The 42,545-nt window shown below is 66.1% G+C and carries 36 protein-coding genes and 7 tRNA genes (1 of these 43 running past the window's edge); 20 read left to right on the top strand and 23 right to left on the bottom strand.

Going from position 1 to position 42,545, the window contains the following annotated elements; genetic code table 11:
* Nucleotides 1-110: 110 nt before the first annotated feature.
* The 6 genes from KIH78_RS04635 to KIH78_RS04610 form a co-directional block, all read right to left on the bottom strand.
* Complete coding sequence (locus tag KIH78_RS04635; protein ID WP_219131454.1) at nucleotides 111-557, bottom strand: hypothetical protein; 447 nt, start codon at nucleotides 555-557, stop codon at nucleotides 111-113.
* Nucleotides 558-652: 95 nt separating this feature from the next.
* The gene (locus KIH78_RS04630) at nucleotides 653-901 is read right to left on the bottom strand and encodes a hypothetical protein (protein WP_219131453.1); all 249 of its coding nucleotides are present in this window, start codon (nucleotides 899-901) and stop codon (nucleotides 653-655) included.
* 66 nt (nucleotides 902-967) lie between these two features.
* Nucleotides 968-1,246, bottom strand: coding sequence for a hypothetical protein (locus tag KIH78_RS04625; protein ID WP_219131452.1), 279 nt, complete (start codon nucleotides 1,244-1,246; stop codon nucleotides 968-970).
* Nucleotides 1,243-2,433 carry an AAA family ATPase gene (locus KIH78_RS04620; RefSeq protein ID WP_219131451.1) on the bottom strand — a complete coding sequence of 397 codons (1,191 nt, stop codon included), beginning with the start codon at nucleotides 2,431-2,433 and terminating at the stop codon, nucleotides 1,243-1,245. Before KIH78_RS04620 ends, KIH78_RS04625 begins: the two co-directional genes overlap by 4 nt.
* Nucleotides 2,434-2,439: 6 nt before the next feature.
* On the bottom strand, nucleotides 2,440-2,676 hold the full coding sequence (locus tag KIH78_RS04615) for a hypothetical protein (RefSeq protein ID WP_219131450.1): 237 nt from the start codon (nucleotides 2,674-2,676) through the stop codon (nucleotides 2,440-2,442).
* A 141-nt stretch (nucleotides 2,677-2,817) separates the two neighbouring features.
* Entirely contained in the window at nucleotides 2,818-3,081 is a 264-nt protein-coding gene (locus KIH78_RS04610) for a helix-turn-helix domain-containing protein (protein ID WP_219131449.1), read from the bottom strand.
* Nucleotides 3,082-3,214: 133 nt separating this feature from the next.
* Here KIH78_RS04610 and KIH78_RS04605 point away from each other — a divergent pair, with 133 nt between their 5' ends.
* Complete coding sequence (locus tag KIH78_RS04605) at nucleotides 3,215-3,913, top strand: helix-turn-helix domain-containing protein (protein ID WP_219131448.1); 699 nt, start codon at nucleotides 3,215-3,217, stop codon at nucleotides 3,911-3,913.
* Between the two features lie 374 nt (nucleotides 3,914-4,287).
* Nucleotides 4,288-5,361 carry a tyrosine-type recombinase/integrase gene (locus KIH78_RS04600; RefSeq protein WP_236034409.1) on the top strand — a complete coding sequence of 358 codons (1,074 nt, stop codon included), beginning with the start codon at nucleotides 4,288-4,290 and terminating at the stop codon, nucleotides 5,359-5,361.
* Nucleotides 5,362-5,404: 43 nt separating this feature from the next.
* Here KIH78_RS04600 and KIH78_RS04595 read toward each other — a convergent pair.
* A tRNA-Leu gene (locus KIH78_RS04595) sits at nucleotides 5,405-5,478 on the bottom strand.
* 157 nt (nucleotides 5,479-5,635) lie between these two features.
* Here KIH78_RS04595 and KIH78_RS04590 point away from each other — a divergent pair.
* The 7 genes from KIH78_RS04590 (at nucleotide 5,636) to KIH78_RS04560 (ending at nucleotide 14,047) form a co-directional block, all read left to right on the top strand.
* Nucleotides 5,636-6,241 (top strand): NUDIX domain-containing protein, encoded by a 606-nt coding sequence (locus tag KIH78_RS04590; protein WP_214311166.1) that lies wholly within the window; start codon nucleotides 5,636-5,638, stop codon nucleotides 6,239-6,241.
* Nucleotides 6,242-6,376: 135 nt separating this feature from the next.
* Entirely contained in the window at nucleotides 6,377-7,162 is a 786-nt protein-coding gene (locus tag KIH78_RS04585; protein ID WP_214311164.1) for an ANTAR domain-containing response regulator, read from the top strand.
* Nucleotides 7,163-7,171: 9 nt separating this feature from the next.
* Nucleotides 7,172-10,018, top strand: a complete 2,847-nt coding sequence (polA, locus tag KIH78_RS04580; protein ID WP_219131446.1) for a DNA polymerase I — start codon at nucleotides 7,172-7,174, stop codon at nucleotides 10,016-10,018.
* Between the two features lie 52 nt (nucleotides 10,019-10,070).
* On the top strand, nucleotides 10,071-10,988 hold the full coding sequence (locus KIH78_RS04575; RefSeq protein WP_219131445.1) for a Nif3-like dinuclear metal center hexameric protein: 918 nt from the start codon (nucleotides 10,071-10,073) through the stop codon (nucleotides 10,986-10,988).
* The gene (locus KIH78_RS04570; RefSeq protein ID WP_219131444.1) at nucleotides 10,985-11,638 is read left to right on the top strand and encodes an NUDIX hydrolase; all 654 of its coding nucleotides are present in this window, start codon (nucleotides 10,985-10,987) and stop codon (nucleotides 11,636-11,638) included. Before KIH78_RS04575 ends, KIH78_RS04570 begins: the two co-directional genes overlap by 4 nt.
* A 70-nt stretch (nucleotides 11,639-11,708) precedes the next feature.
* Nucleotides 11,709-13,850 carry a glycogen debranching protein GlgX gene (gene glgX, locus KIH78_RS04565; protein ID WP_214311627.1) on the top strand — a complete coding sequence of 714 codons (2,142 nt, stop codon included), beginning with the start codon at nucleotides 11,709-11,711 and terminating at the stop codon, nucleotides 13,848-13,850.
* 109 nt (nucleotides 13,851-13,959) lie between these two features.
* Nucleotides 13,960-14,047 (top strand) — tRNA-Leu (locus KIH78_RS04560).
* 127 nt (nucleotides 14,048-14,174) lie between these two features.
* On the opposite strand, the gene KIH78_RS04555 is transcribed toward KIH78_RS04560, so the two are convergent.
* A complete protein-coding gene (locus tag KIH78_RS04555; RefSeq protein WP_219131443.1) occupies nucleotides 14,175-14,723 on the bottom strand; it encodes a type 1 glutamine amidotransferase domain-containing protein in 549 nt (182 codons plus the stop codon).
* A 132-nt stretch (nucleotides 14,724-14,855) separates the two neighbouring features.
* A tRNA-Pro gene (locus tag KIH78_RS04550) sits at nucleotides 14,856-14,929 on the bottom strand.
* 164 nt (nucleotides 14,930-15,093) lie between these two features.
* Here KIH78_RS04550 and KIH78_RS04545 point away from each other — a divergent pair.
* The 3 genes from KIH78_RS04545 to aroA all read left to right on the top strand — a co-directional run bounded on the left by KIH78_RS04545 (nucleotide 15,094) and on the right by aroA (nucleotide 18,971).
* Nucleotides 15,094-16,341: an ABC transporter permease gene (locus KIH78_RS04545; RefSeq protein WP_219131470.1), complete on the top strand. Its 1,248-nt coding sequence runs from the start codon at nucleotides 15,094-15,096 to the stop codon at nucleotides 16,339-16,341.
* A 187-nt stretch (nucleotides 16,342-16,528) separates the two neighbouring features.
* The gene (locus KIH78_RS04540; RefSeq protein WP_219131442.1) at nucleotides 16,529-17,524 is read left to right on the top strand and encodes a hypothetical protein; all 996 of its coding nucleotides are present in this window, start codon (nucleotides 16,529-16,531) and stop codon (nucleotides 17,522-17,524) included.
* 79 nt (nucleotides 17,525-17,603) lie between these two features.
* Complete coding sequence (gene aroA / locus KIH78_RS04535) at nucleotides 17,604-18,971, top strand: 3-phosphoshikimate 1-carboxyvinyltransferase (protein WP_219131441.1); 1,368 nt, start codon at nucleotides 17,604-17,606, stop codon at nucleotides 18,969-18,971.
* 155 nt (nucleotides 18,972-19,126) lie between these two features.
* On the opposite strand, the gene KIH78_RS04530 is transcribed toward aroA, so the two are convergent.
* The 9 genes from KIH78_RS04530 to guaA form a co-directional block, all read right to left on the bottom strand.
* A complete protein-coding gene (locus tag KIH78_RS04530) occupies nucleotides 19,127-20,356 on the bottom strand; it encodes an acetate/propionate family kinase (RefSeq protein WP_214311148.1) in 1,230 nt (409 codons plus the stop codon).
* 149 nt (nucleotides 20,357-20,505) lie between these two features.
* Nucleotides 20,506-22,176, bottom strand: a complete 1,671-nt coding sequence (pta, locus tag KIH78_RS04525; protein ID WP_219131440.1) for a phosphate acetyltransferase — start codon at nucleotides 22,174-22,176, stop codon at nucleotides 20,506-20,508.
* Nucleotides 22,177-22,381: 205 nt separating this feature from the next.
* Nucleotides 22,382-23,092, bottom strand: a complete 711-nt coding sequence (locus KIH78_RS04520; protein WP_219131439.1) for a histidine phosphatase family protein — start codon at nucleotides 23,090-23,092, stop codon at nucleotides 22,382-22,384.
* A complete protein-coding gene (gene rsfS / locus KIH78_RS04515; protein WP_219131438.1) occupies nucleotides 23,089-23,472 on the bottom strand; it encodes a ribosome silencing factor in 384 nt (127 codons plus the stop codon). Before rsfS ends, KIH78_RS04520 begins: the two co-directional genes overlap by 4 nt.
* 137 nt (nucleotides 23,473-23,609) lie before the next feature.
* On the bottom strand, nucleotides 23,610-25,001 hold the full coding sequence (gene glmU / locus KIH78_RS04510) for a bifunctional UDP-N-acetylglucosamine diphosphorylase/glucosamine-1-phosphate N-acetyltransferase GlmU (RefSeq protein ID WP_219131437.1): 1,392 nt from the start codon (nucleotides 24,999-25,001) through the stop codon (nucleotides 23,610-23,612).
* Nucleotides 25,002-25,141: 140 nt separating this feature from the next.
* Nucleotides 25,142-25,212, bottom strand: a tRNA-Gln gene (locus KIH78_RS04505).
* 41 nt (nucleotides 25,213-25,253) lie between these two features.
* The gene (locus KIH78_RS04500; RefSeq protein ID WP_214311138.1) at nucleotides 25,254-26,285 is read right to left on the bottom strand and encodes a ribose-phosphate diphosphokinase; all 1,032 of its coding nucleotides are present in this window, start codon (nucleotides 26,283-26,285) and stop codon (nucleotides 25,254-25,256) included.
* A 107-nt stretch (nucleotides 26,286-26,392) separates the two neighbouring features.
* The gene (locus tag KIH78_RS04495) at nucleotides 26,393-28,432 is read right to left on the bottom strand and encodes an acyltransferase family protein (protein WP_219131436.1); all 2,040 of its coding nucleotides are present in this window, start codon (nucleotides 28,430-28,432) and stop codon (nucleotides 26,393-26,395) included.
* 295 nt (nucleotides 28,433-28,727) lie between these two features.
* Nucleotides 28,728-30,290: a glutamine-hydrolyzing GMP synthase gene (guaA, locus tag KIH78_RS04490; protein ID WP_214311129.1), complete on the bottom strand. Its 1,563-nt coding sequence runs from the start codon at nucleotides 30,288-30,290 to the stop codon at nucleotides 28,728-28,730.
* A 458-nt stretch (nucleotides 30,291-30,748) separates the two neighbouring features.
* Here guaA and KIH78_RS04485 point away from each other — a divergent pair, with 458 nt between their 5' ends.
* Nucleotides 30,749-33,226: a phosphoketolase gene (locus tag KIH78_RS04485; protein ID WP_214311127.1), complete on the top strand. Its 2,478-nt coding sequence runs from the start codon at nucleotides 30,749-30,751 to the stop codon at nucleotides 33,224-33,226.
* Nucleotides 33,227-33,748: 522 nt separating this feature from the next.
* Here the strand turns inward: KIH78_RS04485 and KIH78_RS04480 are convergent.
* The 4 genes from KIH78_RS04480 to KIH78_RS04465 form a co-directional block, all read right to left on the bottom strand.
* A tRNA-Ala gene (locus KIH78_RS04480) sits at nucleotides 33,749-33,821 on the bottom strand.
* Nucleotides 33,822-33,853: 32 nt separating this feature from the next.
* A tRNA-Ala gene (locus KIH78_RS04475) sits at nucleotides 33,854-33,929 on the bottom strand.
* A 32-nt stretch (nucleotides 33,930-33,961) separates the two neighbouring features.
* Nucleotides 33,962-34,037, bottom strand: a tRNA-Ala gene (locus KIH78_RS04470).
* Nucleotides 34,038-34,283: 246 nt separating this feature from the next.
* The gene (locus KIH78_RS04465) at nucleotides 34,284-34,688 is read right to left on the bottom strand and encodes a pyridoxamine 5'-phosphate oxidase family protein (protein ID WP_219131435.1); all 405 of its coding nucleotides are present in this window, start codon (nucleotides 34,686-34,688) and stop codon (nucleotides 34,284-34,286) included.
* A 257-nt stretch (nucleotides 34,689-34,945) separates the two neighbouring features.
* Between KIH78_RS04465 and KIH78_RS04460 the strand changes: the two genes are divergently transcribed.
* Both KIH78_RS04460 and KIH78_RS10580 read left to right on the top strand, forming a co-directional pair.
* A complete protein-coding gene (locus KIH78_RS04460; protein ID WP_214311118.1) occupies nucleotides 34,946-35,881 on the top strand; it encodes a DMT family transporter in 936 nt (311 codons plus the stop codon).
* Nucleotides 35,882-36,010: 129 nt separating this feature from the next.
* Nucleotides 36,011-37,123 carry a hypothetical protein gene (locus tag KIH78_RS10580; RefSeq protein WP_236034408.1) on the top strand — a complete coding sequence of 371 codons (1,113 nt, stop codon included), beginning with the start codon at nucleotides 36,011-36,013 and terminating at the stop codon, nucleotides 37,121-37,123.
* A gap of 19 nt (nucleotides 37,124-37,142) precedes the next feature.
* Here KIH78_RS10580 and KIH78_RS04450 read toward each other — a convergent pair whose 3' ends face one another.
* Nucleotides 37,143-38,375, bottom strand: coding sequence for a THUMP-like domain-containing protein (locus KIH78_RS04450; protein WP_219131434.1), 1,233 nt, complete (start codon nucleotides 38,373-38,375; stop codon nucleotides 37,143-37,145).
* A gap of 225 nt (nucleotides 38,376-38,600) precedes the next feature.
* On the opposite strand from KIH78_RS04450, the gene KIH78_RS04445 reads away from it, so the two are divergent.
* From KIH78_RS04445 to metE, 5 genes are all read left to right on the top strand, one after another.
* Entirely contained in the window at nucleotides 38,601-39,551 is a 951-nt protein-coding gene (locus KIH78_RS04445; protein WP_214311103.1) for a magnesium transporter CorA family protein, read from the top strand.
* A 14-nt stretch (nucleotides 39,552-39,565) separates the two neighbouring features.
* Nucleotides 39,566-40,456, top strand: coding sequence for a transporter substrate-binding domain-containing protein (locus KIH78_RS04440; protein WP_219131433.1), 891 nt, complete (start codon nucleotides 39,566-39,568; stop codon nucleotides 40,454-40,456).
* Between the two features lie 54 nt (nucleotides 40,457-40,510).
* The gene (locus tag KIH78_RS04435; protein ID WP_219131432.1) at nucleotides 40,511-41,569 is read left to right on the top strand and encodes a tRNA (adenine-N1)-methyltransferase; all 1,059 of its coding nucleotides are present in this window, start codon (nucleotides 40,511-40,513) and stop codon (nucleotides 41,567-41,569) included.
* 118 nt (nucleotides 41,570-41,687) lie between these two features.
* Nucleotides 41,688-42,245 (top strand): SixA phosphatase family protein, encoded by a 558-nt coding sequence (locus KIH78_RS04430; RefSeq protein ID WP_219131431.1) that lies wholly within the window; start codon nucleotides 41,688-41,690, stop codon nucleotides 42,243-42,245.
* Nucleotides 42,246-42,482: 237 nt separating this feature from the next.
* Nucleotides 42,483-42,545, top strand: the start of a protein-coding gene (gene metE / locus KIH78_RS04425) for a 5-methyltetrahydropteroyltriglutamate--homocysteine S-methyltransferase (RefSeq protein WP_219131430.1). It continues 2,244 nt past the right edge of the window; the window shows 63 of its 2,307 coding nt (coding positions 1-63); the start codon lies at nucleotides 42,483-42,485; the stop codon falls past the right edge of the window.

Raw genomic sequence — 42,545 nt, 5'->3', positions numbered from 1 at the left:
GCTTGCGGCGTGTCTTGTCGAGTTGGGCGGTCAGTTCCCGGATCTGGTTGCGCAGGTCGTCGGCTTCGGCGGTGGCCTTCGCCTGTGTGAGCCGCATGGCGATGTCGGGGTCAGCGGCGAGCAGCATGTGCGTCTCCCTCCAGAAGACCGGTGATGGTGTTCTCCAGTTCGTCCACCTGTTCGCGTGTGGGTTCCGGCGTGTCGTGCTCGTACGCGTGGGTGAGCAGGGCGAGGCATGCGGCGGCGCGGTATCCGAGGCGCACGGGGATGTCGCGGCCCTCGTCGCTGGGGATGGACAGTTCCGCGTAAGTCTCGTTGGTGCCGTCCTCGTACCGGTAGGCGATGACGTTGAGCAGCGCCGTGAGGTTGAAGCCGGGTTCGTCGATGATGGTCGCGCCGCCGGTCATGCTCACGGCCCGCGTCCAGTCGTCGGCGGGGTTGGGCGTGTGTACATCGAGGCTTCCCGCCCATCTCGGCGGCAGGGCGACGTGTCCGCCGTCGATTGCGGTGGGGTCGCTGTCCGGCGTGTCCTGTGTTTTCATGGTGGTGTCGGCCATTGGGTCGGCTCCCTTCTGGGATTGCTCCCGGTTGGTGGGCGGTGCCGTGGCGTGGTGGATTGCAGCGCCGCCGCCCGGTTAACTTGGTTGGTGGGTCAGTCGTTGGCCTCGTGCCATTCGCGTTCCGCGTCGCGGGCGGCTTCCATCGCCGCGAACTTCGCCGTGGCGATCTTGTCCGCGTAGGCGCTGGCCGCGGACTGGCGGGCAAGCGGTTCGTCGGTCTGGCGGAACACGGCGTAGACCTCCCTGCGCTGCCTGTCCGCTTCCTCCTCCCACTGGGCGAAGGCGTCGTTCCACGCGGCGATAGCGGCGGCGCTAGCGCTCGGCATATTCATGTACTGCATATGATGCTCCTTACCTATTTGTGCTTGTTTGATTGAGGCGGTTTACGGTCATGCCCGGGACACGCTTCATTTCCAGTTCCTCGACTTCGGGAAACCGGGCTGCGTCCACTTGCGGCGGGCGCGATGTTTGGGTGGTTCCGGGTCGTGCGGATCCAGGTCGTCGGGCGTGATGGTGGAGAGCAGTTGGGCGGCTTCGCACACAGGGCATGTAACCCATGGGCCACGCATGCCGGCCTCTACCTCGGTGGTGACCGCCCGGTTGGTGACGATGCGCCTACCACACAAGGTCATGCCCGCGCTATGGTCCGCAAGCTGGTGCGTGAGATGCAGGACTATGGGGTTCATTGGGTGTCCTCCGGGGGAAGCTGCCAGTATGTAGCGCCTTGGAACTTGCCCTTGGTACTGGTGATATGAAGGCGTCGTTTGGCACGCTTGAGCTGGTCCCGGCTGTAACCGGACTTACGGCCCGCGTTGATGATGTCGCCATACACGGCCCTGTTCTCGTTGGTCTTCAGGTAGCGGACTAGCCACCTGTCGATATCGTTCATGTCGTCCGCGTCCTCGCCGTTCACGCGGGACTGGCGAAGGTCTTCCACGCTGAGCTTCGACGGTGCGGTGGCGCGGATGATCTGGACAGTGGTAGTGGTGCCGTCTGAACACTCATAGGGAACAAGGTCGGCCGTAATGCGCAGTGAGGACTTGGGGGCGTTGTTCGCTTTGGTCAGGCTGACTATCGACGTGGTTCTATAGTCCGGGTCTACGGCGATTTCCATGAACGAACGGGAAGTGTCCTGAAACTTCTGCGAGCCGGTGAAGCTGCCGTTCCTGTTCCAGTGGTGGATACCGAGCACGGAGCCTCCGCCTGCGATTTCCGCCAACTCGTTGCATGCGACTAGAGCGGGTTGAACGTCCTGATATGAATTGATGTCACCGGGCACGAGCAGCGCCAACGGGTCGAACACTATGAGTACGGGCCTGAGTTCCGCACATATGGTCTTGATGGCGTCCAAGTCTTCGCGCCCGACTGTGGCGGTGGTCTCGGTGCCGAACGTGCCCAGAACGCTCACTTGAAGGATGTGCGTATATTGGGGGTCGCAACCTTGGGCCAACAGGCGCGGCGCGAGAACAGAGGCCGTGTCGTCCTCGCCTTGGGCGATGTAGAGCACGTGGCCGGGCTTGTTCCTATTGCCGTCCTGATCCGCGAGCAGTCCGCGCGTGGCCTGTGCGCACACGTATGCGGAGAACGTGGACTTGCGGCTACCGCCTTCGCCCGCGATGACGTTCAGACCGGGGCGCAACCACGGATACCAAAGGAACCTCAGACGTGTGGTCTTGATGTCGGCCGGGCTGACCAGCCGGAATGTGCGCTGGCCACTGGTCAGTGTGATAGACCCCTTGCCGACGTTGCCGGTCTCCGGGTCATAGGGGGTGCCGTTCGCGGTGCGGGCGATGCCGTCGCCCATGTACTCGCCTCTATGCGTGTCGATGTCGGTGCAAACGGTGGTGGGTTCGATTGCGACGTTCGCAGGCATATCCGTTTACCTCCGGTTCCGGTCCATGTGCTGCATGATGAAGGCGAGCAGCACGTCACGCCTGTACACGGTCTGGCCGCTTACCGTGGTCTGGTAGTCGGGGCCGGTGCCGTCCTTGCGCCATTGCCGCCATTGGCTTACGGGCGTGTCGGTCGCCGCCGCTACCACCGATTCCGCCGCCGTCGGCGTCAGGCCGCGCGCTTGGGCCAGTTGGGAGCGTGAGAACAAAGGAATCGATTGCATCTTGAAACCTTCCGTTGATGGCGAGCAGGACGAACGATGTGAGCAGCAGCACCAGCCCAATGAGGAACAGTCGGCCGGGGATGAGTACGGAGGCGGTGAACGCGAGCAGCAGGGCGGCCAGATCTCTGATATCGGCGCGGGTCATCGGTTCGCCTTCCTCGCTTCGGCCGTGCTGGAGAACACGTGTGATTCCAGATAGGACATGATGTCGTCGCGCGTGTAGAACACGGAGCGTCCGATCTTGACGAACCGCAGGTGCTTGCCCTTCGACCTCCAGTCGTTCAACGTGTTCACGGGGATACCGGTGATGGCGCTGGTTTCCTTCAACCCGTTCAACGGGGCGAGCTTCGCCGCAATCTCGGCAAACGCCGGAACCACCGTCACCGGCTTCATATCAACAGCCATGATTACCTCCAATCTAACAGAGTGGGAAATTCCCAACCTGTGTAAAGACGATATCACAGTGTTGGTAATTCCGAACCTGTTGACTGTGGGGCGTGTCGCACTCGATAAGTGTTTGTCGCTAGGATTCCTCTCTATGAGAATCAATGAAGCGGTGGGCGAGTTTCTAAGGCGATACCGCGCCGCGCATGGGTTGACGCTGGATGACATCGCCACGGCGTCACGCCGATACGGCAGCGGCTGGAGTGCGGCGACGGTGCGGGACATTGAACGCGGAGGGGGCAAGGCTGATTCACTGCCGGTGATTCTTGTCCTTGTGCAAGTGCTGAACTCTTTGACCGGCGAACACATGGCAGTGGCCGATATATTCGAACTCTTGCGCACGCACCTTGATGTCGAGTCAGTTGACGTCATGAACGGCTCGGCGCTCGATACGTTGACGCTGAGCAAGATTTTTCGGGGTGAACGCTACTCGCTGAAGACAGTGGGCGGTGGCTACATTCAAGATTTCCTAGGGCCGCTGGCGGGGCCAACGAAGCAATTGTCAGAGGGGCGGGCAAGAGTGGCGCTGCGTCATACGCCTACGGGGGCGGAACGGCGCGCGGCTGCGAAGCTGGGCGTGAAACCGGTCGCCGTGGGCTTCGCGTGCATGATGCTGTACGGCCGTTCGCTGGATGAGGAAGCAGCGGCACGGGCGGGCGATGGTGCTTCGCCTCAGAAGCGAGGGCGCGTCACGCGTGTGATCGTGGGTGAGGTCGCGGCGAAGCTGTCCGAATGGGAGCAGCGGCGCGACGCCGATATGCACGTCGCCTATGGTTCCGACGACGAAGAATAGCGCCCATATCGCGGAACATGCTTCGCATGCCGAGAAAAAGCATCATCTGTGATACATGCTGTAATTAGACAGATTGCCATAAACCCTCTAATAAAATCCGGCTGCGCTCTTAGGGAACGTGCTCCCTTAGCTCCCTTTGCTCCCTTTGTGAAATTCCGCCGTTCTTGGCTGCACGCTTTGTGCTCCCTTTGTGCTCCCTTTGGAGAGTGTTCTGTGATAGAAATGTGAACACCTAAGCTCACAGCGAAATTGAAACGGAGGGTGAAATGGTCAAGCCGGTGCCTTACTACAACGCGGCGGGAAAGCGCCTGTGGATGGTGCGCTACCGGAAACCGGATGGACACCAGACGAAGAAACGCGGGTTCGCCCGCAAGATGGACGCCGAACAGTGGGCTGCGGAACACGTCACCATCGCGAAGGCCACGGGAAGGTACATCGAGCCGAGCGCCGGAGCCGTCAAGCTGGACGATCTCATAGAGGCGTGGATGGACAAGAAGCGCGTCGCCGTGAAGCCCTCATATATGAGGACGCTCGAAATAACATGGCGCGTGCATGTACAGCCGCGATGGGGGAACGTCCGTGTCGGTTCCGTCACGCGCGAGGAAGTGCAGCAATGGGTGAGTGATCTCACCAATGGCGTCAAGGACAAGAAGAACAGCACGGCCGAAGAGACGGCATGGCTGCATAAGCCGAAGAGCGCAAGCGTCGTATTGCGCGCCCACGGAATCCTTGCCGGAATCCTCGATGACGCCGTGGCCGATAGGCGGCTGCCGGACAATCCGGCGCGGCGCGTGGAGCTGCCGCGCAAGCCGAAGCGCAAAGAGGAACGGAACTATCTGACGGTGGAACAGCTCTACCGTTTGGCGGACGGTGCGAAGTGGCGGCATGACATCATCCTCACACTGGGATTGTGCGGGATGCGCTGGGGTGAGCTTGTGCCGCTCAGGGTGAGGGATGTGGATCTAGGCAGACGGAGAATCGCCATATCGACCTCAGCGCCGGTGGTGGACGGTCGCCCCCTGCCGGGAGATACCAAGACGCATGAGAACCGCATCATCATGTTCCCCAAGATGCTAGACGACATCATGCGCGCCCACTGCGAAGGCCGGGAGGACGACGCCCTTCTGTTCGAGGCTCCCGGCAAACCGGGGAGGATGATTCTTGAGAACGGATGGGCGTCGAGCAGGAATGACGGTTGGCTGAACGTCGCCTTGCGCCGTGCGAGCATACCCGGACGTCTGACGATTCATGATCTGCGGCACACGGCCGCATCGCTGATGGTCAAGAGCGGCGCGAACGTCAAGGCGGTGCAAAGGCAGCTCGGCCACGCGTCGGCCGCCATGACGCTGGACGTGTACGCCGACCTGTTCGACGATGACCTTGAGGAATTGTCGGAACGTATGGGCGAGCTGTTGAAGACCGTGCCCAAAATGTGCCCAAACGAGTAAAAGGAATCCCCGCAATCGTTGGAATTGCGGGGATTGTCAGTCGTGCCCTCGGTGGGACTCGAACCCACACTGCGCAGATTTTGAGGCTGCTTCCTCTACCAATTGGGATACGAGGGCATCCGTGCCTTCCAAGGAACGCACCCGACATACATTAGCACATGATCCGCGGCCGTCGACGTCGGCATGCCATCAGCGTGGCACCGACGCGGAAAGACATCGCGACCTACAATGAGAAAGGGGTTTCCGACAACAGGAACGACCGTCAGGAGGGACCATGACCGACAAGACCCATCGCCCGTTCGACCCGTGGCGTCCGGCTCCGCTCAAGGAGGAGTCGCGTACGCAGGTGCTGACGAGCCACTACTTCAACGTCGACCGCGTCAATTTCGAATCGCCGCAGGCCGGCAATATCCAACGCACCGTCGTCCACGTGAACAACGGCGACGCCGTCGCCGTCGCCGCCCTCACCGACGACGGACGCATTCCGCTGGTCGAACAGTACCGCATCCCCATCCACCGCTGGACGCTGGAGATCCCCGGCGGACACGCGAACACCCCGGACGAACGGCCCCTCGACATCGCCAAGCGCAAACTCCGCGAGGAGGTCGGCTACGAGGCCGCCGACATCCGCCAGGTGGCCCGGTACGTGAACACCCCTGGATTCTCCACGCAGTACACGTCGCTGTACTATGCCACCGGACTGACCGCGGTCCCGGACGACCTGACGCAGATCGGACCGGAGACGCCGCGCTCCGAGGTGCGGCTGTACACGATCGATGAGGCGTACCGGATGGTCGTCAACGGCACCATCGTGGACGCGAACTCCACCATCGCCATCCTGCGGCTGCGCTGCGGGTTGCCCGACGTGGAAGGACGCTGAACATACACGGACCCGCGTCGCGGGTCCCGGACGGCGATGGACGCACCGCATCCCGTGTCGAAGGGCGATGCGGCCATCGCCGGTATGCGTTAAAATCGCCAAAGGACAATCGAACGACAAGCGAAAGGGACTGGCATGGCCGCTAGGAAGACCGACGATACCGAGCACATGGAGCCCGTGCTCACCGCAGAGGAGCTGGAAGCCGTGGCGCAGGGTGACATCGAACCCAAGACCGAGACCGAGGAGGCCCCCGCCGAGGACCGCAAGCGCAGGGTCGTCGTCGCCGAGGACGAATCGGTGAACCGCATGGACCTGGTCGGCATGCTCGAGGACAACGGCTACGAGGTCGTCGGCGAGGCCGCCAACGGCGAGGAGGCCGTCGAACTCACCCGCGCCAAGCGCCCCGACGTGGTGTGCATGGACGTCAAGATGCCGCGCATGGACGGCATCACCGCCGCCGGCATCATCTGCGACGAGAACATCGCCCCCGTGGTGATGCTCACCGCGTTCTCCCAGCCCGACCTGGTGAAGAAGTCCACCGGCGCCGGCGCCATGGCCTACGTCACCAAGCCGTACGAAGAGTCCAAGCTCATCCCGGCGCTCGAGGTGGCCATGGGCCGCTTCGCCGAGATCAACGATCTGCTCGACAACGTCGAACGCAGCGAGAGCAAGCTCAAGGAGACCAAGGAGGAGCTCGCCAAGGCCCAGGCCGACCTGCAGAAGGCCCAGGACACCCTCGAGGAGCGCAAGCTCGTCGACCGCGCCAAGGGACTGCTCATGGACAAGGCCGACTTCTCCGAGCAGGGCGCCTTCCGCTGGATTCAGAAGACCTCCATGGACCAGCGCATCCCCAAGAAGCGCCTCGCCATGGCCATCATCGCGAAGTACGGCGATCCGAAGCCGGCTCGGGACGAACACTGATTGGGCTCCATGGCGGATACCGAATCCAATAACTCCAAGAAGACGCGCGGAACGCTGCTGGTCGTCGACGGCCACTCGCTGGCGTTCCGCGCGTTCTTCGCTCTGCCCGTCGAGAACTTCTCCACGGCCTCCGGACAGGCCACCAACGCCGTCTGGGGATTCGCCACGATGCTCTCCCAGGTCATCGACGCGGAGAAGCCGGACCACCTCGCCGTCGCCTTCGATGTGAAGGGCGGCACCTTCCGCAACACGCTGCTGCCGCAATACAAGGGCACGCGCGACGCCGCACCCGAGGAGCTGCTCACCCAGCTGCCCCTCATCCAGCGGATGCTCGCCGCGCTCGGCGTCACGTACATCGAGAAGCCCGGCTATGAGGGCGACGACGTCATTGGCACGCTCGCCACGATGGGCGAGCATGCCGGCTACCACACGCTCGTACTGTCCGGCGACCGCGACGCGTTCCAGCTCATCGACGACGACGTCACCGTGCTCTACCCGGGGCACCATTTCAAGGACCTCAAGCACATGACGCCGGAGGCGGTGGTGGCCAAATACAAGGTGACCCCGCAGCAGTACCCGGACTTGGCCGCGCTGCGCGGCGAGACCGCCGACAACATCCCCGGCGTGCCCGGCGTGGGCGACGGGTTCGCCGCCAAATGGATCAACCTGTACGGGTCGCTCGATGGCATCGTGGAGCACGCCGACGAGATCGGCGGCAAGAAGGGCGAGGCCCTGCGTGCCAACATCGACCAGGTGCTGCTCAACCGCAAGGTCAACGCGCTCGTGCGCGACGTCGACCTCGGTGTCGACATCGACGACCTCACCTTCGGCACGCCCGACGCCGGCAAAGTCGACGAGCTGTTCCGCGAACTCGAATTCGGTTCGCGCACGAAGAGCCGCATCCTCAAGACGTTCAACGGCGGACGCCCCGCATCCGCGAAGGCGTCCGGAGTCCCGGGCACCGCTGCGGCGCCGGCAGCACCCACGGAATCCGCGCTCGACGTCCCCGAAGCGGAGCATGCCGCGGACCCGGCGGCCATCGAGGCGTGGGAACACACGATTCCGCCGTCCGCGCGCGTGACGCTGCAAGCGGAGGGCGACGCCCGTCCGGGCCGCGCCTCGCTCAAGGCGATCGCCCTGCTCGCCGACGCGGCCGGGGACGATGCGCCGGCGTCCGCGCTGGTCGTCGAGGCACCCTTCGGCGAGGACGTCGCCGACGCGCTGTCGCAACTGCTGAAACGCCATGCCGGCACCCTCGCCGTGCACGGCTACAAGGAGCACCTGCACCTGCTCGCCGCAGGCGGGGTGGACCTGCCCCGACCCGCGTTCGACACCAAGCTCGCCGGATACCTGATCCGGCCCGACTTCCACGCCGATACGCTCGAACAGGCCGCGGCCCAGTTCCTCGACCTGCACGTGGAGGACGAGGAGAAGCCCAAGGCCACGCAGGGACTGCTCGACTTCGACGCCGAACCCGACGGCGGGGACGCCGAGGCCGGCGACGGGAACGACGACGGCCGCGCGGCCGCCGACCGCATCCTGCTGCGCCACGCCGCCATTGTCAGAGCGCTGGCACGCGACCTCGCGCCCAAGCTCGCGGAACGCGAGCAGACCACGCTCCTCGCCGACATCGAACTGCCCGTCTCCGAGGTGCTGTACGGCATGGAGAACGAGGGCGCGAGCGTCGACATGCGCCGCCTCGACGGCATGCGCGACGCGTTCGCGGCCGACGCCGAGCAGGCGCAGCGCATCGCATGGGACAACGCCGGCTCGCGCGTCAACCTGCAGAGCCCCAAACAGCTCGCCAAGGTGCTGTTCGAAGACATGGGCCTCAAACCCACCAAACGCACCAAGTCCGGCTCGTACACCACCAACGCGGACGCCCTGCAGACGCTCTACGTGCGCAACGCGGACGACGAGCGCGCCAGCGGGTTCCTCGGCGCCCTGCTGCGCCATCGTGAGACCAACAAGCTCAGGCAGATCGTCGCCACCCTCATCGACACCGTCAACCCCACGGACGGGCGCATCCACACCACGTTCGAACAGACCGTGGCCGCCACCGGACGTCTGAGCTCCGTGGACCCGAACCTGCAGAACATCCCCAACCGCAACGCGGCCGGTCGTGAGATCCGCTCCGCGTTCGTGCCGGGGGAGGGCTTCGTCTCGCTCATGAGCTGCGACTACTCGCAGGTCGAGCTGCGCATCATGGCGCACCTGTCCGGCGACGAGGCGCTCATCGAGGCGTTCAGAAGCGGCGCCGACTTCCACCGGTACGTGGCCAGCCTCGTCTACCAGCTGCCCGTCGACGAGATCAGCGCCGACCAGCGCAGCCACGTGAAGGCCATGAGCTACGGGCTCGCCTACGGATTGAGCACCTACGGCCTGTCCCAGCAGCTCAAGATCAGCCCCGGCGAGGCGGAGGCCCTCAAGGCCAAGTACTTCGCCACGTTCGGCAAGGTCCATGACTTCCTCGAATCCTGCGTGGCCCGGGCGCGCGAGCGCGGCTACACCGAGACGATGTTCGGCCGCCGCCGATACTTCCCGGCGCTGAGGTCCACGAACCGCGTGGCCAGGGACGCCGCCGAGCGCGCCGCCCTCAACGCGCCCATCCAGGGCACGGCCGCGGACATCATGAAGATCGCGATGGTCAGGGCCGACGGCGCGCTGCGCGGGGCCGGACTGGCCAGCCGCATCATCCTGCAGATCCACGACGAACTCGTCGTGGAGATCGCGCCGGGCGAGGAGGAACAGGTCACCAGGCTCGTACGCGACGCCATGGAGGGCGCGGTCCGGCTCGACGTGCCGCTGGACGTGTCCACCGGCATCGGCCCCGACTGGCAGCTCGCCGCCCACTGACCGCGCCGCCGCGTCCAGACACGTCCCGGCGCATGAAAGGAGCATGACACCCATGCCGAACCTCAACCAGGTCGTCGACGTCCTCCAGACCCTGTACCCGCTGCGGTACGCCGAGGAATGGGACGAACCCGGACTCATCGTGGGCGACCTCACGCGGCCCGTCACGCGGATCGCGTTCGCCGCCGACCCCACCATGGACGTCGTCGACGAGGCGATCCGATGGGGCGCCGAGCTGCTCGTCACCCACCATCCGCTGTTCTTCCGGTCCGTGCACCAGGTGTCCGGTCTGGGGCCGCGCGGCGACATCGTGAACCGGCTCAACCGCGCCGGATGCGCCCTGTGGGTGGGACACACCAACGCCGACGCCGCGGTGCGCGGCGTCGCCGAGGCGGCCGCCGACGGCTTCGGCCTGACCGACACGCGCCCCCTCGTGCCCATCGCCGACGACACGGCGCCGCACGCCGTGGGATTGGGCCGCGTGGGCCGGCTTGCGGAACCGGTCACGTTCGCCGCGTTCGTGCGGCGCGTGTACGACGCGCTGCCCATCGCCACCGCGCTCGGCGTGCAGGCGTGCGGCGACCCCGACGCGCAGGTCCGCACCGTGGCCGTGCTGCCCGGATCCGGCGACTCCATGTTCGACGACGTACGCGCCAGCGGCGCCGACGTGTACGTGACCAGCGACCTGAGGCACCATCCCGTCACCGACGCCATCGAACAGGCGCGGTACGAGGCGCGGATGCGGGGCGAGGGCGTCGCGCTCGGACACGGCGACGCCGCCGTCCGGCCGATGTTCGTCAACACGCCCCACTCGGCCATCGAATCGATGTGGTTCCGGTACGCCGTCGACGACGTCGCCGACGCCGTCGAACAGGCGACCGGCGTACGTCCGGACGTCAACTGGATACGCCGCAACACCGATCCGTGGACGTTCGCCATCCACGACGACGCGACGGGGGAGGGGCACGCATGAGCGGGCGCGGACCGGCGCGACACGACGGGACGGACGCGGTCCCTCGCACCCTCGACGCCAGCTCCGACGGCATCGACATGGACGTGCCCGCCATCGTGCTCGACAGTCGCGAGGTGTACCGTGGCGCCATCTTCCACGTCGACGACATGACCATCGGTCTGACACGCAACGACGGCGGACTGACGCGCATCAGACGCCAGGTGCTCCGCCACGCGCCCTGCGTCGTCATGCTCGTGCACGACGTCGCCACGGACCGGTACCTCATCGAACGCGAATACCGGGCCGGCAGTGACATCTACGCCTACGGCCTTCCCGCGGGGCTCATGGACGACGGCGAGACCGTCCGGCAGGCGGCCCTGCGCGAACTCGCCGAGGAGACCGGCGTGACGCCCGCGGACCCGCAGGCCATGCGCATCGACCACGTCGGCGACTACTACTCGTCCGAGGGCATGACCGACGAACTCGCGCACATCATGGTCATCCACCTCGACGCGTGGACGAGCGTGCCGCGACGGTTCGACCCCGACGAGCACGTCGAATCCGCATGGGTGGACTGGGACACGCTCATGGCGACGCGCGTCACCGCATCCAACTCGATCATCGCCATCCAGCACGAGACCATCAGACGGCTCGCCCGTAACGCCGCATGACGGCGAACCGATACCCAAAATTCATGCAACAATACGAATCCGCACATATGGAGGTGCGATACTGGTGAACATGCAGATACGACCAGGTCTAACCTATCCGTTCGGCGCCAGCTACGACGGCGCCGGCGTGAACTTCGCCCTGTTCTCCCAAGTGGCCGACAGCGTGGAATTGTGCCTGTTCGACGAGGACGACAACGAGACGCGCATCCGGATGACCGAGCAGAACTCCTACATCTGGCACAACTACATCCCGGGCATCCAGCCCGGACAGCGCTACGGCTACCGCGTGCACGGCCCCTACGACCCCGACCAGGGTCTGCGCTGCAACCCTGCCAAGCTCCTGCTCGACCCCTACGCCAAGGCCATCGAAGGCAACATCGACGGCGACGAGAGCCTGTTCTCCTACCGGTTCTCCTCCCCGGACGACACCGGCATCATCAACGACCTCGACTCCGCCCCCCACACTATGAAGTCCGTGGTGGTCAACCCCTACTTCGACTGGGGCAACGACCAGCATCCGCGCATCCCCTACCACGATTCCGTGATCTACGAGGCGCACGTGCGCGGCATGACCAACCTCAACAAGGACGTGCCGCCGGACATCCGCGGCACCTACGCGGGCCTCGCCTACCCGACGGTCATCGAATACCTCAAGAAGCTCGGCGTGACCGCCATCGAGCTCATGCCGATCCACCAGTTCGTCAACGACTCGTTCCTCCAAGAGAAGGGACTGTCGAACTACTGGGGCTACAACACCATCGGGTTCTTCGCGCCGCACAACGCGTACTCGTCGGCGGGGGAGCAGGGACAGCAGGTCAACGAGTTCAAGTCGATGGTCAAGGCCTATCACCAGGCCGGCATGGAGGTCATCCTCGACGTGGTGTACAACCACACCGCCGAAGGCAACCACATGGGCCCCACGCTGAGCTTCAAGGGCATCGACAACCGCGCCTACTACCGTCTCGTCGACAACGACCAGCGGCACTACTTCGACACCACCGGCACCGGCAACTCCCTGCTCATGCGCTCGCCGCACGCGCTGCAGCTCATCACCGACTCGCTGCGCTACTGGGTGTCCGAGATGCACGTCGACGGGTTCCGCTTCGATCTGGCCGCCACCCTGGCCCGCCAGTTCCAGGAGGTCGACAAGCTCTCCGCGTTCTTCGACATCGTCGAACAGGACCCGATTATCAGCCGCGTCAAGCTCATCGCCGAGCCCTGGGACCTCGGCTCCGGCGGCTACCAGGTGGGCGGCTTCCCCTCCAGCTGGTCCGAATGGAACGGACGCTACCGCGACACCGTGCGTGATTTCTGGCGCTCGCAGCCGTCCACGCTGCCTGAATTCGCCTCGCGCCTCATGGGCTCGTCCGACCTGTACCAGATGAACGGACGCCGACCGGTGGCCTCGGTCAACTTCATCACCGCGCACGACGGTTTCACGATGAACGACCTCGTCTCCTACAACGGCAAGCACAACGACGCCAACGGCGAAGGCAACCGCGACGGCGAAAGCAACAACCGTTCGTGGAACTGCGGCGTGGAGGGCCCCACCAGGATTCCCGACGTCAACGACCTGCGCCAGCGCCAGATGCGCAACATGTTCTCCACGCTGCTGGTCAGCCAGGGCATCCCCATGATCTGCGGCGGCGACGAGGTGGAGCGCACGCAGCAGGGCAACAACAACGCCTACTGCCAGGACAACGAGATCTCCTGGACCGACTGGGACCTCGACGGCGACCGCAAGGACATGCTCGAGTTCGTCTCCAAGCTCATCCACCTGCGTCTCGAGCATCCGGTGCTCCACCGGCGTCGCTTCTTCTCCGGACGCGAGCAGGGCGACGGCCCCGAGAAGATCCCGCAGGTCGAATGGTTCGACCACACCGGCTCCATCATGGACATGGCCGACTGGCAGAACACGCACGCGTTCTCGATGATGGTGTACCTCAACGGCTCCGACATCCCCGAGCTCGACTACTACGGCAACCCGATGGTCGACAACGACTTCATCCTCATCTTCAACGCGCACTACGAGCCCATCCAGTTCACGCTGCCCGACGAGCACTACGGGCACAAGTGGAAGCTCATCGTGGATACGCACAACCCCAAGGGCCCCGTGCTCAACTATGAGGCGGGCTTCTCCATCACCGCGCAGTCGCGCAGCTTCATGCTGCTCATGAGTGCACAGAAGCCGGAGCAGCCTCGCAACTTCTGACGGCTGGATGGCGTCGGCGGCGCGTCCGCGCCGACGCCATCGGCGTGTCACCGGTTTGACGTCGGCCGAAGCTGTGGTAATGTACTCACTCGTTGCCTCAGCGACACCTGCCCGGGTGGCGGAATGGTAGACGCGCTAGCTTGAGGTGCTAGTGCCTATTTTTAACAGGCGTACGGGTTCAAGTCCCGTCTCGGGCACAATCAAGACCCCGTGGTTCCGAAGGGAGCCACGGGGTCTTTCGTCATATCCTCGTCATATCCGTGCGTGGAATTGCTGCCGGCTGGTGGCGACACCCATTCACGCCGGCGGCCGGCATACGGCCCGTCAGGCGAGCGCGTCCTTGATGCCGCCGACGAAGTCGTCGAGGTCGTCGGGCTTACGCGAGGTGATGAGACGCCAGCCGTTCGCGTCGTCGACGGTCAGCGGCCTGTCGACGTACCTGCCGCCCGCGTTCTCGATGTCCGCGGCGATGTAGCGGCACGGCGACGCGGTCTTGCCGGCGATGAGCCCCGCGTTGACGAGCAGCCATGCGCCGTGGCAGATCGCGGCGATCGGCTTGCCTTCGTGCGCGAACTCCTGGGCGAGCGCGATCGCGTCCTCGTTCACGCGGATGCGGTCGACGTTGCAGGTGCCGCCGGGCACGACAAGCAGGTCATAGTCGACGGCCTGCACGTCGGACAGGCGCGTGTCCGGCGTGAGCGTCTCGCCCTCGTAGCGGTCGTGCTCCACGGTCTCGCACGGGTCGAGCGTGGTGGCGGCGAGCGTGACCTCGGCGCCCGCGGCCTTCAGGTCGCGCAGCGGGCGGGTCAGCTCCGTCTCCTCGATGCCCCAGTTGTTCACGATGATCAGCACCTTGGCATTCTCCACTGCCATGGGTTCCTCCTTGACGACGATGTTCGCTGATGCGTCTCCATTATGCCGCGTCCGAACGGGCCCGGGCGGAATCGGCGTCACATACGGCAGAGGTCCCGCATCCGTTCGGATGCGGGACCTCTGCAATACAGGTCGGGCCAGCGGGATTTGAACCCGCGACATCCTGCTCCCAAAGCAGGCGCGCTACCAAGCTGCGCTATGGCCCGTCGTGCCGGCATCGCGCAGGCACAATCAGCCATTGTACAATACAGGTGGCCGCGACGCCACGGAACGGCGCCACGGAACGATGGCACGGCACGTCGGCGCGGCACGACGACGGAACGACGGAAGAGGCGGACAACCGATGGAACGCATGGCGGAACGCATGGTCATGGGACGCCACCAGCGCGCCGAAACCGGCGGCCTCATCGCGTTCATCCTCTGCGCGTTCGCCGGCGCGACCGGCATGAACCTCTATCTGGAATACGCGTCCGCCATCTGGCAGGTCTCCCAGCGGCGCTTCACCGTCTGCGCCGGCATCGTGGCCGGATGCGCCGTCCTGTCATTCTGCATCGGTTACATCAGCAACTCCCGGTCCATGACCCTGAGGAACGGGTGGCTCGCCCCCATCCGCCGCATCATCGAGACGCTCGCGTTGTCCACCGTGTACGCGGCCACCACGTTCCTTTCCACGTTCGCGCTGCTCGCCGCCATCAACGCGGTGATGGGCACCCTGTTCGCCGGCTACATGTCGTCCGTGTGCGCCGCGTTCGCCGGCATGGTGGGATACATGACGTTCGTGCAGGCGCAGATGATGAGCGCCAAGACGCTCGCTTCCCTGCTGCCGTTCTTCGTGGTGTCCGGCGTGAGCGTGGCGGGCCTGACCACCGACGACCCGTACTGGTACCACAACAACTTCTCCCAGTTGGGCGACCGCACCACGTTCGCCGCGACCATGTTCAACTCCACGCTCATGCTCGCCGGCGTGTGCGTCATCATCGTCAGCTACTTCGCCGTCTCCGAACTGCTCACCATCGAACGGCTCATGCGCCTGTGGCATGACCGCACGCGTGACGATCCGAACCGCGGCTACGACATCCCGCACTTCACCGCGCGCATCGTCATCCTCAGCGTGCTGCTCACGCTTTCCGGCATCTGCTTCATCGGCATCGGCGCGTTCCGCTACACGCCCCACAACCTGCTGCACAACGTGTTCGCCAAGGGACTGCCGTTCGTCATGCTCGCCCTGTTCCTGCTGCTGCCGTGGCTTGCGCCGCGCATCAGCAAGGTCGTCATGGTCGGCTCGGATCTGGCGGCCCTGCTGTGCGCCGTGTTCTGGGGGAACATGATGCTCGGCCGCAACACGCTCACCAACGTGGAGGCGCTCGCCGGCATGCTGTTCCTGGGCTGGTTCATCGTGTTCTCCCGGCAGATCGCCGCCATCGAGGCGGATCGTGTGGCCATGGAGCTCGCGCACGCGCAGGTCGGGGGAGGCCCCGCGCCCGCCGGCGTCGGGGGTCCGTCCGCCATGGATGTCCGGGACGTGGCGGACGCGGCGTCGGACGTCCGTGAAACGGTCCGGGCCGCGGGCCGTACGACGGAGCCGCTGCCGGAATCGCGCATCGCCTCCGATCGGTGACGGCGAACGGGACGGCCGCCGTCGGCGCCGTCCACCCATGACATCCGCCGGTCATTCCCGTCGCCTATCCTTGACGGTGGTTTTGTTTCGTTGACGACGGACGGGAGACCGCGGGCGCACGTCGGTGCCCTCCGCGCGGGTGGTCCGTCGGTTCCGCACACGTACGATGAGGCAGTAGGGAGATCGTATGACCGACGTGAAGTCGCCGTCCGCCTTCGAATCCGACGAGTGGCGTTCCGGCATGCCCGATGGGGAGACGCCGTCCGTGGGGGAGCGGACCCCCGATGCGGGTCCGGGCTCCCGTCTGTACGTCCCCGATTTCGACGAGCTCGTCGCCCCGGTCGACCTGCCGCGCAGGCGTCCGCCGCTGCCGTGGGTGGTGGGGGCCGTCATCGCCGTCATCGTCGTGGTGGCCGTGGTCGCCGGCGTCATCGTGGTCCGTCCGTTCTCCGCCGTCCGCGCCGCCGACTATTCGGCAGGCACCAGCCAGACCTCCGCCCTGCAGAAGAAGTACGTCGCCGCCTCCACGGCGGTGGATGACGCGTTGTCGTTCCTGTACGCGCAGGACGGCTCGTATGACGCCGACAAGGCCGTCGCGCTCAAGCAGAAGGCCGTGGCCCTGCGCAAGGCGGTGAAGGCGTTCGGGAGCGAACGCGCCATGCGGGACCAGAACGTCGCGGACGCGTACGACGCGTACTCCCGTCAGGCGTTGCATTTCGTGGACCTCGCCACGAATCTCGCCGACTCCGCCAAGCCGCTCTCCGATGCGCTGTCCGTCTGCAACGCCACGCCCAGCGCCACCATCTACGACGACGACTTCACCTCCCAGTACGAGCAGTACATCAGCGCCTGCGGGGAGTCCGTGAAGACCCTCAACAAGGCGCCCGCCAAGGTGGTCACCGACCTGGCCGACACCATGGCCTCCAACCTGAGCTCCATGACCGACATCATCAACCAGATGAAGGGCATCGGCAACGCGTCCTCCCTGTCCTCCGGCTCCTCGCAGCTCCAGCAGCTCCAGGACCTCTCCTCCCAGCTCGTCGACCTCGACCTGTCGAGCGGCGCGCTGACCGACTTCAGCGACAAGCTCCGGCAGGCGCGCGACAACGCCGACCCCACGGCGCTGCTCAAGAAGCTCAACACCGTGCTCAAGCAGGGGTACGAGGAGAAGTCCAAGCACTGATTCCCACGACCGGCACCTTGCCGGACGGTTCTGGACGTCATGGCGCCCTCCGCACGCCCGTCCCGATACGATGGGTGGCATGAGCGATACCATGAACTCCCTATGGGCCGCGCCGAAGGCGGACGGCCCCCTTGACTCCACCGTGACCATCCCGGGCAGCAAATCGCTGTCGAACCGGTATCTCATGCTGGCGGCGTTGGGCACGAAGCCCGTCACCCTCGTCGGCCTGCTGCGGTCGCGCGACACCGAACTGATGATGGGGGCGCTCGAAGCGCTCGGCGTCACCTGCACGCCCGATCCCGACGACGACACCACGGTCACCGTCACACCGCCCGCGGACGGCCGCTTCCACGGCAACGTTGACGTCTACTGCGGTCTCGCCGGAACGGTGATGCGGTTCGTGCCCGGACTCGCCCTCCTCGCCGACGACGTCGTCCGCTTCGACGGCGACGAGCAGGCGTACGCGCGTCCGATGAAGCCGGTACTGGACGGACTCGAACAGCTGGGCGCCACCATCACGTACCACGGCGAGGAGGGATTCCTGCCGTTCAGCGTCACGCCGCCGCGGCACGACCGTGGGGACGCCTCGACGGACGGTGAGGGAGCGCCGCGACGGGCGCACGTCGCCATCGACTCGTCGCAGTCGTCGCAGTTCATCTCCGGACTGCTGCTCATCGCCTCGAGACTGCCCGGCGGCCTTACCCTCACGCACACGGGGGAGAAGACGCCGAGCCTGCCGCACATCCGCATGACCGTCGCCGACGTCGCCGCCGCCGGCGGACACGTCGACGCCGACGAGGACGCGCGCACATGGACGGCGGCGCACGCCGACCTCCAGCTGCCCGGACGGGTCGTCGTCGAACCGGACCTGTCGAACGCGGCGCCGTTCCTCGGCGCGGCGCTCATCGCCGGCGGCACCGTGCGCGTGCCCCACTGGCCCGCCTCCACCACACAGCCGGGCGGCCTTCTGCCCGGATATCTCGAACGGATGGGCGCGACCGTCACCTTCCCCGAGGAGGATGGCGTACGCACCTGCCAGGTCACGTCCGACGGCACCATCCACGGCCTCGGCGACTTCGACCTGACCGCCGCCGGGGAGATCGCCCCCTCGCTGGCCGCCATCCTCGTCTTCGCGGACGCGCCCACGCGCATGATCGGCATCGGGCACCTGCGCGGGCACGAGACGAACCGTCTGGCCGCGCTCGTCGCCGAGATCACGCGCATCGGCGGCGCGGCGCGCGAACTCGAGGACGGCATCGAGATCACGCCGGTGCCGCGCGCGGAGCTGCACGGCGCGGTGATGGAATCCTACGCCGATCATCGCATGGCCACGTTCGCCGCCATGATCGGACTGTCCGTGCCGGGCGTGCACGTCGTGGACGTGGAGACCACGCGCAAGACGCTGCCGGACTTCGTGGGCATGTGGACGAGGCTGCTGGAACGCTGACCGGGTCGCTTCGGCGATCGAGAGAGCGCCCGCGGCGGCGAGACGACGAGGGCGCGCCCGCAACGATGACGAAGGCCGGGCACCGACGATGTCGGTGCCCGGCCTTCGCGTTCATGTCCGGTCGCCTATCCGGCGACGGGACGGTCCCATCGGACTCACTTGGTGAACGTGTTGCCGTAGGTGTCCTCGCCGGCCTCCGCGATCGCGGCGGACTTGCGGGCGATGGCCAGCTCCTCGTTGGTCGGGATCACGGCGATGACCACGGAGGAATCCGGGGTGGAGATGACGCGCGGCTCCTTGGAGCGCTTCGCGTTCTTCTCCTCGTCGAGCTTCACGCCGAACGGGGCGAGCTTGTCGCACACCATCTTGCGCACGATGTCGTCGTTCTCGCCGACGCCGGCGGTGAAGGTGATGACGTCGCAGCCGCCCATCTGGTAGGTGTAGTTGCCGATGTAGCTCACGATGCGGTGCACGTAGACGTCGAGGGCCAGCTTGGCGTCCTCGTTGCCCTCGGCCACCAGACGGTGGACCTCGCGCAGATCGCCGAAGCCGGTCATGCCCATCATGCCGGAACGCTTGTTGAACAGGGCGTCGAGCTCGTCGACGTTCATGTGGGCGTTGCGGATGAGGTGGAAGACGACGGCCGGGTCGATGTCGCCGGTGCGGCCGCCCATGACGAGGCCCTCGAGCGGGGTGAGGCCCATGGAGGTCTCGACCGGCTTGCCGGAGATCTCGGCGGAGGCGGAGGCGCCGTTGCCGATGTGCAGGACGATCTGCTTGAGGCCTTCGGCCGGCTTGCCGACGACCTCGGGCACCACGGAGGAGATGAACTCGTGGGAGGTGCCGTGGGCGCCGTAGCGGCGGATGTGGTACTGGTCGGCGATCTCCTTGTTCAGCGCGTACGTGCTGGCGGCCTTCGGCAGCTGGAAGAAGAAGGAGGAGTCGAACACGAAGATCTGCGGCACGTCCGGCAGCAGGGAGCGCATGACCTCGGCGCCCTTGGCCTCCGGGCCGTTGTGCAGCGGGGCGAGGACGGCCAGGTCCTTGACCTGGTTGATGGTCTTGTCGGTGACGAGGGCCGGCTTCGGGAAGAGGGAGCCTCCCTGGACCACGCGGTGGCCCACGGCCACGATGCCCGCGTCGGACAGCTTCGGGCCGTACTCCTCGAAGAAGCCGAGGACGCGCTTCAGACCCTGCTCGTGATCGTGGATCGGCTCCTCGAGCTCGTGCTTCTCACCGTTGTACTCGTGCTTGTAGTGGCCGTCGATCGGCTCGCCGATCTTCTCGACGAGGCCGGAAGCCAGGCCTTCGCCGGTTTCGAGGTCGACCAGCTGGTACTTGATCGAGCTGGAGCCGGAATTGATGACAAGGACGGTTTTCGCCATTGTGGGCATCCTCCATTGTGATTCGTCTGTCCCGCTTCAAGACGGCGGGCTACCGTGATTAGATTACTCGTTGCTTGCTACAAAGACGTGCCGTCCCCCGATGCGGGCGCATCGGGGGACGGCACGGGACGGCACGACGGGAACCGGTCCTACTGCGCCTCGATGGCGGTCAGGGCGATCGTGTTGATGATGTCCTGCACGAGGGCGCCTCGCGACAGGTCGTTGACCGGCTTGTTGAGGCCCTGGAGCACCGGGCCGATGGCCAGCGCCCCGGAGGAGCGCTGCACCGCCTTGTAGCCGATGTTGCCGGCGCACAGGTCCGGGAACACGAACACGTTGACATGTCCGGCGACCGGATCGCCCTTGGCCTTGGTGGCGGCCACGGTGGGCGACCATGCGGCGTCGAACTGGATGGAGCCGACGACCGGCAGGTCCGGCGCCTTCTCCTTGAGCAGGCGGGTGGCCTCCTCGACGACATCCACGTCCGGGCCCTTGCCGGAGCCGAGCGTGGAATAGGAGAGCATGCCCACCTTCGGCTCGATGCCGAACGCCCGGGCGGTCTCGGCGGACTGCAGCGCGATCTCGGAAAGCTGCTCGGCGTCCGGGTTGAGGTTGATGGCGCAGTCGGCGAATACGGCCACATGATCCTTGAAGCACATGAGGAACGCGCCGGAGACGAGCTTCTGGCCGGGCTTCGTCTTGATGACCTGCAGGGCGGGGCGCACCGTGTTGGCGGTGGAGTTGACGGAGCCGGAGACGAGACCGTCGGCGTAGCCGAGCACGACGAGCATCGTGCCGAAGTAGCTGGCGTCGGTCAGCTGCTTGCGGGCCTGCTCCTCGGTCATGCCCTTCTTCGCTCTGAGCTCGCACAGCTTCGCCACCATGGGCTTGAGGATGTTCTCGTCGTCCTTGGCCTGGAAGCGGGCACGCTCGAGGTACTTGAGCCCCAGTTCGCGGCCGCGAGCGAGAATCGCCTCCCTGTCGCCCACGATGATGAGGTTGACGATCTCACGTTCGAGCAGGAAGTCGGCCGCCTTGATGATGCGGTCCTCTTCGCCCTCCGGCAGGACGATGGTTTTCTTGTTGCCCTTCGCCTTGCCGAGCAGGCCGTACTGGAACGCGTACGGGGTGACCGGCGGCTCGATGTCCGCGTCGAGCGCGGCGAGCACCTGCTCGGTGGGCGCGTTGCGGCGGAACGTCTCCAGGGCGAGGTCCTTGGTGGTCTCGTCGGTGAACGGGACCTGCGGGATCGTCCAGACCGGCAGGCCGTACTTGGCGAGCGTCTCCTTGACGGAGACGGCGTGGCGGGGCTCGCAGCCCGTCACGAAGATGCCCAGCACCTTGTTGCCGGCGGCCTCGACGCCCTCGATGGACAGCTTCACGGTCTCGTCCAGCTCATGCGGCCAACGGTCGATGGTGCACACGGCCAGGAACACGCCGGCCTGCAGGTCGGCGGCGACGTTCGCGTTGAACTCGTAGGAGGTCGGGTCGTTGACGTGCGACTTGTCCGTGCCGACGATGAGCGCGGCCTCGGCGCGGGAGACGTCGAGCGCGTCGTTGAACCGGCCGACGATGTCGCCACGGGCCGTGTCCTTGTCCGCGCGGACCGTGTGCACGTCGAGGCCGGTGGACAGCGCCACGCCGAGACCGGCGTTCGAGGCGGAAAGCAGGATCGGGGTGAAGTCGTCGTGGTTGGACACGGCGGGACGGAACACCATCGTCTTGTACTTGGAGGTCAGCGCGTTGAGGACGCCGTAGGCGACGACGTTGCGTCCGTTGGCGCCCTCCGGGCTGGCGATGTATACACGGGTGACGGTCACGATGTCTTGTCTCCTTTGATAGCAACACTGAAAGTGGGACCATCACTCATTCTAACGACGTTCGGCGGCGCCGCCGTGAATTGTTGCCGGTTCTTTCCCGTGAAGGGGCCCAGGCGTGCAAAAACAGGCAAACCATGCAAAACGCCCGCCGGGGATCCCGACGGGCGTTATGCATGGGGTGATGGCGGGCGCGCGTGTCGCCGGATCAGCGCTCGCGCTCCCATTCCGGGGTGTCCGCCTCGGCCGGTCCGTGGTTGTAGTCCACAAGCCGCCAGCGCACCTCGTCGTCGGACAGGTCCATGGGGGACAGGCGCACCCAGTGCGCGTTGCGCATCGAGACGACGGACGCGAACGTCGGATCCACGCCGGACAGGCCGAGCAGCGTCTGCACGGTCTGCGAGATCCACGCGCCGTGCGAGAACATGTACAGGTCGGTGTCGTCGCCGGCGCGCGTGGACCAGTCGAGCAGCGCCTCCACGCCGCGCTCGCCCACATGCTCCTTCGGTTCGGCGCCGTACTTGAGCTCGCCGCCCGTATGGTCCATCCACGAGCGGAAGTCCTCCGGGTAGCGTTCGGCGAGCTCGGAGACTGCATGCCCGTCCCAATCGCCGAAGCTGCGCTCGCGCACGCGGGCGTCGTCATGCACCTCGACTCCGGCGGCCGCACCGCCGAGCACGTCGGCGAACGCCTGCGCGGTGGCGTGCGCGCGGGAGAGGTCGGAGCAGACGATGAGACGGTCCGTCACGCTGGGACGCTGGTCCACGTACAGCGATTTGAGGGCCTCCGCGGTCCGGCGGACCTGCCATTCGCCCACGGCGTCGAGCGGGATGTCGACCTGTCCCTGCAGACGGTGCGCGGCGTTGTACGAGGTGCGGCCGTGGCGGATCAGGAAGATGGAACGGACGTGGCGCATCATCGCACGCTTTCCGGATGCTCGAGGCCAAGCTCGATCTGCGGGCAGTCGCGCCACAGACGCTCCAGACCGTAGAATTCGCGCGACTCCTCCTGCATGACGTGGATCACGTAGTCGCCGTAGTCGAGCAGCACCCACTGTCCTTCGGTCAGTCCCTCGCGCTGGCGCGGCTTGCGGCCGCCGCACTTGAGGTAGAGGTCCTTCTCGATTTCCTCGGCGACGCCGAGCACCTGGCGCTCGTTGGAGGCGCCGGCGATCATCATGACGTCGGTGATGCCGAGCGGTCCGGTCACGTCGAAGGCGACGATGTCGGTGGCCTTGACGCGGTCGGCCGCCTCGGCGGCGATGCGGATGTCGTCGATGGATGACTGCAAAGCGGGCATGTGGCTCCTTGTGGTGTCTTGTCTTGTGGTGTCTCGTGGGTGCTCGTGGGGAGGCCGTGCGTCGGACCGTCCGGACGGACGCACGGTCGCGGAGGTGGGGGAGGAGGGGAGAGAGGAGAGAGGACGCCGGGCGGCGGTCAGCGCTCCCAGGCGGGCTTCCAGCCCTCGACGTTGTGCTGCGTGTTCTCCGAGTAGACCATCGTGTCGTCCGGCACGGCGTGGCGCACCACGGAACCGGCGCCCGTGGTCACGTTGTCGCCGACCTCGACGGGCGCGACGAACAGGTTGCCGGCGCCGACGTGGCAGCCCGCACCGATATGCGTCTTGTTCTTGTGCACGCCGTCGTAGTTGGCGGTGATGGTGCCGCCGCCGATGTTCGTGTGGTCGCCGAGCGTGGCGTCGCCCATGTAGCTCAGGTGCGGCACCTTCGTGCCGTTGCCGATGTGCGCCTTCTTCATTTCGACGAACGCGCCGGCCTTCGCCTCCTCGCCGAACTCGTTGCCCGGGCGCAGGTACGTCCACGGGCCGATGTTGGTGGCGCGGCCGATGTGGGACTCCTGCACGCGGGAGCGTTCGACGACGGCGTCCGCGTCGACGACCGCGTCGATGAGCGTGCTGTACGGTCCGACGACGGCGTTCTCGCCGATGACGGTATGGCCCTGCAGGAAGGTGCCGGGCAGGATGACGGCGTCGCGTCCGATCTCGACGTCGTCCTCGATCCACGTGGTGTCCGGGTCGAGGATCGTGACGCCGTCGCGCATCCACGCCTCGCACACGCGGCGGTTGTGCGCCTTGGCGAGCGCCGCGAGCTGCACGCGGTCGTTGACGCCCTCGACGCTCAGGGGGTCGGGCGCGGTGAACGCGCCGACCTTGCCGTTGGCGCGGGCGGTCTCCAGCGCGTCGGTGAGGTAAAACTCGCCCTGCGCGTTATTGGACTTGAGGTCGGCGATGGCGCGGGTGAGCAGTTCGGCGTCGAACACGTACACCGACGTGTTCACCTCCTGCACGGCCAGTTCGCTGCGGTTCGCGTCCTTCTGCTCGACGATGCGCAGCACGTCGCCCTCGCGGTCGCGGATGATGCGGCCGTAGCCGGTGGGGTCGTCGAGCACGGTGGTGAGCACCGTGGCGCCGTCGCCGGAGGCGTTGTGGAAGTCGATGAGGCTGCGCAGCGTGCGCGCGTCGAGCAGCGGCATGTCCGAGGCGGCGATGAGCACGGGGCCGCTGATCGGCCCGTGCTGCGTCAGCTGCGCCATGGCGCACTGGACGGCGCGGCCGGTGCCGGGGATGTCGTCCTGGTTGACGATGGTCACGTCCGGGTCGTAGCTGCGTGCCGCCTCGGACACGCGCTCCGCCTGGAAGTGCACGACCACGGCGAGCGTGTCCGGGTCGAGGGCCCTGACCGAGTCCATCACACGGTTGAGGAAGGTGCGCCCCGCGAAGGTGTGCAGCACCTTGGGCTTGTTCGAACGCATGCGGGTGCCCTCGCCCGCGGCGAGGATGATTGCGGCTGTCACTGCCGAGGATGCCATATGTGTGTCGTTCCCTTCACTGGCGTTGGTTGTTCGCGTTTCCACGCGACTAACAATAGACGGCCGCCGGGATGTGCCGGACGGCCGTCAATGGTTCCGCCCCCGTGACGGAGGACCGTGCGCGAGGGCGGAATGGCGTGTTCCCCCACCTGGATTCGAACCAAGACAAAGGGTTCCAAAGGCCCGTGTGCTGCCATTACACCATGGGGGAGCGGCGGCTTCCACCGCCAAGTGTTCATTTATACCATAAGGTCAGGCGAAAAGGAAACCCTGCCCATGGTGCTCGGGGTACGTCTCGAACAGCTCGGCCACGGAGCCGTCCTCGAACACGGCGCGGATGGCGCTGGCCAGCAGCGGCGCGATCGACAGGACGGTCAGGCCGTCCCAACGCTTCTCCTCCGGAATCGGCACGGTGTCGGTGAGGACCACCTCGCGCGCGCCGCACTCCTTGAGACGGTCGACGGCGGGACCGGAGAGCACGCCGTGCGTGGCGACCACGGTGACGGAGTTGGCGCCGGCCTCCTTGAGCACGTTGCAGGCGCCGACGATGGTGCCTGCGGTGTCGATGAGGTCGTCGACGAGCACGCAGTCCTTGCCCTTGACGTCGCCGACGACGCGGTTGGCGACCGCCTGGTTCGGACGGGTGATGTCGCGCGTCTTGTGCACGAACGCGAGCGGGCCGCCGCCGAGGCGCTGCGCCCACTGCTCGGCCACGCGGATGCGGCCGGCGTCCGGGGAGACGACCGCCACGTTGTCCAGATGGCCCTGGAAGCGGTCGCGGATGTAGTCGACGAGCACCGGCATCGCGATGAGATGGTCGACCGGGCCGTCGAAGAAGCCCTGGGACTGGGCGGCGTGCAGGTCGACGGACATGATGCGGTCCGCGCCGGCGGTCTTGAGCAGGTCGAAGACGAGACGGCAGGAGATGGGCTCACGGCCGCGGTGCTTCTTGTCCTGGCGGGAGTAGCCGAGGAGCGGGCAGACGGCGGTGATGGAGCGGGCGGAGGCGCGCTTGAGCGCGTCGATCATGATGAGCTGCTCCATGATGGCCTTGTTGATGGGCTTGTAGTGGCTCTGCAGCACGAACACGTCGGCGCCGCGCACCGATTCGGTGTAGCGCACGTACATCTCGCCGTTGGCGAAATCGTATGCGGTGGTCTCGAGCACGTCGATGCCGAGCTGGTCGGCGACGTCCTGCGCGAGTTTCGGATGAATCCTTCCAGTGACGAGAATGAGGTTCTTGTCTGGCTTTCCTTCGAGGATTGCGCTCACCGTATCTCCCATGCGTTGTGATTGTCCGGTTGTCGCCTTCAGTGTAATGTGTCTCGCCGACCTGCGGACGGGCCGGGCGTCGGCGGACCGTCCGCAGGGGGAGAAGGCGCACGGCGACGTCAGTCCGCGGCTCCCACCCAGCGCTCGATGGCCGCCTTGATGGTCTGCGCGTACAGGTCGCTGCCCTTGTTCGGATGGATGCCGTCCGAACCGAACACGCCGGGGTTCGCCTTGGCCGCGGAGTCCCAGTCGACGAGCAGCACGTTGTCCGGATGCGCTGCGGCGAAATCGGCCATGACCTTGTTCGTGCCGGGGATCCAGGCGCGTTCGCCGTGCGCGTTCACGAGCACGAGCATCTGGTCGGGGCCGATGAGCTCGTAGACCCGCTGCAGCTGCGCGGTGGTCATCTCCGAGTTGGTGCCCAGACCGATGATCACCCATTGCCGCATGGTCCCGGCGTCCATGGCCGTGCGCATGATGCCCGGGGCCACCATGATGGACCGGGACACCGAGGCGTCGATGCTGATGCCGGGGAAGACGGAGTTCAGGCCGCCGGAGGAGGCGAGCATCACGGAATCGCCGATGGCGGTGATCTGATCGCCGGTGGGCATCTGACGCGTCCGGCGGGGCTGCGGCACCGCGTTGCGCGGCAGCTCGCCGTTGAGACGCGCCTCGCGCTCCATGCGGGCGAGCTCGCGCGCCTGCTCCTCCAGCTGGATCTGCGTGGAGGTCTTCTCCGGGGCGTTCGTCACGCCGATCACGCAGCCGGAGACCACCGCGATGAGGATGATGTCGACCACCACGGCGCGCAGGACGTGCGCGGCCGTGGGGTGGGGGTGCGGGAAGACGACGAACAGGGACGAATGCCGGGCGGCGGGCTTCTCGACCAGCAGCCAGGAGAGCGTTGCGGCGCACGCGGTGAGCGCCAGCGTGGCCACGAGGATCCATCGGCGGTCGGCGCCGGGGACGAGCCGGGGAAACTCCGCGGTGACGAGGATCCACAGCGGCCAATGCCACAGGTACACGCCGTACGAGTATTTGCCGAGCGCGGCGAGCGGCTTGAACACCATGAGGTCGCGCATCCACGAGCCGGGGGCGATGGTGCCGGCGATGAGCGCCACGGACAGCACGCTGGCGAGGATGATGCCCCCGTGGAACGCGGTGGCGTCCTGACGTCCGAGCGCCGCCATGAAGCCCAGGGCCACGAGGGCGACGAACGCGACGACCGGGGCCGCGGCGGCGGCCAGCCTGGACGGCAGCGACGCATCGGACGAGCGCGCGTCCACCGCATCCGAGTGTGCGGTTCGTAGCATCCGACGGGACATGGGGGAAACCGACGGCGGCATGGTCGTCGCGGGCAGCGGAACGGGAGCCGGGACGTTGCCGAACGACGGCACATCCCGCATGGCCGGCATCGGTACCGGAGCGGACGCGGGAGACGGGACGGCGGGGGCGGCGTCCACGCCCGTCGTACGCGTCCTGCGCGGACCGGAATGGGGCGCGGCGACGAACCATGCGAGCGCGACGCCGAGCAGCAGGCCCACGGCGTGCGTGTCGGCGCCGAAGTAGACGCGGGTGGCGTCGGCCTTGGAAGCGTAGAGCGTCCACATGGCCCAGCCGCTCGCGGAGGCGAGCCCCAAGGGGATGACGGCGGACAGATGGGTGCGGCGGATGCGCCACATGAGCCAGGCGATGAGCGGCACGACGACGTAGAACTGCATGAGCACGCCCACGAACCACAGGTGACGCAGGATCTGCGGGTTCATCTGGTTGAAGTAGTCCTGGCCGTTGACGATGGCGTACCAGTTGTAGCAGCCGAGCAGCGTGGTGACGACCTGGTCGCGGATGCCGACGAGCGCGTCGCGGTCGGTCATCCAGGCGAGGGTGACCACCGCGGGCACCAACATGATGAGGGCCGGATAGAGGCGCGCGGCGCGACGCGGGATGTACCGCGCCAGATCGGGGCCTCCCGTGCGTTCCAACGAACGGAACAGGCTCAGCGCGATGAGGAACCCGGACACGGTGAAGAACACGTCGACGCCGTAGAAGCCGCCGGGCATCGCCGACTGCGCGCAATGGTAGATGATGATCGCGATGAGCGCGAACCCCTTGATGCCGTCCAGGCCCACATAGCGACGGCGTTGTTTCGTTACAGCCACTTCCGATACCGCTTACTGCTCAGACTTCTCTCTCTTCGCCCGTTCCCGGAATGGGACGGACGGGGGAAGAGTGTACCAACGACCCTCGAAGTGGCGGCGTCCCACGGGAGCCTCCGGCTCGGAGGGTGCATGGCTCGGGGGTGTCCGTGTCGCGGGTCGGCTTCCCGGGGCCGCGGGACGGTGAGTGGCGGAGAACGACGAAAGGGCATCCCGTGCGGCTGCGGGATGCCCTTTCGGTCAGGTCAGAGACCGGATCCGGATGGTCGGATGATGCGCGCGGAGACCGCCGCCCGCATCACTCCCATTCGATGGTGGCCGGCGGCTTGGAGGTGCAGTCGAGCACCACGCGGTTGATCTGACGGCACTCGTTGGTGATGCGGGTGGAGATCGTGGCGAGTACGTCATAGGGGACGCGCGACCAGTCGGCGGTCATGGCGTCCTCGGAGCTGACCGGGCGCAGCACGATGGGGGAGCCGTAGGTGCGTTCGTCGCCCTGGACGCCCACCGAGTGGACGTCGGCGAGGAGCACGACGGGGCACTGCCAGATGTCGCGGTCGAGGCCGGCCTTGGTGAGCTCCTCGCGGGCGATGGCGTCCGCCTCGCGCAGCACGTCGAGGCGCTCGCGGGTGATCTCGCCGACGATGCGGATGCCGAGGCCCGGGCCCGGGAACGGCTGGCGCCAGACGATCTCGTCGGGCAGGCCGAGCTCGGTGCCGATGGCGCGCACCTCATCCTTGAACAGGGTGCGCAGCGGCTCGACGAGCTGGAACTTGATGTCCTTGGGCAGGCCTCCCACGTTGTGGTGGCTCTTGATGTTGGCCGCGCCGTCGCCGCCGCCGGACTCGACGACGTCGGGGTAGAGCGTGCCCTGCACGAGGAACTTCACCTCCTTGCCGCGGGCGCCTGCCTCCTCAAGGACCTGGCGTTGGGCCTTCTCGAAGGTGCGGATGAACTTCTCGCCGATGATTTTGCGCTTGCGCTCCGGCTCGGAGACGCCCTTCAAGGCGTCGAGGAAGTCGTCGGCGGCGTCGACGGTGATCAGACGGATGCCGGTGGCCTCGACGAAATCGTGCTTGACCTGCTCGACCTCGCCCTTCCTCAGGAGACCGTGGTCGACGAACACGCAGGTGAGCTGGTCGCCGACTGCCTTGTGGACGAGGGCTGCGGCGACGGCGGAGTCCACGCCGCCGGACAGGCCGCAGATGACCTCGGCGTCGCCGACCTGCTCGCGGATCTTCCTGACCTGGTCGTCGATGATGGAGGAGGCGTCCCAGTCGGAGCCGAGGCCGGCGCAGTCGTGGAGGAACGTCTCGATGAGCTTCTGGCCGAGCGGGGTGTGCTTGACCTCGGGGTGCCACTGCACGCCGTACAGCCTGCGGGACTCGTCCTCCATCGCGGCGACGGGGGCGCCCTCGGTGTGGGCGAGGACCTTGAAGCCCTCGGGCGCGGTCTTGACGGCGACGCCGTGGCTCATCCACGTGCTCTGCTCGGCGGGGGAGCCGGCGAGGATGCCTTCGGCCGAGTCGATGACGGTCTCGGTCTTGCCGTATTCGCCGAGGGCGGCCTTGTCGACGTCGGCGCCGAGGGCGTAGGCCATGGCCTGGAAGCCGTAGCAGATGCCGAGCACCGGGACGCCGGCCTCGAACAGCTTCGGGTCGACTCGCGGGGCGCCGGGCTCGAACACGGAGGCCGGGCCGCCGGAGAGGATGATCGCCTTCGGATCCTTGGCCAGCATCTCGTCGACCGGCATGGAGTGGGGCACGAGTTCGGAATAGACGTTGGCCTCACGCACGCGACGGGCGATGAGCTGGGCGTACTGGGCGCCGAAATCGACGACGAGCACAGGACCTGTTGCCATGGAAATTCCCCTAACGTTTATCGTGATGTAACTTGGGTGGTGTCGTGACGATTATCGCCGTCGAGCCAGACAAGGCCATATGGCCAAATTCATGTGCGGAAAACGAACAAACAACGCCGGGTGACCCCACCAACACGCCGGGAGCGAACACAATGAAACGAACGTGGCCGCATCCGGTTGACGCGGCCTATCCGGCCGTATTCCAACGTTTTCATGTCTTGTCGTCAAAAAAGGGATGCGCACAATCGGTCGGCGAATTCACACAAAACCAGCAATTTTTGCAACATTTCCGAACATACTCGCAAGAAATCGTTCAAAAGTCGCGTTGTCCTCGTACCATATCGAGTGATTGGGAGCGGGAAACCGCGTAACCGCAAGGTTATGGGGCCTCGCGACCGAAACAGAAATAATCAATCGCGCGCGATCCCCCGATCGTGTGCAGGAGTACAGGAGTACACATGACGAGTCCTGTTATTGGCACCCCCTGGAAGAAGCTGAACGCTCCGGTTTCCGAGGAGGCCCTCGAAGGCGTTGACAAGTACTGGCGCGTTGCCAACTACCTCTCCATCGGCCAGATCTACCTGCGTAGCAACCCGCTGATGAAGGAGCCCTTCACCCGCGAGGACGTCAAGCACCGTCTGGTCGGCCACTGGGGCACCACCCCGGGCCTGAACTTCCTGATCGGCCACATCAACCGCTTCATCGCCGACCACGGCCAGAACACCGTGATCATCATGGGCCCGGGCCACGGCGGCCCGGCCGGCACCTCGCAGTCCTACCTGGACGGCACCTACACCGAGACCTTCCCGAAGATCACCAAGGACGAGGCTGGTCTTCAGAAGTTCTTCCGCCAGTTCTCCTACCCGGGCGGCATCCCGTCCCACTTCGCTCCGGAGACCCCGGGCTCCATCCACGAGGGTGGCGAGCTCGGCTACGCCCTGTCCCACGCCTACGGCGCCATCATGGACAACCCGTCCCTCTTCGTCCCGGCCATCGTCGGCGACGGTGAGGCCGAGACCGGCCCGCTGGCCACCGGCTGGCAGTCCAACAAGCTCGTGAACCCGCGCACCGACGGCATCGTGCTGCCGATCCTGCACCTCAACGGCTACAAGATCGCCAACCCGACCATCCTGTCCCGCATCTCCGACGAGGAGCTCCACGAGTTCTTCCACGGCATGGGCTACGAGCCGTACGAGTTCGTCGCCGGCTTCGACGATGAGGACCACATGTCCATCCACCGTCGCTTCGCCGACCTGTTCGAGTCCATCTGGGACGAGATCTGCGACATCAAGGCGACCGCCAACACGGACAACGTGCACCGTCCGTTCTACCCGATGATCATCTTCCGCACCCCGAAGGGCTGGACCTGCCCGAAGTACATCGACGGCAAGAAGACCGAGGGCTCCTGGCGTTCCCACCAGGTGCCGCTGGCCTCCGCCCGCGACACCGAGGCCCACTTCGAGGTCCTCAAGAACTGGCTCGAGTCCTACAAGCCGGAGGAGCTGTTCGACGAGAACGGCGCCGTCAAGGACGACGTCCTCGCCTTCATGCCGAAGGGTGAGCTGCGCATCGGCGCCAACCCGAACGCCAACGGCGGTGTGATCCGTGACGACCTGAAGCTCCCGAACCTCGAGGACTACGCCGTCAAGGAAGTCGAGAAGTACGGCCACGGCTGGGGCCAGCTCGAGGCCACCCGTCGTCTCGGCGTCTACACCCGCGACATCATCAAGAACAACCCGCACGACTTCCGCATCTTCGGACCGGATGAGACCGCCTCCAACCGTCTGCAGGCCTCCTACGAGGTCACCAACAAGCAGTGGGACGCCGGCTACATCTCCGATGAGGTCGACGAGCACATGCACGTCTCCGGCCAGGTCGTCGAGCAGCTGTCCGAGCACCAGATGGAAGGCTTCCTCGAGGGCTACCTCCTGACCGGCCGTCACGGCATCTGGAGCTCCTACGAGTCCTTCGTCCACGTGATCGACTCCATGCTCAACCAGCACGCCAAGTGGCTCGAGGCCACCGTTCGTGAGATCCCGTGGCGCAAGCCGATCGCGTCCATGAACCTGCTGGTCTCCTCCCACGTCTGGCGCCAGGACCACAACGGCTTCTCGCACCAGGATCCGGGTGTCACCTCCCTGCTGCTGAACAAGTGCTTCCACAACGATCACGTCATCGGCATCTACTTCGCCACCGACGCGAACATGCTGCTGGCCATCGCCGAGAAGTGCTACAAGTCCACCAACAAGATCAACGCCATCATCGCCGGCAAGCAGCCGGCCGCCACCTGGCTGTCCCTCGACGAGGCTCGCGCCGAGCTCGAGAAGGGTGCCGCCGCCTGGGATTGGGCCTCCACCGCGAAGTCCAACGATGAGGCCGAGATCGTGCTTGCCGCCGCCGGCGATGTCCCGACCCAGGAGATCATGGCCGCCTCCGACAAGCTGAAGGCCATGGGCATCAAGTTCAAGGTCGTCAACGTGGTTGACCTGCTCGCTCTGCAGTCCGCCAAGGAGAACGACGAGGCCCTCTCCGACGAGGAGTTCGCCGACATCTTCACCGCCGACAAGCCGGTGCTGTTCGCGTACCACTCCTACGCGCACGACGTGCGTGGTCTGATCTACGATCGCCCGAACCACGACAACTTCAACGTCCACGGCTACGAGGAGGAGGGCTCCACCACCACCCCGTACGACATGGTCCGCGTGAACGAGATCGATCGCTACGAGCTGACCGCCGAGGCCCTGCGCATGATCGACGCCGACAAGTACGCCGACAAGATCAACGAGCTTGAGGCCTTCCGTCAGGAAGCCTTCCAGTTCGCGGTCGACAACGGCTACGATCACCCGGACTACACCGACTGGGTGTACTCCGGCCTGAACACCTCCGAGAAGGGCGCCATCACCGCTACCGCCGCCACCGCCGGCGACAACGAGTGATTCGTCTGATCACGAGGTGATCGTCCTCTGAGAGGATGATTGCAGCCCAAGGGGCCCGGGAAGCGCTTCCCGGGCCCCTTTCGCATGCTTTGACGCATATCTCACGCAGATGTACGCAAGATGGCTGAGACACGGTGGCGGTTGAGACACGGCGGCGAAGGGCCCAAGCGCGTTCCGCGTGGGAATGATGCCGTGTGGCGCCCGATTCTATAGGAACGGACGTTTGAGGGTGCCTGTAGGCGGTGCATACGTCCGTTTCTATAGGAACGGGTGTTCGGCCCAGGGGATTGGGACCGTGTGGCGTCCGATTCTATAGGAACGGACGTTTGAGGGTGCCTGTAGGCAGTGCATACGTCCGTTTCTATAGGAACGGGTGTTTCGTCTGGGGATTGGGACTGTGTGGCGTCCGATTCTATAGGAACGGACGTAACTGCCGCTGGGAGATGTCCCTGGTGCCTATTGTTCTTTCGAAAAGATACGAAAAAGACCCATGCAATGGAATCACACGGGTCTTGCTGTTCGTGGAGCTAGGGGGATTCGAACCCCCGACCCTCTCCATGCCATGGAGATGCGCTACCAGCTGCGCTATAGCCCCGTATTCTGTTATTCGGCAACCATTCGGATGCCTGGTGGAGCTAGGGGGATTCGAACCCCCGACCCTCTCCATGCCATGGAGATGCGCTACCAGCTGCGCTATAGCCCCGTATTCTGTTATTCGGCAACCATTCGGATGCCTGGTGGAGCTAGGGGGATTCGAACCCCCGACCCTCTCCATGCCATGGAGATGCGCTACCAGCTGCGCTATAGCCCCGTATTCATTTGTTGTGGCCGCTTTTTGAGCCTCGTATACATTACGACGAGCTGCCGAATCATGCAACTACGGCATGTCGCGCGGAATTCCGCCATTTTCGTCGTCGCCATTCCGCCGTCGCTGTCCCGTCGCCATTCCGTCGTCTTACGCACTGGCCATGACAAAGGCCGGGAACCATGCCGTCGCGGGACGGCGTCACGGTTCCCGGCCTCAGGTCGCGGGAGATTCGGCGTCTCCGCTTAGGCGTCAGTCCTTGGCGATGGTCTTGCCGGCGGTCGGGCCGGAGGCAAGGTTCTGGATCTCGGTGACCTCGAGGACCGGGATCACCGCCGGCTTCTTGGTGCCCTTCTCCTCGGCGACCTTCACCTGCTCCTCGTAGATGGCGTCGTCGGAGTGCAGGGTGACGGTGCCGCGGAAGCGGTAGCCCTTCTTCTCGGCGAGGTTCGCGAACGCGATGACCAGCGGGGAGCCGTCCTTGAGGTTCTCGTAGGCCTGGCCGGCGGTGCGCTCATGGTAGGCGATGTGGTTGTCGTCCAGCACGAACAGGCTCATCTTCGGGCCGAGGTCCAGCTGGCCGTCCTTGGAGACGGTGGAGATCCAACCCAGGTTGTTCTCGATGAATTCCTTCATTTCCGCGGTAATCGTTGCCATATCGGTGTCCTTTCCATACGATGGGGTATCCGGTTCCACATTACCCAATCGGCCGGGGACGTGCGCCGGGCCCGCGCCGGATTCGCTGTGAGCATGCTCACCTTGTCCTGTGCCCGACGGCCCGCTCCGGTGCTTCCGTACGGACCGGCGGATGCGCCGCGCTCCTTCGCTTGCGGCCGCATGTCGCGCGCCGATCGGGCCGTATCGTGGTAACGATGCCGGACGCCGGTCCGGCGACGATTGCGAGGTGATGGCCCATGGATGTGCGCGGATGGTTCGGGACGTTGCGTTCCCGATGGTCGCGCTCCTTCCCGCCGAACCTCGCCCGTCTCATGCTGCTCGCCTGCGCCGCGCTGTGGGGCGGCAGCTACCTGCTCGCCAAGGTGGCGATGGAGGCGATTCCGCCGCAGTGGCTCATGGGCCTGCGCATGTTCGGCGCCTGCACATGCATGCTCGCGCTGTTCCATCGGCACATCCTGCCTGCGCTCCATCGGGGCATCGTGGTCCCCGCGCTGGTGGTGGGCGTCACCTATTGGGGGACGATGGTCACGCAGACGATCGGTCTGAAGACCATCGACCCGGGGCGCAGCGCGTTCCTCACGGCCGCCTACTGCGTGCTCACCCCGTTCGCCTCGTGGATCGTGGCGAAGGTGCGTCCGCGCGCCGTGAACCTGGTGGCGGGCGTGATCTGCCTCGTGGGCGTGGGGTTCGTCTCGTTGAAGAGCGGGATGGGGCTGTCCCTGTCCGTCGGCGACTGGTTGACAATCGGCACCGCCGTGGTCTTCTCGTTCAACCTCACCTGTCTGGGCGTGTACACGAAGCGGTTCGATCCGATCGCGGTGACGTTCGTGCAGTTCGCCGTGGCCGGCGTGCTCTTCCTCGTCGGCGCCGCGTTCACGGAGCCGACGCCGGACGCCTCCTGGCTGGCGCCACAGGTGGTGGCCAGCGTCTGCTACCTGTTCCTGGGGGCCACGATGGCCGCGCAGATCATGCAGAACATCGGGCTCGCGCATGTCCCGCCCTCGCAGGCGTCGATCATCATGTGCACGGAGAGCCTGTTCGCCGTGTCCTTCTCCGCGCTGTTCTGGGGTGAGCGCATCACATGGAGCTCCCTGGTGGGCTTCGCGCTCATCTTCGCGGCCGTGCTGCTGTCCGTGGTGCATCCCACGAGGCATTCGCTCCACCGCAACTGAATGCGTGGGGAAGCGTCCGGACGTCCCTTAAGGATGCGATGTGTGGAGATTTCGCCATGACCGTGTGGGCATTCTGCACCTTTGCGGAAAGCTTCGGCGCGCGTCCAGCCAAAACGGTTATCTTCGACGATGATGAAGTTTCTCAAAGGTCTTTCCGTCTCCCAGATCGTCGCAGGTTCGCTGGCGGCGGTCACCTCGTTCCTGTTGTCCGCGAAGATCGGCGTCGCCGGCTCGGTGATCGGCGCGGCGGCCAGCTATGTCATCTCCACGGTCGCGGCGAACGTCTACCAGAACGTCCTCAAGGCGTCCGGGGAGAAACTGCAGTCCGTGAACCCGCTGTCCGGTGACGGCGACGCGGGTGCGGCGTCCGAAGACGGGGAGGGGGCCGCCTCGGATGACGAGGCTCCCGCCTCCGCCGAATCGTCCGCGGCGGCGTCCGCCGTGGGGCCGGTCCCGTTGCCGCCTCGTCCGGGCGCCGCGGACACGTCCGCCGCTCCCACGGGCGACGACGTCGACCCGGAGGCCACGCAGATCGGACGGCTGCCCCACGTGGCCGCGCCGCGCACCATCGGTTCGCGCGACGTGCGCAGCGGGGAGGATATGCTGCCCCGCACCAACACCACCGCCTACACCGTGGATTCGATCCGCAAGGAGCGCCGGCGCCGCATCAGCCCCAAGCATATGGCCATCATCGTCTCCGTGGTGTCCGGCCTGCTCGGCGTGGCGTTCGCCGCCGGCCTGGTGCTGCTGTTCACCAACGGCAACGGCACCGACACCGTGGTGAAGGACACGCTGAACCGCACCACCACGACGCAGACCACCACGGGCGGCGACGGCTCCACGACGCCGAAGGCCCCGTCCAAGCCGGAGACCTCCGACGACGGATACGATTACGGCACCGGATCCACCGGCAAGGACAAGGAGTCCTCCGGCTCCTCCCAGTCCGGTTCGACGTCCTCCGGCACCTCTTCGTCCGGCTCGACGTCCGATTCCACCGGTTCCGGTTCGACGGGCTCGTCGTCCGGTTCGTCCGGTTCGTCCTCGTCCGGTTCGTCGGGTTCCTCCTCGTCCGGTTCCACCGGTTCCGGTTCGACGGGCTCCACGGATTCGTCGACGGGTTCCTCCTCGTCCGGTTCCACCGGTTCCGGTTCGACGGGCTCCACGGATTCGTCGACCGGGTCTTCGTCGGGTTCGACGGATTCGTCCGGCTCCTCGTCCGGCACCGGTTCCTCGGGCGAGTGAACGGCGCGGGATCGGGGCGTCACGCCTTGACGGCGCGGATGACGATATGCCGTCCCGTGTGGTCCGTCGTGGCGAACAGGTAGGCGTCCCCGCCGTCCTTGAGCTTCAGCCTGCGCCGCAGCGCCTCCACGGACATGGGGAAGTTGCGCACGGCGATGTTCGCGTGCGTGAGGTCGGACAGCGCCGCGCGCAGCTCCTTCCTCCCCATCGTGGAGGTCCTCTCCACCACGAAACGCCGTCCCGGGAACCCGGCGACGTCATGGCCGGCGAGGAACAGATGGCTGTTGCGGCCCACGGCGTGCACGTCGAAGCGCTCCTCGAGCAGGCTGAAGCATCCTGCCTTCATGACCGAGGCGTTCGGTTCGAACAGGTATGTCCGCGCCGGGACGCCGTCCCCGTCGCCCGTGACGGTCGCCGCGTCCGGCCCGGACCTGCCGTCCGTCTCGGACGCGTGGCATTCCAGCCGCTGGTCGTCGTTCACGCACACGAGCAGCGGGTCGTCGCACGTCCCCCGTCCCACGACGAGCAAAAGCTCCTTGCATTCGTTGCCCGTGGATACCAGATGCACCTGCTCCACGTGCCCCCGGAAATCCTCCACCGTCTTGCGCCAGTCGAGCATGGGGGAGAGCTTGACCATGAGATGCGGCGTGACGGCGAGGATCGCGTCCAGCATGCCCAGCACGTCCGGCGTGCAGTCGGCGATGGCGTAGGTGCGTCCGCCGTGCCCGTCGCGGCGTGCGGGGTCGATGAAGACCATGTCCGCCCGATCCATGGACGCCACGTAGTCGGACGCGTCCGCCTGCACCACGTCCACATGGCCAAGCCCCAACGCGGCCATGTTGTGGCGGGCCAGCGCGCACAGGTGCGGCTGTCGCTCCACATAGACGGCGCGGGTGAACGCCCGCGACATGTACGAGCAGTCCACGCCGAAGCCTCCGGTGAGATCCACCAGCACGCCGGCCGGCCCTTCCGCGCCCGCCTCCGGGGCGACGATCCGGCGGGCCAGCGCCTCCTTGTAGCGCGCGGTGAACTGGGACGAGCACTGCTCCATCGACAGGTGCGGCGGGTAGAGCACATCGTCGCATGCCGCCCACTCCGGCAGCTTGCGCGACGCCGTCCGCCATCCGGCGATCTGGTCCAGCGCCATCGGCATGTCCACGTCGGCGTCGCGCCGTGCGTGCAGGGCCAGGTCGCGGACGTCGTCGTGGCGGTGCGCGGCGACGAACGCACGCGTCGAATCGGAAATCATCATCCTGCCATTCTACGGTCCGTGCCGTGGGCCGGGGCCACGGACGGTTCACCGCGAATTCACCGTGGCCGGGGCCGGCGGGGTGGCGCAAGTCCCCGCCATGGGACTAGACTTGACGACGTTTGGCCGGAGAGGATCCGGGCCAGGGCGTCCGCGGGGTCCGCCGGCGCCCATGCGACGGGACGGCGGGAGCCTCCCACGTGGGATGCGAAAGGCGGGTGAGAGACGATGTTGAGGATGTTCAGCACCATTAACGGCCAGGTGGAGCGTGTGGACAAACCGGAGAACGGCTCCTGGCTGTGCCTGAGCGAACCGACCGACGTGGAGCTCGCCACCGTCGCCTCGGAGACCGGCATCGACCTCGCCGACCTCAGGGCCCCGCTGGATGACGAGGAACGCTCCCGCGTGGACGTGGAGGACGACTACACGATGGTCATCGTGGACATCCCCACCGTGGAGGAGCGCGGCGGCCGCGACTGGTACGAGACCATCCCGTTGTCGATCATCGTCACCGAGAACCTCATCATCACCGTGTGCATGCAGGACACGCCCGTGCTCCACCCGTTCATGGAGGGCACCATCCGCAACTTCTACACGCACATGCATTCGCGGTTCATCCTGCAGATCCTGTACCGCAACGCCACCATGTACCTGCGCTACCTGCGCATCATCGACCGCGAGAGCGACAAGCTCGAGCTCAAGCTCCGCCATTCCATGCAGAACCGCGAGATCGTGATGCTCATGGAGCTCTCCAAGACCTTGGTGTACTTCACCACGTCCCTCAAATCGAACGAGATCGTGATGGAGAAGCTCAACACGCTGCAGCGCATCAAGCAGTACCCGGACGACGCGGACCTGCTCGACGACGTCATCACCGAGAACAAGCAGGCCATCGAGATGGCCAACATCTACAGCGGCGTTCTCGCGAACATGACCGACGCGTTCGCCTCCATCGTGTCCAACAACCTGAACAACGTGATGCGCATCTTCACCATCATCTCCATCACGCTGTCCATCCCCACGCTCATCTTCTCCATGTACGGCATGAACTTCCAGGAGGGCATGCTCGGCATGCCGCTGACCGGCAGCCCATGGGGGTTCACCATCATCATCGTGCTGTCCATAGCCCTGTCCGCCGTGGTCACCTGGTTCCTCACCCGCTCCCGCATGTTCAAGTGACGTGGATGACGGGCATGGGGAAGCGGACGACGGCGCGCGCCATGCGCCACGCCCCGGGACGGGCCCTGCGCAGGGCCGTCGCGGCGCTCGCCGTCGCGGCGGGCGTCATGCCGCTGGCGGCGTGCGGCGAGGCCCCCTCCACCTTCACCCAGCCGGAGGGACCCACCATCGCGATCGGCGTCGCCGCCGACGAACCCGGGCTTGCGTTGTGGCACGACGGGTCCTACGACGGGTTCGAGGTTGACGTGGCCCGCTACGTGGCGGGCAGGCTCGGGTACGCGAACAAGCAGATCGTCTTCAAGCAGGTGCTGCCGTCCGACAGGGCCTCGCTGCTGGACGACGGCACGGTGGACATGGTCGTCGCCGGCATGCCGATGCCCGACGGACAGGATACTCAGGACGACGGTTCCGCGCCCGCCTACGCCGGACCGTACCTCACCGTCGCGCAGGGCCTGCTGGCGCGCGTCGGCGACGGGGACGACGCCGACACGGTGCATCCGGACGCGGACGGGATCCGGGACATGCGCTCCCTCGCCGGCCGGAACGTGTGCGTGGTCGCCGGCGCGGGCGCGCGCGAGGCGCTGCTCGCCGAACAGCCGAAGGCCCGGGTGCGCGAACGGGACACCTACCCCCAATGCGTCACCGACCTCATGATCGGCACCGCGGATGCCGTGGCGGGGGATTCGGTGGTGCTCGCCGGGCTCGCCAGGGCCGTGGGCCGGGCGCTCGTGACGCGCGTGCCCGGCATCTCCTACGGGACCGTGCGGTACGCGGTGGCCGTCGCCCCGGGGGCGGAGACATTGGCCGACGACGTCGCCGACGCCATCGCCGACATGCGCGCCGACGGAACCTACGCGGAGGCGCTGGCCGGGCTGACGGACGCCACCGGATGGCGCGCCTCCTGACCGTCGGATAGGATGGGCGGGCCGAAGACACACGAAGACCGAAGGAGAGACGCGATGCGACGTGGGCCGCTTACGGCGGGGGAGAAGGTGCAGTTCACCGACCGCAGGGGCAGGAAGATCACCGAACAGCTGATCGCCGGCGGCTCGACGCAGACCGAACACGGCCTCATCCTGCACGACGACGTCATCGGACGGACCGAAGGCGTCGTCGTCACCACCGTCACCGCCAAACGGGACGCCCAGACCAACCCGCTCCACCCGGAGCGCGACGCGGGCAAGCCGTGGAAGGCGGCGCGCGCCATCGGAGGATGGCAGTACGCCGTGATGCGCCCCCGGCTGGCCGACTACGTGCTCTCCATGCCGCGCGGCGCGCAGATCATGTACCCGAAGGACATCGCCCAGGTCATCCAGCTCGGCGACATCCGCACTGGCCATCGGGTGCTCGAATCAGGCGCCGGCTCCGGAGCCATGAGCCTCAACCTGCTCGACGCGGTGGGGGAGGAGGGCTCCCTCACCACCATCGAGCTCAGGCCCGACTTCGCGCGCGTGGCCGAGGCGAACGCCACCGTCTACTACGGGAGCCGCCCCTCCTGGTGGGACCTCAGAACCGGCGACTTCGACTCCGTGGCGGCCGGATTGCCCGAGCACGGCTACGACCGCATCGTGCTCGACATGCTCGACCCGTGGAACCGTCTCGGACAGGCGTGGCGGGTCATCGCCCCCGGCGGCGTGCTCATCGCCTACGTCACCACCACCACGCAGATGAGCAGGCTCGTCGAGGCGCTGCGCGCCGCAGGCGTATGGACCGAGCCGGCCGTGCAGGAGACACTGGAACGCAGCTGGAAGGCGCAGGGATTGGCCGTGCGCCCCGACCATCAGATGATCGGACACACCGGCTTCCTCGTCGTCACGCGCGCCATGGCGCCCGGATTCGAGGCGCTGAGGAAGCGCGAACGCCCCACCAAGGACACCGTCACCGACGTGGACGACCTCACGCCCGAGGAGCGTGAGGCGCAGCTCGAGGACCTCGAACTGCGCGACATCTCCGACCGCAAACTGCGCAAGGTGCTGCGCGACCTCGACCGGATGGTCGACGCGCTGCCGGAACGGTAGTCGGCGCCGCGCGATGGCGGTACAATTGTTCAACTATCGTCGTGAACGTTCACAAGAGATCATGGGTGGACGTGATCGGCGCCGTTGCACAGACGGAACCGTCATCAGGAGGGACGACATGGGAGCCAATCCGCGCAAGGTGGCCAAACGGGCCGGAAAATACGGCCACATCCTCATCATCATGCGGCATGCGAAGGCCGAACCGTTCAGCGCCGACGGCGACTACGGGCGCGGGCTGACCTCCAAGGGCCTCAAGCAGGCGAAGAAGGTCGCCAAGGGGCTCGCCGACATGGGGCTCGTGCCGGACATGATCGTCTGCTCGGCCGCCAAACGCGCCCGCCAGACCTGCGGCAAGATGCTCAAGACCTTCGGTGACGCACCCAAGGTCGACTACCATCAAAGCCTGTACGAGGGCGGCATGCAGGCGGTGTTCGACGAGCTCACCCACGCGAAGGACAAGACCCGCGTGCTCATGGTGCTCGGACACGAACCCACCGTCTCGATCGCCAGCCAATGGCTCGCCTCGTCCGAATCGGACCCGGAGCGTCTCGACCTGCTCAACCTGGGGCTCCAGACCGCCGGCGTCGTGATGTTCGGCTCGGACACGCCCATCCAGGAATGGCAGGTGCACTCCGGAGACCTCATCGCGGTGATGGGGCCTGACGACTTCGAGTGAGGGGCTTCCGGCCGGTATATGGGCATGCCGGCGTGACGGCGGCACGGGCGGCGTATACTCGCCGCTCGTGTACTCGTCCAGCTCCTTGACTCCTGTTCCTCAAGGGCGGGGAAACGGCGGTATAAAGCCGATTTATAGCGACACTTCAACGTTGCTGATGACCCTGTTCGCGGGTTGGTTTGATAGGCTGGGCGGGTTGAAAAGCCGTTTCGTTTACGACAGCAGTATGGAGGATTCATGGCTGCACTGACGTCCGTGTCCGGATTCCCGCGCATCGGTCAGAACCGAGAGCTCAAGAAG

Source organism: Bifidobacterium saguinibicoloris (genome assembly GCF_019331725.1).
In the GTDB taxonomy this organism is placed as follows: domain Bacteria; phylum Actinomycetota; class Actinomycetes; order Actinomycetales; family Bifidobacteriaceae; genus Bifidobacterium; species Bifidobacterium saguinibicoloris.
This window is presented reverse-complemented; position numbering and strand designations above follow the sequence as displayed.

What these genes read in the sequence shown, in the direction of transcription:
- KIH78_RS04635 (WP_219131454.1), bottom strand. Translation starts at nt 557, where the DNA reads ATGGCCGACACCACCATGAAAACACAGGACACGCCGGACAGCGACCCC.
- KIH78_RS04630 (WP_219131453.1), bottom strand. Translation starts at nt 901, where the DNA reads ATGCAGTACATGAATATGCCGAGCGCTAGCGCCGCCGCTATCGCCGCG.
- KIH78_RS04625 (WP_219131452.1), bottom strand. Translation starts at nt 1,246, where the DNA reads ATGAACCCCATAGTCCTGCATCTCACGCACCAGCTTGCGGACCATAGC.
- KIH78_RS04620 (WP_219131451.1), bottom strand. Translation starts at nt 2,433, where the DNA reads ATGCCTGCGAACGTCGCAATCGAACCCACCACCGTTTGCACCGACATC.
- KIH78_RS04615 (WP_219131450.1), bottom strand. Translation starts at nt 2,676, where the DNA reads ATGCAATCGATTCCTTTGTTCTCACGCTCCCAACTGGCCCAAGCGCGC.
- KIH78_RS04610 (WP_219131449.1), bottom strand. Translation starts at nt 3,081, where the DNA reads ATGGCTGTTGATATGAAGCCGGTGACGGTGGTTCCGGCGTTTGCCGAG.
- KIH78_RS04605 (WP_219131448.1), top strand. Translation starts at nt 3,215, where the DNA reads ATGAGAATCAATGAAGCGGTGGGCGAGTTTCTAAGGCGATACCGCGCC.
- KIH78_RS04600 (WP_236034409.1), top strand. Translation starts at nt 4,288, where the DNA reads ATGGACGCCGAACAGTGGGCTGCGGAACACGTCACCATCGCGAAGGCC.
- KIH78_RS04590 (WP_214311166.1), top strand. Translation starts at nt 5,636, where the DNA reads ATGACCGACAAGACCCATCGCCCGTTCGACCCGTGGCGTCCGGCTCCG.
- KIH78_RS04585 (WP_214311164.1), top strand. Translation starts at nt 6,377, where the DNA reads ATGGCCGCTAGGAAGACCGACGATACCGAGCACATGGAGCCCGTGCTC.
- polA (WP_219131446.1), top strand. Translation starts at nt 7,172, where the DNA reads ATGGCGGATACCGAATCCAATAACTCCAAGAAGACGCGCGGAACGCTG.
- KIH78_RS04575 (WP_219131445.1), top strand. Translation starts at nt 10,071, where the DNA reads ATGCCGAACCTCAACCAGGTCGTCGACGTCCTCCAGACCCTGTACCCG.
- KIH78_RS04570 (WP_219131444.1), top strand. Translation starts at nt 10,985, where the DNA reads ATGAGCGGGCGCGGACCGGCGCGACACGACGGGACGGACGCGGTCCCT.
- glgX (WP_214311627.1), top strand. Translation starts at nt 11,709, where the DNA reads ATGCAGATACGACCAGGTCTAACCTATCCGTTCGGCGCCAGCTACGAC.
- KIH78_RS04555 (WP_219131443.1), bottom strand. Translation starts at nt 14,723, where the DNA reads ATGGCAGTGGAGAATGCCAAGGTGCTGATCATCGTGAACAACTGGGGC.
- KIH78_RS04545 (WP_219131470.1), top strand. Translation starts at nt 15,094, where the DNA reads ATGGGACGCCACCAGCGCGCCGAAACCGGCGGCCTCATCGCGTTCATC.
- KIH78_RS04540 (WP_219131442.1), top strand. Translation starts at nt 16,529, where the DNA reads ATGACCGACGTGAAGTCGCCGTCCGCCTTCGAATCCGACGAGTGGCGT.
- aroA (WP_219131441.1), top strand. Translation starts at nt 17,604, where the DNA reads ATGAGCGATACCATGAACTCCCTATGGGCCGCGCCGAAGGCGGACGGC.
- KIH78_RS04530 (WP_214311148.1), bottom strand. Translation starts at nt 20,356, where the DNA reads ATGGCGAAAACCGTCCTTGTCATCAATTCCGGCTCCAGCTCGATCAAG.
- KIH78_RS04520 (WP_219131439.1), bottom strand. Translation starts at nt 23,092, where the DNA reads ATGATGCGCCACGTCCGTTCCATCTTCCTGATCCGCCACGGCCGCACC.
- rsfS (WP_219131438.1), bottom strand. Translation starts at nt 23,472, where the DNA reads ATGCCCGCTTTGCAGTCATCCATCGACGACATCCGCATCGCCGCCGAG.
- glmU (WP_219131437.1), bottom strand. Translation starts at nt 25,001, where the DNA reads ATGGCATCCTCGGCAGTGACAGCCGCAATCATCCTCGCCGCGGGCGAG.
- KIH78_RS04500 (WP_214311138.1), bottom strand. Translation starts at nt 26,285, where the DNA reads ATGGGAGATACGGTGAGCGCAATCCTCGAAGGAAAGCCAGACAAGAAC.
- guaA (WP_214311129.1), bottom strand. Translation starts at nt 30,290, where the DNA reads ATGGCAACAGGTCCTGTGCTCGTCGTCGATTTCGGCGCCCAGTACGCC.
- KIH78_RS04485 (WP_214311127.1), top strand. Translation starts at nt 30,749, where the DNA reads ATGACGAGTCCTGTTATTGGCACCCCCTGGAAGAAGCTGAACGCTCCG.
- KIH78_RS04465 (WP_219131435.1), bottom strand. Translation starts at nt 34,688, where the DNA reads ATGGCAACGATTACCGCGGAAATGAAGGAATTCATCGAGAACAACCTG.
- KIH78_RS04460 (WP_214311118.1), top strand. Translation starts at nt 34,946, where the DNA reads ATGGATGTGCGCGGATGGTTCGGGACGTTGCGTTCCCGATGGTCGCGC.
- KIH78_RS10580 (WP_236034408.1), top strand. Translation starts at nt 36,011, where the DNA reads ATGATGAAGTTTCTCAAAGGTCTTTCCGTCTCCCAGATCGTCGCAGGT.
- KIH78_RS04450 (WP_219131434.1), bottom strand. Translation starts at nt 38,375, where the DNA reads ATGATGATTTCCGATTCGACGCGTGCGTTCGTCGCCGCGCACCGCCAC.
- KIH78_RS04445 (WP_214311103.1), top strand. Translation starts at nt 38,601, where the DNA reads ATGTTGAGGATGTTCAGCACCATTAACGGCCAGGTGGAGCGTGTGGAC.
- KIH78_RS04440 (WP_219131433.1), top strand. Translation starts at nt 39,566, where the DNA reads ATGGGGAAGCGGACGACGGCGCGCGCCATGCGCCACGCCCCGGGACGG.
- KIH78_RS04435 (WP_219131432.1), top strand. Translation starts at nt 40,511, where the DNA reads ATGCGACGTGGGCCGCTTACGGCGGGGGAGAAGGTGCAGTTCACCGAC.
- KIH78_RS04430 (WP_219131431.1), top strand. Translation starts at nt 41,688, where the DNA reads ATGGGAGCCAATCCGCGCAAGGTGGCCAAACGGGCCGGAAAATACGGC.